A 57,671-nucleotide genomic window follows, 5' to 3' on the forward strand; every position below is an offset into this window, starting at 1 on the left:
ACGAAGCGCTCATCTGCGTCGCCCTGCCCGCCCTCGCCGTCGCCGCCCGGTACGGACAGCTCACCGGCGCCGGCCTCGAAGGCGTCTACCTCTCGGGCCGTCGGCTCCTCTCCCGCTGCGTCCTCAGGGTGGCCGGACGGGAACCCGTTCCTCTCCTGGGCCGCTCGACCGCCGCGGGCCGCGCCGAGTTCCTGGGTGTCCTGCGTACGCCCGGGGACACCGGTCCCGACCCGGGTCTCACCATCGAGCGCACGCGGGAGGCCGACGGCACCGAGCGGATCACCCTGCGCAATTCCTCCGCCCGCGCCGCCCGGCTCCCCGTGGAGGTCGCTCTGGGCACGGATCTCGCGGACCTGGCCGCGGTGGCGGCCGGGCGGGCCGGTCCCGAGCTCTCCGCGAGCGTCCACGGCACCGGGCTGCGCTGGAACGCCGCTGACGGGAGCGCCGCATCCGTCACCGCGGACCCGCCGCCGAGCGACGCTCTCGCGGCGGCCGGGCTGCTCCGCTGGGAGGCCGAACTGGCCCCTGGAGGCAGCTTCGTCCTCACTCTCCGGGTCCGTGGCGAACGACTCACCCGGCAGCCCGGCGTCGGCACCGGCATCGGCATCGGCATCGGCACCGGCAGTGGCCGACCCGGTGGGCACATCGTCGCCGACGCCGGCGCCGAAGGAGACGATCCGCGCCTCGGGGAACTGCTGCGCACCACGATCGACGACCTGCGCGCCCTGCTCCAGCGCGACCCCGCGCACCCCGCCGACGTGTATCTCGCGGCCGGAGTCCCCTGGCGCTGTGGACCCGTCACCGCCGAGGCCCTCTGGGCCGCCCGCATGGCCCTGCCGCTCGGGACCCGGCTCGCCGCCACCACGCTGCGCGCCCTCGCCCGCACCCAACTCCAGGGACCAGGACCGGAGTCGGGGCGCATCCCCGGGCCGCTCCGGGACGCGGGCCCGCATCTGCCGGCGCGCTGCACCGGGGTCGAGGCCACCCTCGCCTTCCCCGCCGTGCTGGCCGAGGCCAGGCGCTGGGGCCTGCCCGAGCAGGACCTCGCGGAGCTCCTCCCCGCCGCGGAGCGGTGCCTGGACTGGCTCCGCGGTGCCCTGGACGACAACGGCTTCGTCCCTGACCCGGGGCCCGCCGGGCCGGCGCGGGCCGAGACCCAGGCGCACGCGCACCGGGCCGCCGTGCTCGGCGCCGACCTGCTCGACGGCTGCGGCCGGCCGGGCGGGGACGCGTGGCGGGAGTGGGCGCGAGCGCTGCGCGAGCGCTTCCGCGGCCGGTTCTGGGTCGACGACCCGTCAGGTGGTCGCCCCGCGGTCGCCCGCACATCCGACGGGCGCCTCCTGCCGCACCTCGGCGGCTGGGCGGCACACCTCCTCGACACCGGCCTCACGGCGGCCGGCCGGCATGCCCCGGGGCTGCTCGACAAGACGCAGACCGAACGCCTCGCCCGGCTGCTGGCCGCCCCGGCGCTGGACTCGGGCTGGGGGCTGCGGGGCCTCGGCGTGAAGGAGCCCGGGTTCAACCCGTTCGGACACCGCTCCGGGGCGGTCAGGGTGCACGAGACCGCGGTCGCCGTCGCGGGGCTGGCCGCGGCGGGATACGAGCCCGAGGCCGCCGCCCTGCTGCGCGGGGTGATCGACGCGGCGGAGGCCTTCGGCCACCGGCTCCCCGAGATGTACGCGGGGGAGCGGCGGGCGTCCGGAGGGGTGCCGGTGCCCCACCCCGCGGCCTGCCGGCCGGCAGCGGTGGCCGCGGCCGCCGGCGTGCACCTGCTGACCGCGCTCCTCGGCGTCCGGCCCGACGCACCCGGCCGCACGGTCGCCCTGCACCCGCTGCGCTCGGCGCCGCTGGGCGAGGTCCGTCTGTCGGGGTTGAGGGTCGCGGGCGAGCCCTTCACGGCGCGGGTCGGCCGGCTCGGGCTCGGCATGGTCGAGGAGGCCGCGCCGGGCCTTCAGCTGGGGGTGTGATCAGGTGCGGACCGTTCGGTGGCCGGACGAGGAGTACGGCCGGGAAGAAGTGGTGCGCGATCCTTCCGCAGGGCGTGTTTATCGTCAGGGAGACGACTATGATCGCGGCATGCCTCCCTACGACCCGTCGGCCTTTCCGCCCTTCGCCGTCACCGTCGATCTGGTCGTGCTCACCGTGCGGCGCCACGCCCTGTGCGCCCTGGTCGTGAAACGGGGAGAGCCGCCGTTCCAGGGGCGCTGGGCGCTGCCCGGCGGTTTCGTCCGGGCCGACGAGGACCTCGGCGCGGCCGCGGCACGCGAGCTGGTCGAGGAGACCGGGCTGTGCGTCCACGACCCGGGCGCCCCGCCGCCCGTACCGGGGAACGGCGCGCATCTGGAGCAGCTGGCGACCTACGGGGCGCCGGACCGGGACCCGAGGATGCGCGTGGTCAGCGTGGCGCACCTCGCGCTCTCCCCGGACCTCCCGGCGCCGCGCGCCGGCGGTGACGCCAACAGTGCGCGCTGGGCCCCCGTGGAGGAGCTGATCGGCCACGAAGGAGAGGGCGAGCCCGAGGGCGAGCAGTCGGGACCGCTCGCCTTCGACCACAGCCTGATCCTCGCCGACGGAGTGGAGCGCGCCCGTTCCAAGATCGAGTACTCCTCGCTGGCCACCGCGTTCTGCCCGCCGGAGTTCACGGTCGGCGAGCTGCGCCGGGTCTACGAGGCCGTGTGGGGAGTCGCGCTCGACCCGCGCAACTTCCACCGCAAGGTGACCGGCACGCCCGGCTTCCTCGTTCCGGCCGGCGGCACCACGACCCGTCAGGGCGGCCGCCCCGCCCAGTTGTTCCGTGCTGGTGGGGCCACCCTGCTGAACCCGCCGATGCTCCGCCCGGAGGTCTGACGGGCGGCTCCCCGGCCGCCCCGAGCCGCCAACCCTACGTTAAAAGTCCGAAATGTGACGTTATCTTGCTGGGACAGCCGCCCTGCCGCGGAGCGGTAACACCTACCCGCGAGAGAAGCGATGCTCCAGGCCATCGGACTCACCAGCACACCCCGCCGGGACCGCACGCCCGCCGTGGACGATCTCACCTTCGAGGCCCGGCCCGGCACCGTCACCGCCCTGCTCGGGCCGGCCGGCGCAGGCAAGACCACCGCCCTGCGCCTCATGCTCCAGCTCGAACCCGGCCGTGGCGTCACCTACTTCCGGGGCCGTCCGCTGCACCGGGTCGCCCACCCCGCCCGTGAGGTCGGCGTGCTGCTCGGCGACGTACCCGGACACCCCTCGCGCACCCTGCGCAGCCAGCTGCGCATGCTCTGCGCCGCCGCCGGGGTGCCCGGCACCCGGGCCGACGACCTGCTCCGGACCGTGGGCCTCACCGGCCTGCACGACCAGCGCATCGGCACCCTGCCGCTCGGCATGGACCGCCGACTGGGCCTCGCCTCGGCCCTGTTGGGCGATCCGCACACCCTGCTGCTCGACGAGCCGGGCGCCGGACTCTCCGTACGCGAGAGCGCCTGGCTGTACGAACTGCTGCGCGGCCATGCCGACGACGGTGGCACCGTGCTCTACACCACCAGGGATCCCAAGGACGCCGCCCGCAACGCCGACCGGGTCGTCACGATCGACGGCGGACGGCTCGTCGCCGACCAGGACGCCGTCGAGTTCGCCCGCACCCGGCTGCGTCCGCGGGTCGCCGTCCGCTCCCCGCACGCCACCCGGCTGGCCGCCGTGCTCATCCAGGAGTCCCGCGCCGCCCGCCGGCAGGTCGAGGTGGTCGCCGAGGGTGGCAACCGCCTCTCCGTCTACGGCAGCGACTGCGCCACCGTCGGCGAGAGCGCTTTCCGCAACGGCGTGCTCATCCACCGACTCGCCGACGAGACCGGCGCTCCTCGCCCCACCCCCGAGCGCCCATCCGGCCCCTCGGATCTCCCGGCCCCTGGAAGCCCGACCGCCGAGCGCCACGCCGCACCCTCCGGGAACCCGGGCCTCGAGCGCCCGGCCGCACCCTCCGGGGGGCCGACCTCCAGAAGCTCCGCCCAGGAGACGCCCACCCCCACCCCCACCCCCCGCTCCCCCCGCCGCTCGCCGCTGCGCCCGCTGCGCTACGAGCTCCGCCGCCTCCTCGGCGTCCCCTCCACGCCCCTCGTCCTGGCGGGCGTCCTGCTCGTCTCGGTCGCCCTCTCCGTGCTGCTCGCCCGCAACGGGCGCACGCCCCTGCCCGCCCTCCTGGCCGGCTGGCCCGGCATCTCCCCGCTGCCGCCCGCGGCCCTCGGCGCCGGACTGCTCGGCGCCTTCTCCTTCGGCGAGGAGTACCGCTACCCCGCTCTCACCACCGGCCGCGGCGCCGTCCCGCGCCGCCTGGGCCTGCTGCTCGCGAAGCTGGCGGTCGCGGCGGCCGTCGGGGCGGCCCTGGGGGTCCTGGTCGTGGCGGTCGACCTGGAGGCCCTGCGGGTGGTCTACGGCGGCGAGTTGATCCCCGTGCCCGACAACTGGCCCACGCTCTGTGCGAGTTGGTTCGGCCTCGTGATCGGATGTTCATGGGCAGGCGTGCTCGGGGCCGGTGTCTTCCGGGCCGCCGCCCCCGGAGTCGCCGCGGTCCTCGCCGTACCGGTGATCTTCGCCCCGCCACTGCAGAGGGTGCTCGTGGCGATGCCGGGGCGGTCCGTCGCCGGACTCCCGGCCCGGCTTCGCGCCTTCGCGAGCGTCGAGTGGTCGTCGGCCGTCGACCGCTGGCTCCTGGGGGCGCTGAGGGTGGTCGGGCAGCCCGTGGGGGTGGCCCTCGCGCTGACGTTGACGATCCTGCTCTGCGCCTATGTGCTCACCGGCCTTCGCGGCAGGGCTCGTTGGTGATCATATTCGGACCGAAAGGTTCCGGTTAGTCCTCAACTCTCTTGAAAGTCGCGCTTTATGTCCGATTAATCGTCAATTGTGTAGGGGGTGCCGATCACCCTTTCGTGTGCTTTTCACCAAAGACCTCAAGGGTCACGAGGGCCACGCCGACAAAGGATGCGTGAGTACCCTTGCGCACACGATGATGACCGCCGCCCGCCCCGTCGACTCCGGCCTCGGCGCCCCGGGCGATCTCGATCGCTACCCCTACGCGGAGGCGCCAGGCGCCGACCGCGTCGGCCCGCCCGCCTGGGAGGGCGCGGAGGCCGACCTCGGCCGGGTCGGCCGCAGGACCGCCGGCAACCGCGGTCGCGGCCTCCACGGACAGCTCGTCCAGCAGCTCGGCCAGATGATCGTCTCGGGCGACCTCGGCGCCGACCGCCCCCTCGTCCCCGAGGAGATCGGCCAGCGCTTCGAGGTCTCACGCACCGTCGTCCGCGAGTCGCTGCGCGTACTGGAGGCCAAGGGCCTGGTCAGCGCCCGCCCCAACGTGGGTACCCGGGTCCGTCCGGTCAGTGACTGGAACCTCCTCGACCCCGACATCATCGAGTGGCGCGCCTTCGGCCCGCAGCGCGACGACCAGCGCCGCGAGCTCAACGAGCTCCGCTGGACCATCGAGCCCCTCGCCGCCCGGCTCGCGGCCGGGCACGGCCGCGAGGACGTCCAGCAGCGCCTCGCCGACATGGTCGAGATCATGGGGCACGCCTACGCCCAGGGTGACGGCATCACCTTCTCCCGCGCCGACGCCGAGTTCCACGCCCTGCTCATCCAGCTCGCGGGCAACCGCATGCTGGAGCACCTCTCCGGCATCGTCGCCGCCGCGCTCCAGGTCTCCGGCGCCTCCCCGATCGGCTGCGACCGGCCCGGCGAGGCCTGTCTCGCGCACCACGCCCGGATCGTCGACGCGCTCGCCGCCGGTGACGCCCACGCGGCCGAGACGGCCATGCGCCAGCTGCTGACCGTCCACCCCGAGGTGGAGCGTGTCGTGCCGGCTCCCCGCGAGCACTGACCCGAGAGCCGTGGCGCCGTGCCCAGGAGCGCCGAGACGCCCGCACCGCGGGCCGCCGGACCCGAGCGGAGCCCGGGGGCGGCCTGCCGTCCCCGGCTGCGCCAGGGTCTGGCGGTCCGATCGGGTCGTATTGTTACCGTTGATGGCGGATTCATCGTAGATGCGGTGTGACTCGGGCCACGCGGATTGGGCGTAACACTCCTCGAAGCCGCGCGATGACCTAAGAGGTGACAGCCGAGGAAGGAATACAGCAGCCGCTCAGGGCGCTGTGCAGTTCCCCGGTCCAGCCCGCGCCGTCGGCACATTTCCGGCCGACGGTCGTCGGCTCCGGCCCGATCCAGGGCGGGGCCGGAAGCCGTTTTCCATCGTTCCGAGAGGTTGTTCGTGTCGGCCAGCACATCCCGTACGCTCCCGCCGGAGATCGCCGAGTCCGAGTCTGTGATGGCGCTCATCGAGCGGGGAAAGGCTGATGGGCAGATTGCCGGCGATGACGTGCGTCGGGCCTTCGAGGCTGACCAGATTCCGCCAACCCAGTGGAAGAATGTTCTGCGCAGCCTCAATCAGATCCTCGAGGAAGAGGGTGTGACGCTGATGGTCAGTGCAGCGGAGTCGCCGAAGCGCGCCCGCAAGAGCGTCGCAGCGAAGAGCCCGGCCAAGCGCACCGCCACCAAGACCGTCACCGCCAGGGCGACCGTGACGAAGACCGTCTCGGCCGCCACCGCGGCCCCGGCGGCCGAGAGCGCGGACCCGGCCGAGGAGGCCGGCGCGCCGGCCAAGAAGACCGCCGCCAAGAAGACCGTGGCCAAGAAGACGGTGGCCAAGAAGGCCACCGCCAAGAAGACGGCCGCGAAGAAGACCGCGGGCAAGAAGGACGACGAAGAGCTGCTCGAGGGCGAGGAGCTGCTCGAGGACGTCGCGCCCGGCAAGGAAGAGGAAGAGGCCGAGGGCGAGAGCAAGGGCTTCGTCCTGTCCGACGAGGACGAGGACGACGCGCCGGCTCAGCAGGTCGCCGTCGCCGGTGCCACCGCGGACCCGGTGAAGGACTACCTCAAGCAGATCGGCAAGGTCCCGCTGCTCAACGCCGAGCAGGAGGTCGAGCTCGCCAAGCGCATCGAGGCCGGTCTGTTCGCCGAGGACAAGCTGGCGAACTCCGACAAGCTGGCCCCCAAGCTCAAGCGCGAGCTGGAGATCATCGCCGAGGACGGCCGCCGCGCCAAGAACCACCTCCTGGAGGCCAACCTCCGTCTGGTGGTCTCGCTGGCCAAGCGCTACACCGGCCGCGGCATGCTCTTCCTGGACCTGATCCAGGAGGGCAACCTGGGTCTGATCCGTGCCGTCGAGAAGTTCGACTACACCAAGGGCTACAAGTTCTCCACGTACGCCACCTGGTGGATCCGTCAGGCGATCACCCGCGCCATGGCCGACCAGGCCCGCACCATCCGTATCCCGGTGCACATGGTCGAGGTCATCAACAAGCTCGCCCGTGTGCAGCGCCAGATGCTCCAGGACCTGGGCCGCGAGCCCACCCCGGAGGAGCTGGCCAAGGAGCTCGACATGACCCCGGAGAAGGTCATCGAGGTCCAGAAGTACGGTCGTGAGCCGATCTCACTGCACACCCCGCTGGGCGAGGACGGCGACAGCGAGTTCGGTGACCTCATCGAGGACTCCGAGGCGGTCGTCCCGGCCGACGCGGTCAGCTTCACGCTTCTGCAGGAGCAGCTGCACTCGGTCCTCGACACGCTCTCCGAGCGTGAGGCGGGCGTCGTCTCCATGCGCTTCGGTCTCACCGACGGTCAGCCGAAGACCCTCGACGAGATCGGCAAGGTCTACGGCGTGACGCGTGAGCGCATCCGTCAGATCGAGTCGAAGACGATGTCGAAGCTGCGTCACCCGTCGCGTTCGCAGGTGCTGCGCGACTACCTCGACTGATCCCCGCCGAGGCAGCGCACGACGCACGAAGGGCCCGATTCCCCGAGCGGGGGAGCCGGGCCCTTCGGCGTGCCCGCGGGTGCAGTCGAGGCGGGTGTGGACGACGCTGGGTGAACCGACATCACCGGAGAGTCAGGAGGCTTCATGCGTCGTCCCATCGCCCGAGCATTGACCGGTGCCCTGGGCCTGATCGCGGCGGCGGCCCCGCCGCTCGCCGCCGCCGCTCCCGCGGCCGCCGACAGCGTCGTGGTCGGCGGGCAGTCGACCACGATCACGGACGCGCCGTGGGTCGTCGCGCTCTCCAGCCGTGACCGGTTCGGAGGTACGCGGGCGGGCCAGTTCTGCGGAGGGGTGCTCGTCGCGCCCGCCAAGGTCCTCACCGCGGCCCACTGCCTGGGCCGTGAGGTGCTGGGCGGCGAACCCTGGCAGCTGCCCGACTTCAAGGTGATCGCGGGGCGCAGCGCGCTGCGCGGGCAGGGCGGGCAGGAGGTGCGGATCACCGACAGCCGGATCAATCCGGCGTACGACCCGTCGACCAACTCCGGCGATCTGGCCGTTCTCACACTGGAGAAGGCGCTGCCGACGTCGTACGTGATCCCGGTGGCCGCACCGGAGGACCCGGTGCTCGACCCGGGGACGGCGGCGGACGTGTACGGCTGGGGCGACACGACCGGCAGCGGTACGTACGCGATGTCGCTGCGCTCGGCGCGCGTCCAGGTGCTGCCGGACGGGGCGTGCGAGCGGGCCTACCCGGGCGGCTTCGGGGCCGCGTACCGCGGCGACACCATGCTCTGCGCGGGAGACCCCGGCGGGGGCAGGGACGCCTGCCAGGGGGACAGCGGAGGGCCGCTGGTGGCGAAGGGCCGGCTGATCGGCCTGGTGTCGTGGGGGAGCGGCTGCGGTCAGCCGGAGAACCCCGGGGTCTACACCCGGGTCTCCACGGTGCTGCAGCAGCATTTCTGAACCCGCGTCACCGACGGGTCCCATGACCCGGCGTCATGAACCGGTGACGGTGTGAGAACGGGCGGCCACTCCCTTGCGGGGGGTGGCCGCCCGTCGGCCGGTCGTCAGGAACCGGCTCCTGGCTCGTCGTGGATGCGAGGCGTCAGCGTCACTCGTCCGCTGCGGGGACCGGCGTAGCGCTGAGCCGGTCCGTCTCGTCCTGTATCTCTGCGGCGATCTTCTTGAGTTCCGGCTCGAACTTACGCCCGTGGTGGGCGCAGAAGAGCAAGTCACCGCCGCTTGTCAGGACGACACGCATGTATGCCTGTGCGCCGCAGCGGTCGCAGCGGTCAGCGGCCGTCAGGGGGCTCGCGGGGGTCAGAACAGTAGTCACGTCGCCTCTTCTCTAGCTCGACGAGCTGTCGTACCAGGGTCAACATCCAACCAGGCCGAAAACGTTCCCGCTCGTGGCTTTTCCTCGAAACTTTTCCCAAGGTGGCTGTCTGCTGCCGGTTGGCGGCGAATGAGCCGTATTGCTTCGCTCTACGGGTTTCGCATTGCTGTGTGTGGTGGCGTCCTCCCGGCGGGTAGCCGGTTGTTCATGAGGACGTGCCCGGAGCCTAATTGGTTCATGCCTGGAAGGGAACGTGATGTTCGCGTCACCCCATCGAGGGATCGAACATCCATACGACCCTGGACTAGCATGAGGAATCAGGAGGGTGGCGTGACAACCGCTCTACCAGGCATCGGTACCCTCTGACCGGTGACCGACGCCGGGCCTTACCCCACCGGGCCAGATTTCAAATTCAGCGAGGAGCGAACCGCGTGACCGCCGAAACGTCCGTGCCGTCCAGTGCGCTGCTGACCGCAGACCGTGACGCTTCCAACTACACCGCGCGGCACCTGCTCGTCCTCGAGGGGCTCGAAGCCGTCCGCAAGCGACCCGGTATGTACATCGGGTCGACCGACAGCCGCGGCCTGATGCACTGCCTCTGGGAGATCATCGACAACTCCGTCGACGAGGCCCTCGGCGGCTACTGCGACAACATCGAGGTCATCCTCCACGAGGACGGCTCCGTCGAGGTCCGCGACAACGGCCGCGGCATCCCCGTCGACGTCGAGCCCAAGACCGGACTCTCCGGCGTCGAGGTCGTCATGACCAAGCTGCACGCCGGCGGAAAGTTCGGCGGCGGCTCGTACGCCGCCTCCGGCGGTCTGCACGGCGTGGGCGCCTCCGTGGTGAACGCCCTCTCCGCCCGCCTCGACGTCGAGGTCGACCGGGGCGGCGCCACGCACGCGATCAGCTTCCGCCGCGGCGTCCCGGGCATCTTCACCGAGCAGGGCCCCGACAGCCCCTTCGACCCCGAGGGCGGCCTCCTCAAGGGCAAGCGCGTCCCCAAGAACCGCACCGGCACCCGCGTGCGCTACTGGGCCGACCGCCAGATCTTCCTCAAGGACGCCAAGCTCTCCCTGGACACGCTGCACCAGCGCGCCCGGCAGACCGCCTTCCTCGTCCCCGGCCTCACCATCCTCGTGCGCGACGAGCGCGACCTGGCGGGGGTCGGCAAGAGCGAGGAGACGTTCCGCTTCGACGGCGGCATCAGCGAGTTCTGCGAGTTCCTCGCCCAGGACAAGGCCGTCTGCGACGTGCTCCGCCTCACCGGGCAGGGCTCCTTCAAGGAGACCGTCCCGGTTCTCGACGACCGCGGCCACATGACCCCGACCGAGGTCACCCGCGAGCTGGGCGTCGACGTCGCCCTGCGCTGGGGCACCGGTTACGACGCCACGGTCAAGTCCTTCGTGAACATCATCGCCACCCCCAAGGGCGGCACCCACGTCTCCGGCTTCGAGCAGGCGATCACCAAGACGGTCAACGAGGTGCTGCGCTCCGCCAAGCTGCTGCGCGTCGCCGAGGACGACATCGTCAAGGACGACGCCCTCGAAGGTCTCACCGCCGTCGTCACGGTCCGCCTCGCCGAGCCGCAGTTCGAGGGCCAGACCAAGGAGGTGCTCGGCACCTCCGCGGCCCGCCGGATCGTCGCCAACGTGGTCGCCAAGGAGCTCAAGGCCTTCCTGACCTCCACCAAGCGCGACGCCAAGGCGCAGGCCCGCGCCGTCCTGGAGAAGGCCGTCGCCGCCGCCCGTACCCGGATCGCGGCCCGCCAGCACAAGGAGGCGCAGCGCAGGAAGACCGCCCTGGAGTCCTCCTCGCTGCCCGCCAAGCTCGCCGACTGCCGCAGCGACGACGTCGAGCGCAGCGAGCTCTTCATCGTCGAGGGAGACTCCGCCCTCGGCACGGCCAAGCTCGCCCGCAACAGCGAGTTCCAGGCGCTTCTCCCGATCCGCGGCAAGATCCTCAACGTCCAGAAGTCCTCGGTCTCGGACATGCTCAAGAACGCCGAGTGCGGAGCGATCATCCAGGTCATAGGAGCGGGCTCGGGCCGCACCTTCGACATCGACGCCGCCCGCTACGGCAAGGTCATCATGATGACCGACGCCGACGTCGACGGCTCCCACATCCGCACGCTGCTGCTGACCCTGTTCCAGCGCTACATGCGGCCCATGGTCGAGCAGGGGCGCGTCTTCGCCGCCGTGCCGCCGCTGCACCGCATCGAGCTCGTCCAGCCCAAGAAGGGCCAGGACAAATACGTCTACACGTATTCGGACAGCGAGCTGCGCCAGACCCTGCTCGAGTTCCAGCGCAAGGGCGTCCGTTGTAAGGACTCCATCCAGCGCTACAAGGGCCTCGGCGAGATGGACGCCGACCAGCTGGCGGAGACCACCATGGACCCGCGCCACCGCACCCTGCGCCGGATCAACATCGGCGACCTGGAAGCGGCCGAGCAGGTCTTCGACCTGCTCATGGGCAACGAGGTGGCCCCCCGCAAGGAGTTCATCACCAGCTCGGCGGCGACTCTCGACCGCTCGCGCATCGACGCCTAGTCGCCAGGCCACTTAGCCGCCCAGCGCCCAGCGCCCAGCGGCCAGCGCCAAGCGCCAAGGCGCCTATTCGTCCGGCCCGTCCGATATGTCTATCGGACGGGCCGGTCAGGCGTATCAGGGGATCCATCACCTAATGGGGTGAAGAGGGGCGGGAGAAGAGTCCGGGATCTTCCCGCTCTGTCCATCCTTGGGCACGCGGCCGAAACGGTTCGCTGACAAGGAGAGTTCACCGGTGGAGAATCAGGAAGGGCGCGACCCCGAAGCGGTACGGATCGACGACCCCTGGTACGACGCGCTGGCCGCCGGCTGGGGCGAGCACGACGCGACCGGAGCACCCGCCACGGAACCGCTCGGGGCCATCCCCCGACAGCAGGCCCACAGCGCGGCGGACGTCTATCTGGAAGTCCAGCGCAGCCCCGCCTTCCAGGAGGTGCGCAGCCGCTATCGCCGCTTCGCCTTCCCGGCCACCCTCGCCTTCCTGGCCTGGTACCTCGCCTACGTCGTCGCCGCGACCGCCGTCCCCGGCCTCATGGCCCACCCGGTCGCCGGAGCGGTGAACGTGGCGATGGTCGCCGGACTCGGCCAGTTCGCCACCACCTTCCTGCTCACCTGGGCCTACGCCCGGCACGCGCGGCTGCGCCGGGACCGGGCCGCGCTCGAACTGCGCTGGGACACCCAGGAGCTGACCCGGGGGGTGGCACGGTGAGCGACGACCACCAGACCCTCGCCCTGCTGCTGTTCAGCGCGTTCATCGCGGTCACCCTCGCGATCACCACCTGGGTGAGCCGCAACCGGCAGGGCTCGGCTGAGGAGTTCTACGCCGGAGGCCGGCTCTTCTCGCCGATGGAGAACGGTTTCGCCATCGCCGGCGACTACATGTCGGCCGCGTCCTTCCTCGGCATCTCCGGCCTCATCGCGCTCTTCGGCTACGACGGCATGCTCTACTCCGTCGGCTTCCTCGTCGCCTGGCTGGTGGTGCTGCTCCTCGTCGCCGAACTGGTCCGCAACTGCGGCCGCTTCACCCTCGCCGACGTCGTCGCCTCCCGGATGGCCGAGCGCCCGGTCCGCATCGCCGCCGGAACCTCCTCCGTCACCGTCTCCGTCCTCTACCTCGTCGCCCAGATGGTCGGCGCCGGAAGCCTCGTCGCCCTCCTCCTCGGCGGCACCAGCGAGGCCGCCCGCTCCTGGACCGTGGTCGGTGTCGGCGCGCTCATGGTCGTCTACGTGTCGCTCGGCGGCATGCGCGCCACCACCTGGATCCAGATCGTCAAGGCCGTCCTCCTCATGGCCGGCACGATCACCCTCACCGTGCTCGTCCTGCTGCGCTTCCACGGCGACTTCGACCAGCTGCTCACCGCCGCCGCCGAACGCAGCGGCCACGGCCGGGACTTCCTCGCCCCAGGACTGCGCTACGGCGGCGACTGGACCGCCCGGGTCGACTTCGTCAGCCTCGGCCTCGCCCTCGTCCTCGGCACCGCGGGACTGCCGCACATCCTGTCCCGCTTCTACACCGTGCCCACCGCGCGGGCTGCCCGCCGCTCCGTCGTCTGGTCCATCGGCCTCATCGGCAGCTTCTACCTGATGACGATCGTCCTCGGCTTCGGCGCGGCGGCCCTGGTCGGCCCCGACGCCGTCCGCGCCTCCAACAGCGCCGGCAACACCGCCGTCCCGCTCCTCGCCCTCGACCTCGGCGGCGGCGCCGGATCCACCGGCGGCACCGTCCTGTTCGCGGTCGTCGCCGCCGTCGCCTTCGCGACCATCCTCGCCGTCGTCGCCGGGATCACGCTCGCCTCCTCCGCGTCCGTCGCCCACGACCTCTACGCCTCGCTGCGCCGCCGCCACGCCAGGCAGTACAGCGAGGTGACGGTCGCCCGGCTCGCCGCCGCCGGGATCGGAGTGGCCGCGATCGGCCTCGGCCTGCTCGCCCGGGACCTCAACGTGGCCTTCCTCGTCGGCCTGGCCTTCGCCGTCGCCGCCTCCGCGAACCTCCCGGTGCTGCTCTACTCGCTGTTCTGGCGGCGGTTCACCACCCGGGGCGCGGTCTGGTCGGTGTACGGAGGGCTCGTCCCCGCGGTCCTGCTCGTGGTCGTCTCGCCGGTGGTCTCCGGCAGCCCGGAGTCCCTGTTCCCCGGTGTCGACCTCCAGCTCTTCCCGCTGCAGAACCCCGGCCTGGTCTCCATCCCGCTGGGCTTCCTCGCGGGCTGGCTCGGCACCGTCACCTCACCCGAACCACCGGACGAGGCCCGGCACGCCGAGACGGAGGTGCGCGCGCTCACGGGCGCCGGCGCCGCCTGAGATCTGGGACAGGCGAGGGCCCGGCCCGGGGCGGGCGTCCGAGACCCGGGATTGGAGCGGGCTCGGCCCGGGCGGCCGGCTGAGACCTGGGATTGGAGTGGGCTCGGCCCGGGGCGGCCGCCTGAGACCCGGCATCAGGGAGGGGCTCAGCGCGAGGCCGACGTGGTCCACACGTACCGGTGCTCGGGGCGGCCCGTCTCGCCGTACTTGAGCGAGAGCCGTACCCGGCCGGTGCGCTCCAAGAGCTTGAGATAGCGCTGCGCGGTCTGCCGGCTCACCCCGGCCCGCTCGGCGATCTCCTGCGCCGACAGCGCCCCGTCCGCGGCGAGCAGCACCTGCCGCACCAGCTCGGCCGTCGTGGGGGAGTGGCCCTTCGGCAGCTCGGGGGCGACCGCGCCCGCGGAGAGCGCCGCGAAGATCCGGTCGACCTCCGCCTGCTCCGCCTCCCCGCCGCCGTCGAGGGTCCTCCGCAGCGCCGCGTACGCCTCCAGCTTGCCGCGCAGTCCGGCGAAGGTGAACGGCTTGACCAGGTACTGCAGCGCCCCGTGCCGCATGGCGGCCTGGACGGTCGCCACGTCACGGGCCGCCGTCACCATGATCACGTCGCTCTGCCGGCCGAGGGCGCGCAGCTCGCGTACGACGGCGAGTCCGTTGCCGTCCGGGAGGTAGTGGTCGAGCAGGATCAGATCCACCGGGGTGTCCGCCTCGGCGAGTTCCGCGAGCCGGGCCAGGGCCTCGCCCGCCGAGTGGGCGACGGCGACCACCGTGAAGCCGGGGACCTTGGCCACGTACGCGGCGTTGATCCGCGCCACGTGCGGGTCGTCGTCGACGACCAGGACCCCGATCACCGGTCCACCTCGGGGGAGACCGGCGCGAGTTCCCCCTCCGCCTCGCGCAGGGGCTCGCTCAGCGCCTCCGGCAGGACGACGGTGAACTCGGCGCCGCCGTCCGCGGACGTGCCGACCCGGGCGCTGCCACCCCGGCGCTCCGCGAGCCGGCGCACCAGGGCGAGCCCGAGCCCCCGTTTGCCGTGCGCCGGGGGCTCCTTGGTGGTCCAGCCCTCGGTGAAGATCAGTTCGCGGCGCGCTTCGGGGACACCGGGTCCGCTGTCGGCGACCCGCAGGACGACCGTACGGCCCTCGGTCCGCAGCGCCACCTCCACGCGGGCGGGAGCGGTGCCGGAGGCGGCGTCCAGGGCGTTGTCGACCAGGTTGCCGACGACCGTGACCAGCTCGCGCGGGTCGACGAGCCGGTCCGGGAGCAGCGAGCCGGGGGCGATGCGCAGCGAGACGCCCCGCTCGGCGGCGACGGTGGCCTTGCCGACGAGCAGCGCGGCGAGGAGCGGGTCGCGGACCTTCTCGGTGACCTGCTCGGCGGTCGCGCGGTGCACCCCGACCACCTCGGTGACGAACTCGGCCGCCTCCTCGTACATCTCCAGTTCGAGCAGGCCGAGCAGGGTGTGCAGCCGGTTGGCGTGCTCGTGGTCCTGGGCGCGCAGCGCGTCGATCAGACCGCGCGTCGAGTCCAGCTCGCGGCCGAGCCGCTCCAGCTCGGTGCGGTCGCGCAGGGTGGCGACGGCGCCGCCGTCGTCGGTGGGCATCCGGTTGGCGATCAGCACCCGGTTGCCGCGTACGGTGACCAGGTCCTCGCCGGTCGCGCGGCCCGCGAGCACGTCCGCCGTACGGCCGGTGCCGAGGACCTCGTCGAGCGGGCGTCCGGTGGCATCGGGGCCGAGCCCGAGAAGCCGTTGGGCCTCGTCGTTCATCAGCCGGATCCGGCCGGTGCGGTCGAGCGCCACGACGCCCTCGCGGATGCCGTGCAGCATCGCCTCGCGCTCGGCGAGCAGCGCCGAGATGTCGGAGAAGGCCAGGTCGTGGGTCTGCCGCTGTAGCCGGCGGGAGATCAGGTAGGCGGCCAGCGCGCCAGCCGCCAGCGCGCCGCCGGCGTACCTGAGCAGGCCCGGGATCGCGGCCACGAGCCGGTCGCGGACGCTGTCGTACTCGATGCCGACGGACACGGCGCCGACGATCGCGCCGCTCCCGTCCCGCAGCGGGACCTTGCCGCGCGCCGAGCGGCCCAGGGTGCCGCTGTCGATCTCCATCACCTCGCGGCCCGCGAGGGCGTCGCTCGGGTCGGTGGAGACGACCCGGCCGATCTGGGCGGGGTCGGTGTGGGACCAGCGCACTCCGCGCGTGTCCATGACCACGACGTACTCGGCGCCCGTGGTGTGCCGGATCCGCTCCGCCTCCGCCTGGACGGGCCCCTGTGCCGAGGGCGGCGTGGACACCAGGTCGGCGGCGACCCGCGGGGAGCCCGTGGTGTGGGCGATCGCGAGGGCGCGACGCATCGCCTGGTCGTCGAGCTGGGCGCTGAGCGGGGCGAGGAAGAGCCCCGTGGCCAGCACCGTCACGCCGGTCGCGACGGCCAGCTGCATCAGCAGCACCTGCGAGAACACCCGCTGCGGCCACCCGAACCTGCGCCGGCGGACGGGAGGCCGCGCGGAGGGGGTGGATGCGGGGCTCATGGCGGAAACGGTACGGGGACGACGCCCCCGACCGGAAATGCCGCCGCCCGACGCCGCCGAGGCGCGGCGCCTTCCACGGGCCGCCGTCCAGCGGCAATGCCGTCGCCCGGCCGCCGTCCAGCGGCAATGCCGTCGCCCGGTCGCCCGCCGAGGCGAAGCGCCTCGGCCCTGACGCCGTCGCCCGGCAGTGCCGTCGCCCGGATCCCGGCCGGGGCCTGCCTATCCTGGGGGCTTCGAAGTCGCAGCAGACCGATGGCCCGGAGGCAGGACCCTTGACCACGCAGCAGATCCCCGTCGTCGTCCTGGCCGGGTTTCTCGGGGCGGGGAAGACCACCCTGCTCAACCACCTGCTGCGCAGTGCGCGCGGGACGCGGATCGGGGTCATGGTCAACGACTTCGGCGACATCGGCATCGACGCCATGACCGTCGCCGGACAGGTCGGCTCCACGGTCTCCCTCGGTAACGGCTGCCTGTGCTGCGCGGTGGACGCCGGCGAGCTCGACACCTACCTGGAGGTGCTGACCCGCCCCGAGGTCCGCCTCGACGTGATCGTCATCGAGGCCAGCGGCCTCGCCGAGCCCCAGGAGCTGGTCCGCATGGTGCTGGCCAGCGACAACGAGCGGATCGTGTACGGCGGTCTGGTCGAGGTGGTCGACGCCGCCGAGTTCGCGGGCACCCGCGCCCGGCACCCGGAGACCGACCGGCACCTCGCCGCCGCCGACCTGGTCGTGGTCAACAAGGCCGACCGGGTGGCGCCGGAGGAGCTCCGTACCGTACGGGACGAGGTCGCCGGGCTCGCCCCGCGGGCGGCGGTGATCGAGGCCGCACACGGGCGGATCGACCCGGAGCTGCTCTTCGACCGGGTCGTGCCGGACGGCGAGATCGCCGGCCAGATGTCCATCGAGGACTTCCTCTACGGGGACGACGACCAGCACGCGCACCCGCACGCCGGCTACGACACCGTCTCCCTGAGCACGGCGGTCCCGCTGCACCCCCGCCGGCTCATGGGCTTCCTGGACTCCCGCCCCGAGGGCCTCTACCGCCTCAAGGGCTTCGTCGACTTCGGCGCCGCCGACCCGGCCAACCGCTACTCCGTCCACGCGGTCGGCCGCTTCCTGCGCTTCCGGCCCGAGCCGTGGCCCGCGGGCGAGGAGCGGCTGACTCAGTTGGTGCTCATCGGCACCGGCGTCGACGCCGCCGCCCTGCGCAAGGAGCTCGCGTCGTGCGAGCAGGACGGGCCGCAGGACACCCCGGACGAGCAGAGCATGTGGGGCGTCCTGCGCTACGTGCCCGGCAGCGAGGACGAGCCGGGCCCCGCAGCATAGGCATCGTCCGGCGGGTCAGGTGACTGCCGGAATTCCCGGCTCGTCGTACCCGGCATGGGGAGGGGCGATCCGACGAATGCCCCCATCGAGTGCGTTGCAACCCTCGGCTCTCATCGTCTCGCGGGCGTCAGATCACCCCCGACACGAACACGCCCCCTGTACTGAAAGGACAGGGGGCGTGTTCGTACGCGTCGGGTCCTAGCCGAGCGGACCGGCCAGCACCTCCACCGGCCCCGCCGGCGGCGTGCCCGAGCCGTCGCGGCGCGGGTCGAGCTCGGGGAGCTGGGCCGGCATGCCGTTCTTCTGCGCCGCCCGGGCCGGGGCGGCACCCGCCCAGGCCAGGACGAGCACGTCCTCGCCCTTCAGGAAGCGCTGGCAGCGCACACCGCCCGTCGCGCGGCCCTTGCGCGGGTACTGGTCGAACGGGGTCAGCTTCACGGACGTACCGGTCGAGTCGTCCAGCGTGCCCGTGGAGCCGGCCACCGTGAACACCACCGCGTCCGCCGCCGGGTCCACCGCGGTGAACGAGATGACCTCGGCGCCCGCGGCGAGCTTGATGCCCGCCATGCCGCCCGCGGCCCGGCCCTGCGGCCGCACCTGGGAGGCCGGGTAGCGCAGCAGCTGCGCGTCGGAGGTGATGAAGACCAGGTCTTCCTCGCCCGTACGCAGCTCCGTGCCGCCGACGATCCGGTCGCCGTCCTTGAGGGCGATGACCTCCAGCTCGTCCTTGTTCGCCGGATAGTCCGGCACCACGCGCTTGACCACACCCTGCAGCGTGCCGAGGGCCAGCCCTGGCGAGGCCTCTTCGAGCGTGGTCAGACAGACCACCGTCTCGTCCGCCTCCAGGGACACGAACTCGGCGAGCGGCGCGCCGCCCGCCAGGGTGGGCATGCTCGCGGTGTCGGGGAGCTGCGGCAGGTCGATCACCGAAAGCCGCAGCAGCCGGCCGGCCGAGGTCACCACGCCGACGTCACCGCGCTGGGTCGCCGCGACCGCCGAGACGATCACGTCGTGCTTGGCCCGCTTGCCGTCCTCGGCCGGCGGGAGCTGCTCGGTCACCGTACGGGCCAGCAGGCCGGTCGACGAGAGCAGCACGCGGCACGGGTCGTCGGCGACCTCCAGGGCGGCCGCGGCGACCGGGGCGCCCGCCGACTCCAGCAGGACCGTGCGCCGGTCGGTGGCGAACTTCTTCGCCACCGCCGCCAGTTCCGCCGAGACCAGCTTGCGCAGCTCGGAGTCGGAGTCCAGGATCCCGGTCAGCTCGTCGATCTCGCCGGTGAGCCGGTCGCGCTCGGTCTCCAGCTCGATCCGGTCGAACTTGGTGAGCCGGCGCAGCGGGGTGTCCAGGATGTACTGGGTCTGGATCTCGCTCAGCGAGAAGCGCTCCATCAGGCGCTCCTTGGCCTGTGCCGAGTTCTCGCTCTCGCGGATCAGCCGGATGACCTCGTCGATGTCGAGGAGCGCGACGAGCAGGCCCTCGACCAGGTGCAGCCGGTCGCGCTTCTTGCCGCGACGGAACTCCGAGCGGCGCCGGACCACGTCGAACCGGTGGTCGAGGTAGACCTCGAGGAGCTCCTTGAGGCCCAGCGTCAGCGGCTGGCCGTCGACCAGGGCCACGTTGTTGATGCCGAAGGACTCCTCCATGGGGGTCAGCTTGTACAGCTGCTCCAGGACCGCCTCCGGCACGAAGCCGTTCTTCACCTCGATGACCAGGCGCAGGCCGTGGTTGCGGTCGGTGAGGTCCTTGACGTCCGCGATGCCCTGGAGCCGCTTGGAGCCGACCAGGTCCTTGATCTTGGAGATCACCTTCTCCGGGCCGACGGTGAAGGGCAGTTCGGTGACGACGATGCCCTTGCGGCGCGCCGTCACGTTCTCCACGGTCGCCGTCGCGCGGATCTTGAAGGTGCCGCGGCCCGTCTCGTAGGCGTCCTTGATGCCGGACAGGCCGACGATCCGGCCGCCCGTGGGCAGGTCGGGACCCGGCACGAAGCGCATCAGCGCCTCCAGGTCCGCGTTGGGGTGGCGGATCAGGTGGCGGGCGGCCGCGACGACCTCGCCCAGGTTGTGCGGGGGCATGTTGGTCGCCATGCCGACCGCGATGCCGGAGGCGCCGTTGACCAGCAGGTTCGGATACGCGGCGGGGAGCGCGACCGGCTCCCGCTCCTGGCCGTCGTAGTTCGGCGCGAAGTCGACGGTGTCCTCGTCGATGGACTCCGTCATCATCAGCGCGGCCGGGGCCATCCGCGACTCCGTGTACCGCATGGCGGCCGGCGGGTCGTCGTTGCCGAGCGAGCCGAAGTTGCCGTGGCCGTCGACCAGCGGGAGGCGCATGGAGAAGGGCTGCGCCATGCGGACCATCGCGTCGTAGATCGACGCGTCGCCGTGCGGGTGCAGCTTGCCCATGACCTCGCCGACGACGCGGGCGCACTTGACGAATCCGCGGTCGGGGCGCAGACCCATCTCGCCCATCTGGTAGACGATGCGCCGCTGCACGGGCTTCATGCCGTCACGCGCGTCGGGCAGCGCGCGGGAGTAGATCACCGAGTACGCGTACTCGAGGAAGGAGCCCTGCATCTCGTCGACCACGTCGATGTCGAGGATTCGCTCCTCGAACGCGTCGTCCGGCGGCGGTGTCTTCGTGCTGCGGCGGGCCATCGCGGCTGCGGCTCCTTCACCAACAAGGTTGATCTGACGCGGACCATTGTGGACCGTCCCACTGACAAGACGGACCGCGACCCGGGCCTGACGGCCGCCGCGGCCCCCGCGCACGGCGATCACGACCCGGAAGAGGGACGTGGCGAAGGTACGGGAACTTCGCCAGGTGTCGGCGCGCTTGCATACAGTGGCAGGACTTTTCCATATCGCGATCGAAGGGACGTACATGCCCATGGGTCACACGGCCACGGCCGAGGCCGGCTCCGGCGGCCTGACAGCGACCGAGCACCGGCTGGCCAACGGCCTGCGCGTGGTGCTCTCCGAGGACCACCTGACCCCGGTCGCCGCGGTCTGCCTCTGGTACGACGTCGGCTCGCGCCACGAGGTCCGGGGCCGCACGGGTCTCGCCCACCTCTTCGAGCACCTGATGTTCCAGGGTTCGAAGCAGGTCCACGGCAACGGTCACTTCGAGCTGGTGCAGGGCGCCGGCGGCTCGCTCAACGGCACCACGAGCTTCGAGCGCACCAACTACTTCGAGACCATGCCGGCCCACCAGCTCGAGCTCGCGCTCTGGCTGGAGGCCGACCGCATGGGCTCGCTGCTCGCGGCCCTGGACGACGAGTCCATGGAGAACCAGCGGGACGTCGTCAAGAACGAGCGCCGCCAGCGCTACGACAACGTGCCCTACGGCACCGCCTTCGAGCGCCTCACCGCCCTCGCGTACCCCGAGGGCCACCCGTACCACCACACGCCGATCGGCTCCATGGCCGACCTGGACGCGGCCACCCTGGAAGACGCCCGGAACTTCTTCCGTACGTACTACGCGCCGAACAACGCCGTCCTGTCGGTCGTCGGCGACATCGACCCGCAGCAGACCCTCGCCTGGATCGAGAAGTACTTCGGCTCCATCCCCGCCCACGACGGCAAGCCGCAGCCCAGCGACGGCGCCCTGCCCGACGTCATCGGCGAGCAGCTGCGCGAGGTCGTCGAGGAGGAGGTCCCGGCCCGCGCCCTGATGGCCGCCTACCGGCTGCCGCACGACGGCACGCGCGCCTGCGACGCGGCCGACCTGGCCCTGACCATCCTCGGTGGCGGTGAGTCCTCCCGCCTGCACAACCGCCTGGTCCGCCGCGACCGCACCGCCGTCGCCGCCGGCTTCGGCCTGCTGCGGCTGGCCGGCGCGCCCTCGCTCGGCTGGCTGGACGTGAAGACCTCCGGCGGCGTCGAGGTGCCGCAGATCGAGTCGGCCGTCGACGACGAACTGGCCCGGTTCGCCGCCGATGGCCCCACGGCAGAGGAGATGGAGCGCGCCCAGGCCCAGCTGGAGCGCGAGTGGCTGGACCGGCTCGGCACGGTCGCGGGCCGCGCCGACGAATTGTGCCGGTACGCGGTGCTGTTCGGCGACCCGCAGCTCGCGCTGACCGCCGTGCACCGGGTCCTCGACATCAGCGCCGAGGAGGTGCAGGAGGTCGCCAAGGCCAAGCTGCGCCCGGACAACCGTGCCGTCCTGGTCTACGAGCCGGTGAGCACGGACAACGGCGACGACAGCGACGAGGAAGAGGGAGCGGACCAGTGACCGACGCCGCCGCGTCTTTGACGAGCATGACCTTCCACCCGCAGCCCCAGCCGGGCACGGCCAAGCCCTGGGCCTTCCCGGCCCCGGAGCGTGGCGCGCTCGACAACGGTCTGACCGTGCTGCGCTGCCACCGCCCCGGCCAGCAGGTGGTGGCCGTCGAGATCTTCCTCGACGCCCCGCTGGACGCCGAGCCCGAGGGCCTCGACGGCGTCGCCACGATCATGGCCAGGGCCCTGTCCGAGGGCACCGACCAGCACAGTGCCGAGGAGTTCGCCGCCGAGCTGGAGCGCTGCGGCGCCACCCTCGACGCGCACGCCGACCACCCCGGCGTACGGGTCTCCCTGGAGGTCCCGGTCTCCCGGCTGCCCAAGGCGCTCGGCCTGCTCGCCGAGGCCCTGATCGCGCCCGCGTTCGCCGAGGCCGAGGTCGAGCGCCTGGTGAACAACCGGCTCGACGAGATCCCGCACGAGACGGCCAACCCGGCCCGCCGTGCCGCCAAGCAGCTCTCCAAGGAGCTCTTCCCGGCCTCCGCCCGCATGTCCCGGCCGCGCCAGGGCACCGAGGAGACCGTCGCCGCGATCGACGCCGCCGCCGTCCGCGCCTTCTACGACGCGCACATCCGGCCCGCCGCGGCGACCGCGGTGGTCGTCGGCGACCTCACCGACGTCGACCTGGACAAGGTGCTCGCCGAGTCCCTGGGCGCCTGGACGGGCGAGCCGGCCGAGTCGCGCCCGATGCCGCCCATCACGGCCGACGACACCGGAAGGGTCGTCATCGTGGACCGCCCCGGCGCCGTCCAGACGCAGCTGCTCATCGGCCGCGTCGGCGCCGACCGCCACGACCGCGTGTGGCCGGCCCAGGTGCTCGGCACGTACTGCCTCGGCGGCACCCTCACCTCCCGCCTGGACCGCGTCCTGCGCGAGGAGAAGGGCTACACGTACGGCGTGCGCGCCTTCGGCCAGGTGCTGCGCTCCGACGGCAAGGGCAACGGCGCGTCGATGCTCGCCATCAGCGGATCGGTCGACACGCCCAACACCGGTCCGGCACTTGACGACCTGTGGAAGGTGCTGCGCACCCTCGCCGCCGGGGGCCTGACGGACGCCGAGCGCGACGTGGCCGTGCAGAACCTGGTGGGCGTGGCGCCGCTGAAGTACGAGACGGCCGCCTCCGTCGCGGGGACGCTCTCCGACCAGGTCGAGCAGCACCTGGCGGACGACTACCAGGCGCAGTTGTACGCGCGGCTCGCCGAGACCGGCACGGTGGAGGCGACCGCGGCCGTGGTCAACGCCTTCCCGGTGGACCGGCTCGTGACCGTGCTCGTCGGCGACGCGGCGCAGATCGAGGAGCCGGTGCGGGCTCTCGGCATCGGCGAAGTGACCGTCGTGACGGGCTGATTGAGCCGCCGTCACGCTGTTTCCGGGACCCCGACGAGCTGGTTCGTCGGGGTCCTCCCCTTTGTCCGTATTGCTGGAGAGTGTGATCGTCTGCCCTGTGGCATGTCTTACAAACAGGCGTGTCTGTTTGGCGATTGACAGAAGATCGGCCTAGCGTCGATCCGGCTGTTCGCCCGTTGCACGACGCCGCATTCGCGGCAACGGACAGTCATCGCCGAGTCCCCGTCAGGCGCGAGCCTGGGGAGCCGGGGACCCACACGTAGTCCCCTGGGGTGAATCGGACGCCTTCGCTTCGCGCGGAGGGGCCCGTAGGAGACCTTCCTGCTCCGAACCCGTCAGCTAACCCGGTAGGCGAGAGGGAAGGAAAGGATCAGCCACTACATGGCGTTCACCCGTGCCACCGGGAAGCATCGTGGTCCGAGCCGGATGGCGCGCCGCAGCGCGGGCATCGCCGGCGTGGCGACCCTCGCCACCACCGGCGTCATCGGCACCCTCGCGTCCCCGGCGCTCGCCGCCGAGCCGCAGGACACCTCCGTCGAGGACACCGGCCTGATTCAGGTGATCGCCGAGGAGTCCCTCACCGAGCGGGTCGACGCCCAGGTCGACGCCCAGGAGAAGGAGGCCGTCGAGGCCGCCGCCCGGGCCAAGGCCGCCGCCGAGGCGAAGCGCAAGGCCGAGGCGCGCGCCAAGGAGATCCGGGCCGCCAAGGAGCGCGCCGCCCGCGAGGCCGAGCGCAAGCGCCTGAACTCCTTCCAGCTGCCCGTCGCAGGCTCGTACGTCTCCACCGGCTACAAGACCGGCGGCTCGCTCTGGTCCTCCGGCAGCCACTCCGGCATCGACTTCCACGCCGCCTATGGCAGCAAGGTCGTCTCCGTCGGCTCCGGCACCGTCGTCGAGGCCGGCTGGGGCGGCGCGTACGGCAACAACATCGTCATCCGGATGAACGACGGCACGTACACCCAGTACGGCCACCTCTCCTCGATCGGCGTCTACGTGGGCCAGCACGTCACCCCCGGCGACCAGATCGGCATCTCCGGCTCCACCGGCAACTCCACCGGCCCGCACCTCCACTTCGAGGCGCGCACGAGCGCCGAGTACGGCTCGGACATCAACCCGATCTCGTACCTCCGGGCCCGCGGCGTCAACGTCTGACGCACGCATCCCGCGAAGCCTCCGAAGCGGCCCCGGCTCGATCGAGCCGGGCCGCTTTTTTGTGCCTGTATTACCGGGCGGCATCGGAAATTCCGGCGTCCTGCAATAGAGTCGCCGAACAGGCGTCTCTCGACGGGGTTTCGCGCGGATGAAACGCGAATGAAAGCGGAGGTCGGACATGCGCATTCCCGCGCACTCGGTATGCACGGCGATCCGGGACGACATCGTCTCCGGAGTCTTCGAGCGGGGCGGCCGGCTGACCGAGGAGCAGCTCGCCCGCCGTTACGGGGTCTCCCGCGTCCCGGTCCGCGAGGCCCTGCGCACCCTGGAGTCCGAGGGCTTCGTGGTGACCCGCCGGCACGCCGGCGCCCATGTCGCCGAGCCCACCGAGCAGGAGGCGGCCGACCTGCTCGACATGCGGTCCCTGCTCGAACCCCTGGGCGCCGCCCGGGCCGCCCAGCGCCGCACCGACGCCCACCTCAAAGTGCTGCGCGGCCTGGTCAGGCTCGGTCAGGAGCGGGCCAGGCGCGGCCAGGGCGAGGACCTGCGCTCGCTGGGCGCCTGGTTCCACGAGACGCTCGCCCAGGCCTCCGGCAGCCCGCCGCTCACCGCGCTCCTCACCCAGCTGCGCCACAAGATCGCCTGGATGTACGCGGTCGAGCCGCCCGCCCAGCCGGTCGAGGCCTGGGCCGAGCACGGTGCCATCGTGGACGCCGTCGCGCGCGGGGACGCCGAGCGGGCGCGCGCCCTGACCGCCCTGCACGTGGAACGCTCTCTGCCGCTGCACCGGCCGAAACGGGCGCAGCGCACCCGTGTGAGGGTTCCGCAACATCCCGTAAACAGTGCGGGACCGCGGAATTAACGAGCACGCCGTATACAAAGAGGCGGGGAATTCATGGGTGCTGTTTCCGCTGCCCTGATTCCCGTAATTCCGAAACAGAAGAAGCCGCGTCCGCCGGAATTCCGGCAGTCGCGGCTTCTTCGCGATCCGTCGTCGGGGAGGAGACGGGTCAGACGGTCTCGGGGAGCTCCTCGAGACCCTCGGCGACCAGCTTCGCGAGGCGGTCGAGCGCGGCCTCGGCGCCGTCGGCGTCCGAAGCGAGCACGATCTCCTCGCCGCCCTGGGCACCCAGGCCGAGCACCGCGAGCATGGACGCGGCGTTGACCGGGTTGCCGTCGGCCTTCGCGATCGTCACGGGGACGCCGGAAGCCGTGGCGGCACGGACGAAGATGGAGGCGGGGCGGGCGTGCAGGCCCTCGGCCCAGCCGACGTTGACGCGGCGCTCAGCCATGGTGGTTGCCCTTCAACTTTCAGCGGTTGTCTAGACCAGTCTCTCATGGGTGACGAGATGCTCGTACCGACCTTCGACCCCGGTGCGGGCGGCCGTTCGGCCCTCCCTACCTTGCATGTCACACACTCGCCGCGCGACCGGTGCCACTGTCCTGCCCCGGCCGTACGCTTGCCCCATGCGGAGCGCGTCGGAACAGCCTGAACACGCCTACCCGGACCACTGGGAGGCGGACGTGGTGCTCCGCGACGGGGGCACCGCGCGCATCAGGCCCATCACCGCCGACGACGCCGACCGGCTGGTCAGCTTCTACGAGCAGGTCTCCGACGAGTCCAAGTACTACCGCTTCTTCGCGCCCTACCCGCGCCTCTCCGCCAAGGACGTCCACCGCTTCACCCACCACGACTTCGTGGACCGGGTGGGACTCGCCGCGACCGTGGGCGGAGAGTTCATCGCCACCGTGCGCTACGACCGGATCAACGCCCTGGGGCGCCCCGCCTCCGCCCCCGCCGACGAGGCCGAGGTCGCCTTCCTCGTCCAGGACGCCCACCAGGGGCGCGGCGTCGCCTCCGCCCTCCTGGAGCACATCGCGGCCGTCGCGAGGGAGCGGGACATCCGGCGGTTCGCCGCCGAGGTGCTGCCCGCCAACACCAAGATGATCAAGGTCTTCACGGACGCCGGCTACACCCAGAAGCGCAGCTTCGAGGACGGATCCGTCCGCCTCCATCTCGACCTGGAACCCACCGACCGCTCCCTCGCCGTCCAGCGCGCCCGCGAACAGCGCGCCGAGGCGAAATCCGTGCAGCGGCTCCTCGCCCCAGGCTCCGTCGCCGTGATCGGAGCCGGTCGCGCCCCCGGCGGCGTCGGCAGGACCGTGCTGCGCAACCTCCTCGACTCCGGCTACACCGGCCGCGTCTACGCGGTCAACCGCGCCCTGGGGGAGGGGCGGCACACCATGGACGGCGTCCCCGCCTTCGGGAGCGTCGCCGACATCGGCGAAGACGTCGACCTCGCCGTCGTCGCCGTCCCCGCCGAGCGGGTCCCGGAGGCCGCCGCCGACTGCGGCGAGCACGGCGTGCGGGGCCTGGTGGTGCTCTCCGCCGGATACGCCGAGAGCGGGGCCGAGGGCCGCGAGCGCCAGCGGGCGCTGGTGCGCCAAGCCCGCTCGTACGGCATGCGGATCATCGGGCCGAACGCCTTCGGCATCATCAATACGGCCGAGTCCGTACGGCTGAACGCCTCGCTCGCCCCGCAGATGCCGGCCGCCGGGCGGATCGGCCTGTTCACCCAGTCCGGCGCCATCGGCATCGCCCTCCTCGCCGGGCTGCACCGGCGGGGCGCCGGCCTGTCCTCCTTCCTGTCGGCCGGCAACCGCGCCGACGTCTCCGGCAACGACCTCCTCCAGCACTGGTACGACGACCCCGCGACCGACGTCGTCCTCCTCTACCTGGAGTCGATCGGCAACCCGCGCAAGTTCACCCGGCTCGCCCGCCGCACCGCCGCCGTCAAGCCCGTCGTGGTCGTCAAGGGCGCCCGGCACAGCGGCAGCGCTCCGCCCGGCCACCGCGTTCCCGTCACCCGCATCCCGCACGCCACCGTCTCCGCCCTGCTCCGCCAGGCCGGCGTCATCCGGGTCGACACCGTCACCGAACTCGTCGACGCCGGCCTCCTCCTCGCCGACCAGCCCCTGCCCGCGGGCCCCCGGGTCGCGATCCTCGGCAACTCCGAGTCGCTCGGACTGCTCACCTACGACGCCTGCCTCACCGAGGGCCTGCGCCCGCTGCGGCCTCGCGACCTGACCACCGGCGCGACCCCCGCCGACTTCCGCGGCGCGCTCGCCGCCGCCCTCGCCGACGACGCCTGCGACGCCGTGGTCGTCACCGCCATCCCCTGGGTCGGCGAGAACGGCGCCACCGAGTCCGGCGACGGCCAGGTCCTCGCCGCCGCCCTGCGCTCCGCCGTCGCCGGCGCCACCGGCCCGGCCAAGCCGGTCGTCGTCGTCCACGTCGAGATGGGAGCCCTCGCCGACGCCCTCTCCGCGGCGACCCGCACCCGCCCCGCGGGCCCGACACCCCGGGCCACGGCCACTCCGGGACCCGAGGCAACGGCGACCGGCCGGCAGGCCACCGGCTCGCCGGCCACCGGATCACCGAAGAGCGGGGCGCCGGGGTCACCCGCCCTCGGATCACCCGCACCCGGGTCACCGGCACCCGGGTCACCCGCACCCGGGTCACCGGCCCTCGGATCACCCGCACCTGGGTCACCGGCGCCCGGATCACCCGCGCCCGGATCACCGGCCCCGGAACCCCCCGCCCCCGCACCACAGCCCCACGGCGAGCCCCGATTCATCCCCGCCTACCCCGCCGCCGAGCGGGCCGTGCGGGCCCTCGCCGAAGCCGTGCGCTACGCCCAGTGGCGCCGCCAGGCCGCCGCCGACCCCGGCCGCGTACCCGAGTTCGACACCATCGACGAGACCGGGGCCGCCGCCCTCATCGAGCGGGTCCTCGGCGAGCAGGGCGACGACACGCGCGGAGTGACCCTCGGCAGCGAGGAGACCGGCGCGCTCCTGGGGCGGTACGGGATCGACGTCCTGCCCACCCTGCCCGCACCCACCCCAGACGAGGCCGTCCGTGCCGCCGCGCGCCTCGGCTTCCCCGTCGCCCTCAAGACCACCGCGCCCCACCTGCGCCACCGCCCCGACCTCGGTGGCGTACGCCTCGACCTGGCCGGCGAGGAGCAACTCCGCAGCGCGTACGCCGAGCTGACCGAGGCCCTCGGCAAGCCCGAGGAGCTCCAGCCGGTCGTCCAGGCCATGGTGCCCCGCGGCGTCGACACCGTCGTGCGCTCCGCCATCGACCCCGCCGTCGGCGCCGTCCTCTCCTTCGGCCTCGCCGGAGCCGCCTCCGAGCTCCTCGGCGACATGTCCCACCGACTCGTCCCCGCCACCGACCGGGACGCCGCCGAACTCGTCCGCTCCATCCGCACCGCCCCCCTCCTCTTCGGGTGGCGCGGCTCCGCCCCCGTCGACACCCCCGCCCTCGAAGAGCTGCTGCTGCGCGTCTCCCGGCTCGTCGACGACCACCCCGAGGTCGTCGCCATCTCCCTCGAACCCGTCGTCGTCGCCCCCCGCGGCCTCTCCGTCCTCGGCGCCACCGTCCGACTCGCCCCACCCCCGCCCCGCACCGACCTCGGCCCCCGCCGCCTCCCGAGCTACTGACCGAGCCGTGAGCGAGCCGACGAGCGCCCCGGGAGGGCCGGAGGGGGGCCCACCGCCCCGTAGGATGGAGTCCATGGCGAAGACCGGTACGACGACCCAGGGGCTGCGCGCGGCGATCGAGCGCAGCGGCTACTACCCGGCCCTCGTGGCCGAGGCGGTGGAGTCCGCCGTAGGCGGCGAGGCCGTCGCGTCGTACCTGGTCCACCAGGAGACCACCTTCGACGCGAACGAGGTCCGCCGCCACGTCACCGTCCTCGTCCTGACCGGCAACCGCTTCATCGTCAGCCACACCGACGAGCAGTCCGCCGACAACAGCTCCCCGACGCCCTACGCCACGACCTCCACCGAGTCCGTCAAGCTCGACCGGATCTCCTCGATCGTCGTCAGCCGCGTCGTCGCCAACCCCGAGTCGTACACCCCGGGCACCCTGCCCCGCGAGGTCGTCCTCACCATCGGCTGGGGCGCCGTCTCCCGCATCGACCTGGAGCCGGCCGCCTGCGGCGACCCCAACTGCGACGCCGATCACGGCTACACCGGCAACTCGACCGCCGACGACCTCAGCCTCCGCGTCAGCGACGCCGGCGACGGCCCGGAGACCGTCCGGCAGGCCCTCGCCTTCGCGCAGGCCCTGTCCGAGGCCACCGCGGCGACCGCCTCCGGCCCGGCCGCACGCTGATGGTCCAGCCCACCGCCGTCGCCCAGGGCTGGCCTGACGAACCCGTCCCGCTCGACCCCGCCACCGCCCCTCTCCCCGAGTACGGCAGCGGCTCCCTCGGCGACCTGCTCCCCACCCTCGTCGCCGGCCAGGGCGTGCCCGGCTGCGAGGCCCGGATCGGCGAGCTCGTGCCCGCCGACCGCAACTGCGTCTTCCTCATCGACGGACTCGGCTGGGAGCAGATCAAGGCCCACCCGGACGAGGCGCCCTACCTCGCCTCGCTGCTCGCCACCTCGCGCGGTGGCACCGGCCGCCCGCTCACCGCCGGCTTCCCGGCCACCACCGCGACCTCGCTCGCCTCGGTCGGCACCGGGCTCTTCCCCGGCACCCACGGCCTGCCCGGCTACACCGTGCGCAACCCGCAGACCGGCGAGCTGATGAACCAGCTCCGCTGGAAGCCCTGGACCTCGCCGCGCGACTGGCAGCCGTACCCCACCGTCTTCCAGCTGGCCGACCAGGCGGGCATCCACACCGCCCAGGTCTCCTCGCCGATATTCCAGGACACCCCGCTCACCAAGATCGCGCTGAGCGGCGGAACGTTCCACGGACGGCTCTCCGGCGAGGAGCGGATGGACTTCGCCGCCGAGCAGCTGGCCGCCGGCGACCGCTCCCTCGTGTACACGTACTACAGCGAGCTCGACGGCGCGGGCCACCGCTTCGGCATCGCCTCCGACGCCTGGCGCGGCCAGCTGATGTTCGTCGACCGGCTCGTCCAGCGGCTCGCCGAACAGCTCCCGCAGCGCGCCGCGCTCTACGTCACCGCCGACCACGGCATGGTCGACATCCCGTTCGACGAAGAGCACCGGATCGACTTCGACGAGGACTGGGAGCTGCGCGCCGGCGTCTCCCTCCTCGGCGGCGAGGGCCGCGCCCGGCACGTCTACGCCGTCCCCGGCGCCGAGGCGGACGTCCTCACCTGCTGGCGCGAGGTGATCGGCGACCGCTTCTGGGTGGCGAGCCGGGACGAGGCGATCGCGCTCGGCTGGTTCGGCGACCGGGTCGACGAGCGGGTGTACGGGCGCATCGGCGACGTCGTCGCCGCGGCCCAGGACGACCTCGCCATCACGGCCTCCGTCAACGAGCCGAACGAGTCCGCCATGGTGGGCATGCACGGGTCGATGACCGCTGCGGAACAACTCGTTCCGCTCCTCGAAGTCCGCACCTGAACCCGAGGCGCCCGATGATCGCCCGCCCCCGCCCTTCCTGTCCCTCCCCCTGATGTCGAAAGGTCTCCGACCTCCCATGCCCGAGCTGGTGTTCTTCTCCGGAACGATGGACTGCGGAAAGAGCACCCTCGCTCTTCAGATCGAACACAACCGGTCCGCGCGCGGACTCCAGGGCATGATCTTCACCCGGGACGACCGGGCCGGCGAGGGCAAGCTCTCCTCCCGGCTCGGCCTGGTCACCGACGCCGTCGAGGCCGCCGAGGGCTTCGACTTCTACGGGTACCTGGTCGCCCATCTGTCCAAGGGCGGGCGTTGCGACTACGTCATCGCCGACGAGGCCCAATTCCTCGCCCCCGAGCAGATCGACCAGCTCGCCCGCGTGGTGGACGACCTCGAACTCGACGTCTTCGCCTTCGGCATCACCACCGACTTCCGCTCCAAGCTCTTCCCCGGCTCGCAGCGGCTCGTCGAGCTCGCCGACCGGGTCGAGGTACTCCAGGTCGAGGCCCTGTGCTGGTGCGGTGCCCGCGCCACCCACAACGCGCGCACGGTCGGCGGTGAGATGGTCGTCGAGGGCGCGCAGGTCGTCGTCGGCGACGTCAACGCGGGGGACGAGGTCGGCTACGAGGTGCTCTGCCGGCGCCACCACCGGCGCCGGATGACGGCCGCCACCGCACGCGCCGCCGCGCTCTCCCCGGACGTCCTGCCGGTCCCGCCCGCCTGAGACCTCAGCCGGCGGTGGCCCGGAAGCGGCGCCGGTACTCCATGGGCGTCGTGTCGAGCCTCCGGCGGAACGCCCGTATCAGGGTGTCCGTCGTACCGAACCCGCACAGCGTCGTGATCCGTTCGAGGGTGGCGTCGGTGGATTCCAGCTGGTTGCGCGCCATCTCCACCCGAGCCGACTCGATGTACGCGCTCGGGGTCGTCCCGAGCTCCGCCTTGAAGATCCGGGTGAGCTGGCGCTCGCTGACGTGGGCGCTCGCGGCGAGGTCAGCCAGGGTGAGCTGCCGGCCGATGTTGCGCGTGATGTAGTGGCGCAGGTCCTCGACGCGCCGGGTCGTGGAGACCGGTTCGAGGGGCACGCTGAACTGGCTCTGCCCGCTCGGCCGCTTCAGGTACATCACCAGCTGCCGCGCCACGCGCAGCGCCGTCGTCTCGCCGAAGTCGTCCGCGACCAGGGCCAGCGCCAGGTCGAGACAGGAGCTGATCCCCGCGCCGGTCCACACGTCGCCGTCGCGGATGAAGATCGGGTCGGCGTCGACCTCCACCGCCGGATGCTCGGCGGCGAGCTGCTGCGCGGTCGACCAGTGGGTGGTCGCGCGCCTGCCGTCCAGGAGCCCGGCGGCCGCGAGGATGTGCGCCCCGACGCAGACGGAGGTGACCCGCCGGGTCCGCTCGGCGAGCTCCTTCACCCGGCCGACCACCGCGGGGTCGACCTGGGCGTGCACCCGGCGCTGTGCGTCGACCTCGACGGAGCCGGGCACCAGGAGGGTGTCGATGGCCCGCGCGGCCACCTCGTCGAAGGTGGCGTCGGGCAGCACCCGTACGCCGGCGGAGGTGGTGACGGGGTCCAGGGTCTCGGCGGCGAGGACGACCTCGTAGCCCGTCGCGTCGTCCGTCTCGCGCTGCAGGAGGGCGAACACCTCCGGCGGTCCGGTGACGTCGAGCAGGTCGACGCCCTCGAAGAGGACGATGACGACGAGTCGTCTCACGGTGCTCATGGGGTCTCCACCCGGCGTCGCGAACATGATGTCCGGATCAGCATGCCAGGGCGTGTCCGGGCACCGGCTGTTCACCTGAGGTGTGCTCAGGGACCTCCCTCTGATAGGTCGTGGGTCGCACGGCTCGGCGGTAATGCGTCTCTACGACGTTGACAGAGCCGCCCCCTGGAGGACGTGTGCCACCCGCTGACGAGACCGAGCCCGCTCCGACCCGGCCGCGGCTGCGGGCGGCGGCCGGCGCGGCCCTCCTCGCCGGGCTCCTCTTCTGCCTCGCCGGCCGGCTGTCCGGGAGCTATCCGTTCGGATCCAGGACCCGCAACATCGTCGACCTGGGCCAGCAGTACCTGCCGTACCACGCGTACTGGCGGAAGATGCTCGTCGGCGAGACCCACGGTGATCTCTTCCTGAATTGGACATCGGGTTTTGGATCCAATTTCCTCGGGGACTTCGGCACCTATCTGAGCAGCCCCTTCGGCATGCTCGTCCTGCTCTTCCCGGCCGACCGCCCCGAACTCGCCCTGTACGTGATCACCGCCGCCAAGACAGCCACCGCCGCCGCGGCGATGGCGGCCCTCCTGCTCACCCTGCGGCGCGGCCCCTGGCCCGTGGCGGCCGTCCTCGGCACCGCGTACGCACTGTCCGGCTGGACCTTCAACTACGGCGCCACCGTGCCGATGTGGCTCGACGGACTCGTGGCCTTCCCGCTGCTCTGCCTGGTGGGGGAGTGGGCCCGGCGCGGCCGCAGGCCGGTCCTCGGGCCGCTGGTCGTGGGCCTCGCCTGGTTCGCCAACTTCTACACCGCGTACATGGCCACCATCGGCGCGGCCGTCGTCCTCGCCGTACGCCTGCTCACCGCCGACGACACCGCGGACGCCCGCCGCCCGCGCCTGTACGGCCTGCTGCGCGCAGCCCGTACCGTCCTCATCGGCATCGGACTCGCCGCCCCGCTCGTCACCGTCATCTTCCTCGCCACCAGGGTCGCCGACCCGACCCCGCCCACCGCCTTCGCCCCCGCCGCCTGGACGGACGTCCTCGCCCGCCTCCTGCCGGCCACGGCGAGCGTGGCCACCCCCGCGCTCTTCATCGGCACCCCCGCCCTGGCGCTCGCCCTGACGCTGCCCTTCAACCGCGCCGTCCCGGCGCGGGTGCGGACCGGCTGGGTCGCGGCGATCGTCGTGGTCACCCTCTCCCTCCAGTGGGAACCGACCCACCTCCTCTGGCACGCCGGCGCCTCGCCCAACGGGATCCCGTACCGCCAGACCTTCGTCCTGTGCGGGCTGCTGCTGATCGCGGCCTGGCTCTCCACGGCCCAGGGGCTGCCCCGGCCGGCCGCGCTGCTCGGTGGCGGTGCGCTGTTCGCGGCCGCCGCCCTCGCGGCCCACGGCAGCAGGGACATCGACCGCTGGACCTACCCAGCCGTCGCCGCGGCCGCCGCCCTGGGCGTGCTAGCCGCCGCGGCCGCCCTGCTCGCCGGCCGCCACACCGACAGCCGCCTGCTGCCCGTCCTCGCCGTCGGACTGCTGCTCGCCGCCCAGGCGGGCGAGACCCTCGTCACCGGAAAGCGGATAGAGGAACAGCAGCTCGCCAAGGTCTCCTGGGCGCCGCGCCTCGGCCCCTGGCACGCCGACATGACCCGGGCCGTCGCGGAGAAGGACGCCTGGCCGCGCCACCGCACCGACCCCGGCGAGGTCCCCGGCGGCAACGACGTGCTCCTCGTCGGCGGCGAGGGAGCCGACTACTACAGCAGCCTCACCGCCGACACCTTCTCCCGCACCCTGGCAGGCCTCGGCTTCGGCTACTACGCCAAGGGCCGGCACCCCGTCAGCCTCGACAACCCGGTCGCCGACGCGATCTTCTCCATCGGCACCCGGATGCGCTCCACCCCGAAGGCCCCGCTCGCACTCGACCGGCAGCCCGAGGCCACCGTCACCGTCGCCGACACCCCCGTACCGCCGCTCGTCACCGTCCAGCCGCGGACGCCCGAGCCGGCGAGCGGACCGACCTCCGACTCCGTCTTCTCCCGCCAGGAACGGGTCCTCGGCCACACCGTGTACGACGTGCCGGCCGCTCCCCGGCGCACGGAAGGCCCCGACGGAGCCACCACCCTCACCGCGAGCTGCCCCGCCGGCTCCCAGGTGTGGTTCTGGGCGCCCGAATACCAGGGCACCGCGACCCTCGCCGGCCGCCCGCCCGTCGGCTTCGCCGGCAAGCTGCCGTCCGTCCTCGGGCCCATGCAGCAGCTCGGCACCGTGCCCGCCACCGGCACCGTACGGATCGGTCTGAGCCCCAAGCCCGGGGCCAAGCCGCGGCTCAAGCTTCCCGTGCACCCCGTCGGCTGCCTCGTGCCGGAACGCCTCATCGCCGCCGTACAGCAGCTCACCGCCACCGGCGCGACCTCCGTCCGCACCACCGGCCACACCATCACCGCCGACCTGCCGCCCGGCAGCACCGGCACCGCCGTCATCGCCGTCCCCCGGATCTCCGGCTGGCGCTGCGCGGCCGGAGACGCGCCACTGGCCCCCGCGCACAGCCGGCTGGGCCTGCTCGCCGTCCCCCTCGACGGCAAGGCCACCTCCGTGACCTGCTCCTTCCGCCCGCCGGGCGTCAAGCTCGCCGGGGCGGCAGGCGCGACGGCACTCGCCGCCCTCCTGGCCACCGCCCTGCTCCACCGCCGCCGCACCCGTGAACCCGCAGGACCGCAAGAGTTCACCACGCGTGCACATCCGGCTCGTTCAACCGAGAAGACCGCTGTCTAATCTGCCCGCCAGTACCTGTAAGCGAGTTGGGGATCCACGAGTGCCGAAACTGTCCGTCGTCGTCCCGTTCCACAATGTCGGGCCGTACGCCCCCGACACCCTGCGCAGTCTCGCGGACAACGCGGACGCGGACACGGAATTCCTGCTGATCGACGACCATTCCACGGACGAGACGCCCGACCTGCTCGACCGCTGGAAGGACCGTATCCCGCAGGCCAGAGTGATCCGCCACGAGACGAACCTCGGTGTGGCCCAGGCGCGCAACACCGGAATCGACGCGGCGACCGGCGACTACCTCACGTTCCTCGACGGCGACGACTGGTACGCCCCCGGCCACCTGGCCGCGATGGTGGCCGGAATCCACCGTCTGGGCTGCGACTTCGCCCGCACCGACCACGTCCTGTCGACCGCACGCAACCGCCAGATCCGCTACGCCCCGGCGAAGACCCGCGACGCCGTCATGGACCCCAGGGACGGCATCGCGCCGGCCGGCATGGTGACGATGGTCGACTACCCGTTCGTCCCGTTCGGCATCTACAGCGCCCGGATGTTCGAGGACGGCGCCTCGCGTTTCGAGACGAAACTGCGCACCGCCGAGGACCGGCTATGGATCTGGCGCCTGCACCTCAATGCCCGCACCTATGCGGCGCTTTCCCTCCACGGTGTCTTCTACCGGCGCGGTGTCACCACCTCGCTCACCCAGATCACCGACAACCGCCAGCTGGACTTCATCCCGTCCTACGACCTCCTGCTCGAAGAGGTCTCCCGCGACCGCGACGCCGACCGCTTCCTCCCGAAGGCCGTCCGCACCTACTGCGCGATGATCGCCTTCCACATGGCGAAGGCCGACCAGTACGAGTCGGCCGTGGCCAAGCGGCTGCGGCGCGATGTGACCGACGCCCTGCGCCGCATGCCGCAGTCGGTCCTCGACGACACCCTCGCGACGATGGACACGACCCGCAGCACCCTCCTCAGGAGCCTGCGCGACACCGGAAAGGCCGCCTGACCATGCCGACCACGGACCGCGTGCAGATCTTCCAGGTGTCGACGCTCTACGGCGCCGCCACCCTGGCCGCCGCGATCGACGCCGGACGGTTCGGCGCCGCCGGCGAGGCCCGCCGCCTCCTGCTCGTCTCCAACAACGCCGAGATCCCGGAGACCGCGCTCCGCCTCGACACGATGACCGGCTACGAGCGGATCGCCGCCCGCTTCGACGAGGTCGTCGACTGGAACGAGGCCATCCACCCCCACCACCCCAGCTCCTGGGCGCCCCGCCCCGAGGAGTCGCCCCTGTGGCAGCGGGTCCTCCGCACGGCGTGGGGTCTCGGCACCGCCACCGTCGAGATCGTCGTCGAGTCCATCCAGGTCAACCCGGCCAAGGCCCTCGCCGCCGTGTTCGCCGAGAGCTCGGTGCAGGTCTACGCCGACGGCCTCATGAGCTACGGCCCGACCCGGGACGAGCTGCCCCAGTCCATCGCCTGCCGCATCCGCCGGGTCCTCCACCTCGACCTGGTGCCGGGCCTGCGCCCGCTGCTCCTCACCGAGTACGGCGTCGGGGCCGAGCTCGTGCCCGACGACGCCTTCCGGTCCGTGCTGCGGGAGATCGCGGCGGCCGCCGTGGACGACACCGCCCTCGCGGCCGCCGCGGCGGCCGAGCCCACCGCCCTGCTGCTCGGCCAGTACCTCGCCGTCCTCGGCATCCTCACCGCCGAGGAGGAAGAGGAACTGCACGTACGGATGCTGCGCGGCGCCGCCGCGGCCGGACACGGGAGCATCGTCTTCAAGCCGCACCCCACCGCCCCGGCCCGCTACTCGCAGGCCCTGCACGAGGAGGCCGACCGCGCGGGCGTCACGCTCACCGTCCTGGACGGCACGCTGCTCGCCGAGACCTTCTACGAGCGGTGCCGGCCCGACCTCGTCGTGGGCTGTTTCTCGACCGCCCTGCTGACCGCCGCCGTGTACTACGGCGTGCCCGTCGCAAGGGTGGGCACGGACATGGTCCTGGCCCGGCTCACCCCGTACGAGAACAGCAACCGCATCCCGCTGACGGTCGTCGACCACCTCGTCCCCGACCTGGAGAGCGGCGCCGAGCCCTGCGTACCCGGCGCGCCGGACAGCCTGGCGCCGCTGGTCAGGGCGGTCGGCTACTGCATGCGGCCCACGGCGCACCCGGGGCTGCGCGCCGAGGTGGTCGGGTACCTGGCGGAGCACCGGGACGGCCCGGTGGCCGAGCTCCACTTCCCGCAGGAGCGGCTCGCGGAGCTGGACCTGCGCGTGCCGGCCCGGGTCCAGCGAGGCGCTAGTTCCTCTCCGTCGAGCGGACCAGGGTGAAGACCGCGCCCTCCGGGTCCGCCACCAGGGCCAGCCGCCCCGCCGTGCCCTCGCGCGGCGGGCGCAGCACCTGGCCGCCCAGCTCGCCGACCAGACGGGCGGACGCGTCCACGTCGTCGACCTCGAAGTACGTCATCCAGTGCGCGCCCCGGTCCCGGGGCAGGGCGGTGCCGACGCCGTGCAGGGAGGCGACAGGACGGCCGTCCAGGTGGAGCGTCAGATAGTCGAAGTCGGCCGAGACGACGGGCTCGACCTCGTAGCCGAAGATCGTCCGGTAGAACTTGCCGACCGAGGCCGTCTCGTACGTCAGGAGCTCGTTCCAGACCGGCGTCCCGGGCGGTCCGGCCGCCGCCGTCCCGTGGTGGGCCTCGGCCTGCCAGACGCCGAAGACGGCGCCGGCCGGGTCGGAGCAGATCGCCATGCGCCCGGCCTCGCCCGCGTCCAGCGGGCCGACGGCGACCGTGCCACCACAACAGCGGATGTTCTCCGCGGTCTCGTCGGCGTCGGTGGCGGCCAGATACGTGGTCCAGGCGATCGGCAGATGCCGGTCCGGTGGCAGCTGGCCGATCCCGGCCACCTCGCGGCCGTCGAGCAGGGCGCGCACGTAGGGGCCTAGCTGCTGTGGGCCGGGCACGAACTCCCAGCCGAAGAGCGCGGCGTAGAACTCCTGCGTCGCGTCAAGTCCATGCACCATCAGGCTCACCCAACAGGGTGTACCGGGTGTGCGCCGAGTCGCCTCGGTCATCGTCACTCTCTCCTCGCCAGTGGCCGTACGAGGTGGGGCCGGCGGGCCGCACCGGGGCCACCGGCGGGTCCCTGCCCGCCGTCCGCCCGTCGTACACACGGAACCGGTCGTCCGTCCCGTGCCGATGGTTGCACCATGGGGCCGGCCGCGCGCCCCGGACGATTCCGGGCGGGGGCGGCTTTCAGGGTGCGGGCTGCGCGAGGATGGCACCCATGAAGCCCATCATCTCCGCAAGCGAACTCGTGAGCGAGTCGGCCGGGGCGACGCCCCCGGTCCTCCTGGACGTCCGGTGGACCCTCGGCGGCCCGCCCGGGCGTCCCGAGTACGAGGCAGGGCACCTCCCCGGCGCCGTGTACGTGGACCTGGACGCGGAACTCGCGGGGCCGCCCGGGAGCGGCGGCCGGCATCCGCTGCCGGACGTGGCGGCCTTCGGAGCCGTGATGCGCCGTGCGGGTGTCTCGGCGGACACGCCGGTCGTCGTTTACGACGGCGGCCTCGGCTGGGGCGCGGCGCGCGCCTGGTGGCTGCTGCGCTGGGCGGGGCACCCGGACGTGCGCGTCCTGGACGGCGGCCTCGCCGCCTGGACGGGGGAGCTGTCCAAGGACATCCCGGCCCCCGAGCCGGGCGACTTCGAGCCGCGGCCGGGCGGCATGGGGCTCCTCGACGCGGACGGCGCCGCGGCGCTGGCCCGGTCGGGCCTGCTCCTGGACGCGCGGGCGGCGGAGCGTTACCGCGGCGACGTGGAGCCGATCGACCGGGTCGGCGGGCACATCCCGGGCGCGGTCTCGGCCCCGACGACGGAGAACGTGGCCGAGGACGGCCGCTTCCTGCCCCCCGACGCCCTGGCCGCCCGTTTCTCCGCCCTGGGCACGGGTGAGGCGTCCGAGGTGGCCGTCTACTGCGGCTCGGGCGTCTCCGGCGCCCACGAGGTGCTCGCCCTTGAGGTCGCCGGCATCCCTGCCGCCCTGTACGCCGGGTCGTGGTCCGAGTGGTCCGCCGACCCGGTGCGCCCGGTCGCCACGGGGCCGGACCCGCAGTAGGTCCTCAGGGCGTGTCCGGCGGATCATGGCCGGGACACGCCCTGGCCGCTCCTTCAAGGAGACGGCGCGGGGGCCGCGTAAAGGAGACGGCGCAGGGGCCCGCCCCTATAGGCACGGGCCCCTGCGCTCCTCTGCAGCGTCAGTCCTGCTTCTTGCGCCGGGTGCCGAAGACGATCTCGTCCCAGCTGGGGACCGCCGCGCGGCGGCCCGGGCGGACGCCGTCGGCCTCGGCCTGGCGGTCGGTGGTGCCGGTGAGGCGGTCGCGGTGGCCGGAGACCGCGCGGGGCATCAGGACGTCCGCGTAGGCCGAGCCCGCCCCGGCGGAGGCCGCCGGGGCCGGGGGCTCCTCGGCCTCGACCTCGTCGGAGGTCTCCGTGCCGGCCGGCTCGGGGACCACCATGTCGCCGCGGAAGCTCGGGACCGCCTCCAGGAGGCTGGTCAGGGAGTCGCGCTCCTCCTCCGGCTCGGGGGCAGGGGCGGGCGCCCGCTCGAGCTGGCGGTCGAGCGCGCGGTCCAGCGGCCGGTCCCTGGGCAGCCGGGCGATCCGCGGGACGAAGGGGAAGCTGGGCTCGGGGACGGCGGCGAGCGTGTCGTCGGTCTCGCCGATCAGCGCGCGCGCCTCGTCGTCGATGGCCTGGACGAGCCGCCTCGGCGGGTCGTACGTCCAGCTCGCCGTGTGCACCTCGCCCGCCACCCGGTAGACGAGCAGCACCTCCCAGGTGCCGTCGTCGCGGCGCCAGGAGTCCCACTGCACGGTGTCCCGCTCGGCGCCGCGCAGCAGCAGCCGCTCCTGCACCGCCTCGCCGAGCTGGGGGCCGGTGTTCTCGCCGGGCCGGCGCACGGGCGTCTTGAGGGCCCGCTGCGCCATGAACTCGCGCTCCGCGAGCACGGGGCCCTCGAAGCGGCGGACGCGTTCGACGGGGATGCCGGCGAGCTGGGCGACCTCTTCCGCGGACGCACCGGCACGTATCCGTGCCTGGATGTCGCGGGGGCGGAGGTGGCTCTCGACCTCGATCTCGATCTGGCCGAGCCGGGCGCGGTCGTTGCGCACGGCGGCGCGCAGCCGCTCGTCGATCGGAAGCGTGTACTCCGTGCTGTCAGCAGCCTTCAGCACCAGTCGTGTGCCGTCGTTCGAGACGGCCACGACACGCAGTTCGGGCATGGGAACCTCCCGGGTGGTGCCTGCCGACGTCACGTGCGTCGCTGCTTCCGCTAGTCGAGTGTGGCCTGCCCGGGTGCAGCCTGCCACAACCCTGCCGAGTTGCCCGGCGTGTCGGGCCTGGACCCTGGAACGCCGTTATGGCACGGTTACCTATTTACGACGCAGAGTGACCGACCGTCACGCTGTGTCGCGGTGTCCGTGCGGTGCCGCGGCGCCGCCGGTTCGAGTGCCACCTTCGGCCCCCTTCCGTCGATACCGGACACCCGTGAGGGAATCCGGACCCAGGGCTCGCCACAGTACTCCATTCGGGCCACCTGGGTGGACCGGCGCGCCGCCCAACTTCTCGGGAGGTACGGGAGTTGAGTCTCCGCGAGCTTCGTGCGCACGTGTCGCTCTTCACAGAACCACCAGAAACGGAACTAATCCCTTCGTCCATTTGTCCCTTCTGGGTGCATGGTGGAACTGATGAGCAAGCAGGGGTTGGACATGCGTCACACGCCGGACACCGGCACGGCGGCAGAGGAAGCGGAACCGGCGGGGAAGGGGGGCGAGAAGAAACGATTCGACCTGAGTGTGGCTCAAGTGTCGGGCAGCGCCGTCGCGGCCGTGCTGGCCGCCAAACTCGCCTCCACGCTCGGCGTCTACGGCACCATCCTCGGAGCCGGTGTGATCAGCGTCATCGCCACCTGTGGAGGCCCGGTCCTCCAGCACCTCTTCAAGCGCACCGGCGAGCAGATGCGCGAGGCCGCCACCGTCTCCGCCAGGCCGCAGGCGCCCCAGGCGCCGGCGCGGCATCAGGGTGCCGCGCCCGGCGAGGAGTTCGGCGCCCCGACCACGCACGGCACCCGGGTCCGGGTCTTGAAGCGCTCCGCCCTCGGTGCCGCCGTGGTCTTCGTCCTCGCCATGGGCGGCATCACCGCGTACGAGCTGACCTCGGGTCAGGACCTCAGCGGCACCAAGGGCACCACGACCTTCGGCACCGCGGTGGGCGGCCACGGCGCCGGCCAGGGTGGGGAGCGGTCCTCACGGAAGGACGCGCCCGACTCCACACCGAGCGACGGCGGGCAGCGGGAGCGGACCGACGGCGGCAGCCCGACTCCGGGCAGCACGCCCGGGACGGGTACGGCGACCCCGGACGGCACCACCACCCCGACGCCCCCGGTCACGCCCACGCCTTCGACGGAACCCCCGGCCTCGACCGGGCCCTCCGGCGGCGGCTCGACCCCGCCCACGACGCCGCCGGCCACCCCGCCGCCGGCGCCGCCCACCGCGCAGGCCCCGACGGGGAACGCCGCCGAGTGACCGTCAGTCGCCCAGCACCCGGCGCAGATAGTCGTTGGCGAACCGCCGGTCCGGGTCCAGCCGGTCGCGCAGCGCCGTGAACTCGGCGAACCTCGGGTAGGCCTTCTCGAAGTAGGCCGCGTCCCGGGTGTGGACCTTGCCCCAGTGCGGCCGGCCGCCGTGCGCCGTCATGATGCTCTCCACCGCGGTGAAGTACCCGCGGTGCGGCGTGCCCTTGTAGAGGTGCACGGCGATGTACGCCGTCTCCCGGTCCGACGCCGTGGAGAGCGCGATGTCGTCGGCCGGCGCCGTGCGCACCTCCACCGGGAAGCTGACCTTGAGCGGCGAGCGCTCCACCATCGCCTTCACCTCGCGCAGCGCCGCCACCGCCGCTTCGCGCGGCAGCGCGTACTCCATCTCCAGGAAGCGGACCCGGCGCGGCGAGGTGAACACCTTGTACGGGATGTCGGTGTACGTACGGGCCGACAGGGCGCGGCTGGAGACCTTCGCGATCGACGGGATGAGCGGCGGCACGGCGCGCCCCACCGAGCAGGCGGCCTGGAAGAGGCCGTTGGAGAGCAGCTCGTCCTCGATCCAGCCGCTGACCTTCCCGGGCGGGGCGGCGGGGCCCGCGCTGCGGTTGTTGCGCTTGGTGTTGCAGTTGTCGGTGTGGGGGAACCAGTAGAACTCGAAATGCTCGTTCTCGGCGTGCAGCGCGTCGAACTCCGAGGTCACGCGGTCGAAGGACATCGGCTCCTCGCGCGCGGTGAGCAGGAAGACCGGCTCCACGGCGAAGGTGATGGCGGTGACCACGCCGAGCGCGCCGAGACCGATCCGGGCCGCCGCGAACACCTCCGGGTTCTCCGTCGCCGAGCAGGTCATCAGGCGCCCGTCGGCGGTGACCAGTTCGAGCGCGCGGATCTGCGCGGCGATCGAGGCCGACTCGCGGCCGGTGCCGTGGGTGCCCGTGGAGGTGGCCCCGGCGACCGTCTGCTCCATGATGTCGCCCATGTTCGTGAGCGACAGGCCCTCCCGGGCCAGCGCCACGTTGAGCCGCTTGAGCGGGGTGCCGGACTCCACGGTGACCGTCATGGCCTCGCGGTCGATCCTGCGGATGCCGGTGAGGAGATGGGGCCGGATGAGCACCCCGTCGGTGGCCGCGATCGAGGTGAAGGAGTGGCCGGTGCCGACCGTCTTCACCCGCAGCCCGTCCTCGGTGGCCTTGCGCAGGGCGTCGGCGAGCTCCTCGGCCGAGGCAGGGCTCACCTCCCGCACCGGGCGGGAGGTGACGTTCCCGGCCCAGTTACGCCACGTGCTGCTCGCCGTCCCGGTGTTCCCCCACCGCTGCGGCTGCGTCTGCGCTTTCGTCGGCTTGCTCAAGCTGCCCCTCCCGCGTCGGCACCGGCCTGCTCAGCCGGCGGTAGCCGAGGAGTGCCACCGCGACCGCGAGCGCACCCGAGACGACGGGCACCACGTACCCCGCCTCCGCCCCGGACGCGTCGACCACCCAGCCGGCGGCCGAGGAGCCCAGCGCCACACCGATCGCGAGCCCGGTCCCTGTCCAGGTCATGCCCTCGGTCAGCTTGGTGCGCGGTACGTGCGCTTCGACGAGGGCCATCGTGGTCACCATCGTCGGCGCGATGGAGAGGCCCGCGACAAAGAGCGCCACGGCCAGCAACGGCAAGTTCCCGGCCAGTAGGAGGGGGATCATACTCACGGCCATCGCGCAGACGCCCACAAGCCACCTGAGGGCCGGCAGGCCCTTGAGGTGGAGCAGTCCGAAGACGGCGCCGGCCAGGCAGGACCCCAGTGCGTAGACGGCCAGAACGAGGCTTGCGGCGGCCTTGTGGCCCTGCTCCTCGGCGAAGGCGACGGTGACGACGTCGACCGAACCGAAGATGGCGCCGGTGGCGACGAAGGCGAGGGCGAGGACCTGCAGGCCGGGGGAGCGCAGCGCGGAGCCGCCGGCGTGCTCGGTGTGCGGGTGCGGGACGGGCTCGGTGGCCCGCTGCGCGGTCAGCCAGAAGACGCCGATGGCCAGGAAGATCCCGGCGAGCAGCGGGCCGGCCTCGGGGAACCAGATGGTCGACAGGCCGATGGAGATGATCGGCCCGAAGATGAAGCACACCTCGTCGACGATCGACTCCCAGGAGTAGGCGGTGTGCAGCCGCCGGGACTCGCCGCGGTAGATGTCCGCCCACCGGGCCCGGGTCATCGCGCCGACGCTGGGGACGCAGCCGATGAAGGCGGTGAACACGAACAACGTCCAGTCCGGGGCCTTCTGCTGGACGCAGATCAGCAGGCCGGCGCCCGCCACGAGCGAGATCAGGGTGGCCGGGCGCAGCACCCGCCGCTGGCCGTACCGGTCGACCAGGCGGGAGATCTGAGGGCCGATGACGGCGGCGGACATCGCGAGGGCCGCGGAGAGCGCGCCCGCAAGGCCGTACCGCCCGGTGACCTGCGAGATCATGGTCACGATGCCGATGCCCATCATGGACAGCGGCATACGGCCGAGGAATCCGGCCAGGGAGAAGGCCGTGGTGCCGGGGGCCGCGAAGATCGCGCGATAGGGACTGGGCAAGGGGATCTCCGGGCTTCGGGCAATGCGGATCCGCACGTGTCGGCTCAACACGTGTAATTAATATCTAAAGCCTACGGTGTTGAACTGATTTGGTCACCCATTTTTTTTCGGTCGGGCCGGGCCGCCGGCCGTCGGAGCCGGGTGGGAGGATCGGTGCCATGTCCGACGAGCTCGATCCCGCCCCGTACGACGCCCTGCTGCTGCTCTCCTTCGGTGGCCCCGAGGGCCCGGACGACGTGGTCCCGTTCCTGGAGAACGTGACCCGCGGCCGCGGCATCCCCAAGGAACGGCTGAAGGAAGTGGGGCAGCACTACTTCCTCTTCGGTGGCGTCAGCCCCATCAACGACCAGAACCGCGCCCTGCTCGACGCCCTGCGCGCGGACTTCGCCGATGCCGGTCTCGACCTGCCGGTCTACTGGGGAAACCGGAACTGGGCGCCGTACCTCACCGACACCCTGCGCGAGATGATCACCGACGGCCGACGCCATATCGCCGTCCTCGCGACCAGCGCGTACGCCTCGTACTCCGGCTGCCGCCAGTACCGCGAGAACCTGGCCGACTCCCTCGCCACCCTGGAAGCGGAAGGGCTGCCGCTGCCCCGGGTCGACAAGCTCCGGCACTACTTCAACCACCCCGGCTTCGTCCGCCCCATGGTCGAGGGCGTGCTCTCCTCGCTCGGCGAGCTCGACGCCTCCGTACGGGCCGGGGCGCACCTCGCGTTCACCACCCACTCCATCCCCGACTCGGCCGCCGACACCTCGGGACCGGTCGCCGACCACGGCGCAGGTGGCGCCTACGTCGAGCAGCACCTGGACGTGGCCCGGCTGATCGTCGACGCGGTGCGCGAGGAGACCGGCGTCGAGCACCCCTGGAAGCTCGTCTACCAGTCGCGCAGCGGCGCCCCGCACATCCCGTGGCTGGAGCCGGACATCTGCGACCACCTGGAGGAGCTCCACGGCGCAGGTGCCCCCGCGGTCGTCATGGTGCCCATCGGCTTCGTCTCCGACCACATGGAGGTCCTGTACGACCTCGACACCGAGGCCACCGCGAAGGCCGCCGAGCTCGGGCTGCCGGTGCGGCGCTCGGCCACCGTCGGGGCCGACCCGCGGTTCGCCGCGGCCGTGCGCGAGCTCGTCCTGGAGCGCGCCGCGAATGAGCGCGGGGAGCGCGCCGAGCGCTGCGCCCTCGGCGCGCTCGGGCCCTCGCACGACCTCTGCCCGATCGGCTGCTGCCCCGCGCGGGCGGAGCGGCCGGCCGCCGCCGGTGCCGACAGTCCGTACGCGTAAGGAGCCCGACCCGTGACCGATCCCCTGCTGCAGGAACTGCTCGACCTCGCCCTGGAGGCCGGGCGACGGGCCGGAGCGCTGCTGCGCGACGGGCGGCCGGACGACCTGGCCGTGGCGAAGACCAAGACGAGCGCCGTCGACGTCGTGACCGAGATGGACATCGCCGCCGAGAAACTGATCACCGGCTTCCTCTCCGAGCACCGCCCCCAGGACGGCTTCCTCGGCGAGGAGGGCGCCGCCACCCCCGGGACCAGCGGCATCCGCTGGGTCATCGACCCGCTCGACGGCACCGTGAACTACCTCTACGGGCTGCCGACCTGGGCCGTCTCCATCGCCGCCGAGCGGGCTGGCGAGACCCTCGTCGGCGTCGTCGAGGTCCCGCTGCGCGGCGAGACCTTCCACGCGGTCCTCGGCGGCGGCGCCTGGCTGAACGGCCGGCGCCTCGCCGTCCGCCCCTCGCCGGAGCTCGACCAGGCCCTGGTCGCCACCGGCTTCGCGTACGTCCAGAGCCGTCGCGCCCACCAGGCCGACGTCGCCCAGCGCCTCATCCCGCGCGTCCGCGACATCCGCCGCGGCGGCTCCGCCGCCATCGACCTCTGTGACGTCGCCGCCGGCCGCCTCGACGCCTACTACGAGCGCGGCCTCAACCCCTGGGACCTCGCGGCAGGCGACCTGATCGCCCGCGAGGCGGGCGCCCTGACCGGCGGCCGCCCGGGCCGGCCCGCCTCGGGCGAGCTGGCCCTGGCGGCCTCCGAGGGCGTCTTCGGGCCCCTCCAGGGCTTCCTGGAGGAGGCGGGGGCCTGGCACGGCTGAGGGCCGCCCGGACGCGAGTGGGCCCCCGGAATCAGCGATTCCGGGGGCCCACTCGCGTGTGCGGGGTCAGGCGCAGCGCGCGCCGACCTCCACTCCGTGTTCGGCGGCCAGGCGATGCAGGTCGTCGAGCTCGGCCTGCTCGACCTCCGCGAGGAAGTCGTCGCCCGTCTCACGAGCGCGCGTGAGGTCCGACTGCGTGGTCCTGATGCGGTGCAGCAGCCCTGCGGTGAAAGCGTCCATCGTGCGCCCCCTCGTCGTGGGTCGGTGGCACGGGGAGTGCCGGGGGTGGGTGGATCACACACTGCTACCTCTGGGGGACAGAGAGCGGTAGGTGGCGTGCCACCTACAGGGTGTGATCGCGGGGTGTGCAGACGTCCTCCCCAGCACCTTCCTCACAGAAACCTCAACTGGCCCGTGAATCAGGTGAATTCTTCCCACGGCCTCCTTCCGGCCCCGTCCCCGCCCGCCCCGCACCTCCGTCTTACAGCCGGTTTACGCGCGTTCGGGGCAGGATGGACACGCACAGTCAGTGCGCAGAACCGCCCCGTCCGCCTCCAGGACCACGGGCTCCAGGAAAGGACCTACAGACGTGCGCGTACTCGTCGTCGAGGACGAGCAGCTGCTCGCCGATGCGGTGGCCACCGGACTGCGCCGGGAGGCCATGGCCGTCGACGTCGTGTACGACGGCGCCGCGGCCCTCGAGCGGGTCGGGGTCAACGACTACGACGTCGTCGTCCTCGACCGGGACCTCCCGCTCGTCCACGGCGACGACGTCTGCCGCAAGATCGTCGAGCTCGGCATGCCGACCCGCGTCCTGATGCTCACCGCCTCCGGCGACGTCAGCGACCGCGTGGAGGGCCTGGAGCTCGGTGCGGACGACTACCTGCCCAAGCCCTTCGCCTTCACCGAGCTCACCGCCCGCGTGCGGGCCCTCGGCCGGCGCACCACGGTGCCGCTCCCGCCCGTCCTGGAGCGCGCCGGCATCAAGCTCGACCCCAACCGCCGCGAGGTCTTCCGCGACGGCAAGGAGGTCCAGCTCGCGCCCAAGGAGTTCGCGGTCCTGGAGGTCCTGATGCGCAGCGAGGGCGCCGTCGTCTCGGCGGAGCAGCTCCTGGAGAAGGCCTGGGACGAGAACACCGACCCGTTCACCAACGTCGTACGCGTGACCGTCATGACCCTGCGCCGCAAGCTCGGCGAGCCCCCGGTGATCGTCACCGTCCCCGGCTCGGGCTACCGGATCTGACCCCCGATGGCACAGACCCCGGCGCCGCTCCACGCGCCTCCGAAGCCGACCTGGGACCCCAGGGACCCGGTCCGCCCGCTGCTGCGTCCGACCATCCGGATAAGACTCACGCTGCTCTACGGCGGGATGTTCCTGATCGCCGGCATCCTGCTGCTCGCGATCATCTACCTGTTCACCGCGCAGGCCCTGCGGGACAGCACCTCCCAGCTGCCCTTCAAGGTGGTCAGCGGCACCATCACGCCGACCACCGACTGGTGCCAGCTGCCCAAGGAGTCCAACACCGAGACGCTCAGCAACGCCGCCACGATGTGTCTGCGTCACCAGAGCGACCTCGCGCTGGACGACCTGCTGCGCCGCTCCCTGTTCGCGCTGCTGGGCCTGAGCATCATCGCCTTCGCCTTCGGGTACGCGATGGCGGGCCGGGTGCTCTCCCCGCTGGGCAGGATCACCCGGACCGCCCGCCAGGTGGCCGGATCCGATCTGTCCCGGCGGATCGAGCTGGACGGGCCGGACGACGAGCTGAAGGAGCTCGCCGACACCTTCGACGAGATGCTGGAGCGCCTGGAGCGCGCCTTCACCGCCCAGCAGCGCTTCGTCGCCAACGCCTCGCACGAGCTGCGCACCCCGCTCGCGATTAACCGGACCCTCCTCGAGGTCCAGATGTCCGACCCCGGGGCGCCGGTGGAGCTCCAGCAGCTCGGCAAGACCCTGCTGGCCACCAACGAGCGCAGCGAGCAGCTGGTCGAGGGCCTGCTGCTGCTGGCCCGCAGCGACAACGAGATCGTCGAGCGCAAGCCCGTGGACCTGGCCGAGGTCGCCTCGCGCGCCATGGACCAGGTGCACGCCGAGGCCGAGGCCAAGGGCGTGGAGTTCCGCGGCGAGCGGGCCGTGGCGGTCGTCCAGGGCAACGGTGTCCTGCTGGAGCGGATCGCCATGAACCTGCTGCAGAATGCCGTGCGGTACAACGTGCCGGAGGGCGGCTGGGTGGAGGTCACCACCGAGACCCAGAACGGCCAGGCGGTCCTGGAGGTGTCCAACACCGGACCCGTCGTCCCCGCGTACGAGATCGACAACCTTTTCGAGCCATTCCGGCGGCTCCGTCAGGACCGCACCGGGAGCGACAAGGGCGTCGGCCTCGGCCTGTCGATCGCGCGATCCGTCGCGCGTGCCCACGGCGGCCGTATCATCGCGGAGCCCCGAGAGGGCGGTGGTCTCGTGATGCGTGTCACTCTTCCGATCTGACACGCTGGACGAGCCGTCCGGTTCCGTTCGCTTTGCGCGGAATTTCCGGTTCTTGTTCCTGAGACGGTCCTGTGTGATCGATCACAGGGATGCGTGTCCGGCCGTCCACTCTCCGTGATCGCGAATTCCGTCGGAAAACCCGGAAAAGTCCGGGTTTCCGGGGGTCACAATGGCGGGAAGTACACGGGGTGGCACCCGTGAGGGACGACCGACGGACCGTGTACGGTCCGGTTCGCCACCCAAAGCCGGTCACTCGTGAGAGGGCCGATTGGGTGTCGATTGAGTAACAGACCTTGATGTGAGGCAAAATCTCCGCCTCGGGTCGGGCACAAGTCCGGCCTCTCACGCGTTACGTGCGCTGGAGACACCGCAAACCACCCAGAGGGGGAGAGCGACATGGCAACGGATTACGACACCCCACGCAAGACCGACGACGACGTCGACTCGGACAGCCTTGAAGAACTGAAGGCCCGCCGGAACGACAAGTCGACCTCGACCGTCGACGTAGACGAGTTCGAGGCCGCAGAGGGGCTGGAGCTCCCGGGCGCCGACCTTTCGAACGAGGAGCTGGCCGTCCGGGTCCTGCCCAAGCAGGCGGACGAGTTCACCTGCATGAGCTGCTTCCTCGTGCACCACCGCAGCCAGCTGGCTCGGGAGAAGAACGGCCAGCCGATCTGCCGCGACTGCGACTGAGATCAACGGCCGTGGCAGGCGACACACCGTCTCGGAAGCGGCGGCTCCGACTCCGTAGGAGTCCGGAGGCGTACCAGGGCGGCTCAGGCCCGGCAGAGGGCGCCCAGAAGGCATCCTCGGCCGAGCACTCCGCCCCCCTGCCCACACCTGGCGCACGTGACGACGGGCGGGGCCCCACGGCCTCGCTCGAAGCGGCCGATGCGTCGCACCGGGCCGACCTCCGGCCCACCCCGGACCAGCGGGGCGACACCACCAAGCGGGGCGTCTTCCGGCGCGTCGCCAACCCCGCGCGCGTGCGGGTCGAACGGATCAAGCTCGACAGCGCCCGTATCGAGGCCGTACGGCGCGGAGTGAAACGCGGCGGTCAGGGCGCCAAGGCCGGCGTCGGCTACCTCGCCGACCGGGTCATCGAGCTCGCCCCGCGCGTGCCCGTACGGGACCTGGCGACCCTGCGCAGGCATTTCCCCGGGCTCGGCCCGGAGCAGATCGCCGACAAACTCGTCGTCGGCGCGGCCAACGCCAGTGCCACCGTCGGCGCCGGCATCGGAGCGGCCGCCATGATGCCCGTACCCCCCGCGATGCCCGCCGAGCTGGCCGCGGAGATCACCGGCGTCGCCGCCATCGAACTGAAGCTCATCGCCGAGCTGCACGAGCTGTACGGCGTGCGGCCGCCCGGCACGCTCACCCAGCGCTCGACCGCCTACCTGACCTCCTGGGCCGAGGAGCGGGGCATCGACCCCACCAAGCCCACCACGGTCAACGCCGCCCTCGGCGGCCAGCTGAAGCGCGAACTGCGCCAGCAGATCATGAAGCGCATGGTGCGCAACCTGCCGAACCTCACCCCGTTCCTGGTGGGCGCGGCCGTCGGCGCGATCATGAACAGGCGCGACACCAGGAAGCTCGCCGCGCACATCCGCAAGGACCTGCGCCGCCGCCAGGTCCCCTGGGACGCCCTCCCCGCCCAGCCTCCGCTGGAGCAGCCGGAGAACCCCAAGGAGATCGACTTCTAGGGCCCGTTCCAGGCCTGTGTCACGGCCTGTTCCAGGGCCCGCCCGCAGGTCAGGGCGTCAGGCGGCCCGGGCCTCGCTGCGGGCCGCCTCCAGGGCCGCCACCAGGGCCTCGGGATCCCGGCTCGACAGATAGACGTACGGCGTCGGGTCCGCCTGGTCCGTCACCTCGACCCGTACGGCCGTCGGCACGTAGCTGCGCATCAGCATGAAGGCCCGCGGATCGGCCTTGTGGCTGCGCCAGGCGCGCGCCTCCTCCGCGTCGAGCGCCTCGGGCGCCCCGAGCGCCGACACCGGAATCCGCGCGTCCCCCGCGACCAGCGAACCGGCCACCACCCGGATCCGGGCCGAGCCGTACGAGGACACCGCCACCGCGGCGAGCGCGGCCGCGACGATCACGCCGCCCAGCGTCGGCACCGTGCCCAGCGGGAACATGACCAGACCGCCGGAAAGGCCCAGCAGGACCACGATCACCCACCAGGAGGCGGGTGCGGTGAGGCGTTCGTCGAAGCTCGGAGCGGAGGACGGTGCGGAAGGCTGCATGGCTCCAAGCTTGGCACGGCGCGACCCGCGCCCGGCCGCGCGGGTAAGGTCTGCGCCTGTGACTGGAACATCTGCCGCTCTCACACCGCCGGCCGACGCCGTACCGCCGGTACGCCACCCGGACGCGCCCGCCCCCGGCGAGCTGCTCGGCGCGCACTACGAGCACTGCTTCGGCTGCGGCGGCGGGCAGCCCCACGGGCTGCACCTCGAGGCGCGGGCGGGCGAGGGCGTGACCGTCACCGCCGAGTTCACGGTGACTCCCGACCACCAGGGCGCCCCCGGCCTCGCGCACGGCGGTGTGCTCGCCACGGCGCTCGACGAGACCCTCGGCTCGCTGAACTGGCTGCTGCGGGTCATCGCCGTCACCGGCCGGCTCGAGACCGACTTCGCGCGGCCCGTTCCGGTCGGCACCGTGCTCCACCTGGCGGCCGAGGTCACCGCGGTGCGCGGCCGCAAGATCTACTCGACCGCCGTCGGCCGGATCGGCGGGCCCGATGGCCCCGTCGCCGTCCGTGCCGACGCCCTCTTCATAGAGGTGAAGGTCGACCACTTCATCGACAACGGCCGCCCGGAGGAGATCCGCGCCGCCATGTCCGACCCCGACCAGGTCAGGCGCGCACGCGCCTTCGAGGTGAACCCCTGATGCGCAATCCCGTCGACGTACTCATCCGCCGCCTGGACCCGGAGGTGCCGATCCCGGCCTACGGCCACCCCGGCGACGCGGGCGCCGATCTGGTGACGACCGAGCCCGCCGTACTGGCCCCGGGGGAGCGGGCGGTACTGCCCACCGGAGTCTCCATCGCCCTGCCCGACGGCTACGCGGCCTTCGTGCACCCCCGGTCCGGCCTGGCAGCCCGCTGCGGCGTCGCGCTGGTGAATGCCCCGGGGACGGTCGATGCCGGGTACCGTGGAGAGATCAAGGTGATCGTGGTCAATCTGGACCCGCGCGAGAGCGTGCGGTTCGAACGATTCGACCGGATTGCCCAACTTGTCGTCCAGCAGGTCGAGAAGGTGCGCTTCCACGAGGTGGCGGAGCTTCCCGGCTCGGCGCGGGCCGAGGGGGGCTTCGGGTCCACCGGCGGTCATGCCGCCGTGGACGGCACAACGGGTGGGAATCGATACGCTTCGGTCGTATCCGACCGGGAAGGACAGTGACGTGTTCGGACGTCGCAAGAAGAGCGGTGCCGCTGAGGACGCAGCGGGCGAGGCCGAGCAGGTCGTCGACGCGGTGGACAGCGAGGAGGCGGCCGACGCCGCCCCGCGCCGGGTGAACCTTCCGCCGGCGCCCCGGCCCGACGGTCCCTGGGACATCTCCGAGGTCACCACGCCCGACGAGGGCCGCGTGGACCTCGGCGGCATCTTCGTGCCCGGAGTCGAGGGCATGGAGCTGCGCGTGGAGGTGGCGGGCGACGCGATCGTCGCGGCCACCGTCGTGCTGCGCGACAGCGCCGTGCAGCTCCAGGCGTTCGCCGCTCCCAAGAAGGAAGGCATCTGGGGCGAGGTCCGCGAGGAGATCGCCACCGGCATCACCCAGCAGGGCGGTGTCATCGACGAGGTCGAGGGCCCGCTGGGCTGGGAGCTGCGTGCCCAGGTGCCCGTACAGCTGCCGGACGGCAACCGGGGCGTGCAGCTCGTGCGCTTCGTCGGCGTCGACGGTCCGCGCTGGTTCCTGCGCGGCGTGATCTCCGGCCAGGGCGCGGTGCAGCCCGAGGCGGCGGGTCTGCTGGAGCAGATCGTCCGGGACACCGTGGTCGTCCGCGGCGAGGGCCCGATGGCCCCGCGCGACCCGATCGTCCTCAAGCTGCCCAACGACGCGCAGATGGTGCCGGACGGCGTGCAGCAGGAGGACCAGGCCGGCTCCCGCTTCTCCGGCGGCATGGGCCAGCTGCAGCGCGGCCCGGAGATCTCCGAGGTCCGCTGACCGGCGACGACCGACCGTGCGGCTGACGGCCGTGCGGCTTTGACCGACCGTGCGGCTGATCGGCTGGCCGACTGGCCGGTGGGTCGGCTGCCCGGCCGGCCGATGGGTCGGCTGCCCCGCTGACCTGCGCTGAGCACGCCCGATGGGCTGTTCCCGCCTCCCCGTACGAGCCGTACGGGAGGGACGGGAGCAGCCCATCGGGCTTTGTCCACAGGGCTTCGTCCACAGGCCTGGCACGGGCCGACGGCCCCGGCCCATACTGACTGCGCACACGTTCGGACGAGGGGGGACCACGGTGAGTGAGAGCAACGCGCGGACCGGCACGGCCGTGATCGAGGACCCGGCGGGGGCGCCGATGGTCCGGGTAGAGAACCTGCACCGGTCCTACGGGACGGGCGCAGCCGCCGTGCACGCCCTGCGCGGGGTCTCCTTCGACATCCCGCGCGGCGAGCTGGTCGCCCTCAAGGGCCGCTCCGGCTCCGGCAAGACCACCCTGCTCAACCTCGTGGGCGGCCTCGACAGCGCCGACCAGGGCAGCATCGTCATCGACGGCACCGACCTGGCCGAGCTCGGCGAGGACGGCCTCCTGGAGCTGCGCCGTGACCGGATCGGCTTCATCTTCCAGTCCTTCGGCCTCATACCGATCCTGACCGCCGCGGAGAACGTGGGGGTGCCGATGCGGCTGCGCAAGGCCGACCCGAAGGAGCGCGAGGAGCGGGTCGCCCTGCTGCTCGCCCTGGTGGGGCTCGCCGGCCACGCGGCCCAGCGCCCCGGGGAGCTCTCCGGCGGCCAGCAGCAGCGCGTCGCCATCGCCCGCGCGCTCGCCAACCGGCCGGCCCTGCTGATAGCCGACGAACCGACCGGCCAGCTCGACGCCGAGACGGGCCTCGCGGTCATGGAGCTCCTTCGGGCCGTGGTGCGCAGCGAGGGCTGTACGGCGCTGGTCGCCACGCACGACTCCCAGCTGCTCGGCCTGGCCGACCGGGTCCTGGAGCTGAGCGACGGCGAGATCATCGAGCACTGACCCGCCGGTCCGGGACGGCGGCATCAGGATCACGTCAATACGCCGCCGGGCCACCCACACCCGCACGGAATGTCCGTTTCGCTGGACGTAAGGTCGTGCCATGGGACGCGGCAGACTACGGATCTACCTGGGGGCGGCACCGGGCGTCGGCAAGACGTACGCGATGCTCTCCGAGGGCCATCGCCGCGTCGAGCGGGGTACGGACCTGGTGGTGGCGTTCGTGGAGCATCACGACCGGCCGCGGACCGAAGTGATGCTGCACGGTCTGGAGCAGGTGCCGCGCCAGGAGCTCGAGTACCGGGGCGCCGCGTTCCCCGAGATGGACATCGACGCCGTCCTGGCGCGCAGGCCCGCCGTCGCGCTCGTGGACGAGCTCGCCCACACCAACGTCCCCGGCTCGCGCAATCCCAAGCGGTGGCAGGACGTGGAGGAGCTGCTGGCGGCGGGGATCGACGTCATATCGACGGTCAACATCCAGCACCTGGAGTCGCTGGGTGACGTGGTCGAGTCGATCACGGGGGTGCGGCAGCGGGAGACGGTTCCGGACGAGATCGTGCGGCGGGCCGACCAGATCGAGCTGGTCGACATGTCGCCACAGGCGCTGCGCCGCCGGATGGCGCACGGCAACATATACAAGCCGGACAAGGTCGACGCGGCCCTGTCCAACTACTTCCGCCCGGGCAACCTGACCGCGCTGCGCGAGCTGGCGCTGCTGTGGACGGCCGACCGGGTCGACGAGTACCTGCGCCAGTACCGCGGCGAGCACAACATCCGGTCCACCTGGCAGGCCCGGGAGCGGATCGTGGTCGGGCTCACCGGCGGGCCCGAGGGCCGCACCCTGATCCGGCGGGCCAGCCGGCTCGCCGAGAAGGGCGCGGGCGGCGAGGTGCTCGCCGTCTACATCTCCCGCAGCGACGGCCTCACCTCCGCGTCCCCGAAGGAGCTGGCCGACCAGCGGACCCTCGTCGAAGACCTGGGCGGAACGTTCCACCACGTCATAGGCGACGACATCCCCTCCGCCCTGCTCGAGTTCGCCCGCGGAGTCAACGCCACCCAGATCGTCCTCGGCTCCAGCCGCCGCCGCTCCTGGCAGTACGTCCTCGGCCCCGGCGTCGGACAGACCGTCGCCCGCGACTCGGGCCCCGACCTCGACGTCCACATCGTCACCCACGAGGAGGCCGCCAAGGGCCGCGGCCTGCCCGTGGCCCGCGGCGCCCGGCTCGGACGCGCCCGGATCGTCTGGGGCTGGGTGGTCGGCGTCGCAGGACCCACGCTCCTCGCCCTCCTGCTCACCCATGTCGACGCCGAGCTCGGGCTCGCCAACGACATGCTGCTCTTCCTGGCCCTGACCGTGGCGGCCGCCCTCCTTGGCGGGCTGCTCCCGGCCCTGGCCTCGGCAGCCGTCGGCTCGCTGCTGCTCAACTGGTTCTTCACCCCGCCGCTACACCGGCTGACCATCGCCGACCCCAAGAACATCGTCGCCATCGCCGTCTTCTTCGGCGTCGCCATGTCGGTGGCCTCCGTGGTCGACCTGGCCGCCCGCCGCACCCACCAGGCCGCGCGGCTGCGCGCAGAGTCCGAGGTCCTGTCCTATCTCGCGGGCAGCGTCCTGCGCGGCGAGTCCAGCCTGGAGTCCCTGCTGGAACGGGTCCGGGAGACCTTCTCCATGGAGTCCGTCGCCCTCCTGGAGCGGGCCGGCGACCTCGAACCGTGGACCTGCGCGGCCAGCGTCGGCGCGCGGCCCGTCGAGCGCCCCGAGGACGCCGACGTCGACATGCCGGTCGGCGACCATCTCGCCCTCGCCCTGACCGGCCGGGTCCTGCCGGCCGAGGACCGGCGCGTGCTCGGTGCCTTCGCCGCCCAGGCCGCCGTCGCCCTCGACCGCCAGCGGCTCGTCGACCAGGCCGAGGAGGCCCGCAAACTGGCCGAGGGCAACAAGATCCGCACCTCGCTCCTCGCCGCGGTCAGCCACGACCTGCGCACCCCGCTCGCCGGCATCAAGGCGTCCGTCTCCTCGCTGCGCTCCGACGACGTCGAATGGTCCGACGAGGACCAGGCGGTCCTGCTCGAAGGCATCGAGGACGGCGCCGACCGCCTCGACCACCTCGTGGGCAACCTCCTCGACATGTCCCGGCTCCAGACCGGCACCGTCACCCCGCTCATCCGCCCCACCGACCTGGACGAGGTCGTCCCGATGGCCCTCGGCGGCGTCCCCGACGGCAGCGTCGAACTCGACATCCCCGAGACCCTCCCGATGGTCGCCGTCGACCGCGGCCTCCTGGAGCGCGCGGTCGCCAACGTCGTCGAGAACGCCGTCAAGTACAGCCCCGGCGGTGCCCCGGTCACCGTCGGGGCGAGCGTTCTCGGAGAGCGCCTCGAACTGCGCGTGACCGACCGCGGCCCCGGCGTCCCGGACGAGAGCAAGGACGGCATCTTCGAACCGTTCCAGCGCTTCGGCGACGCCCCGCGCGGCTCCGGAGTGGGCCTGGGCCTCGCCGTCGCCCGCGGCTTCGTCGAGGCCATGGGCGGCACCATCACCGCCGAGGACACCCCCGGCGGCGGACTCACCATGGTCCTCACCCTCAGGACCGCCGGAAGCACCGGGCCGGCGCCGGACGCCGCCGAGGCCACGATCCCGGCTGACTACGTCACGTACCCCGGGCCCACCCCGTAACGTCCGTCACGCCGTAGCCTCCGTAACCCCGTACCAGCGAACACCCGCACCAGCGAACCCCCGTACCAGCGAAAAGGAAGGCGACCCTCCATGACCCGGGTCCTCGTGGTCGACGACGAGCCACAGATCGTCCGCGCCCTGGTGATCAACCTGAAGGCGCGGAAGTACGAGGTCGACGCCGCGCCCGACGGCGCCACCGCCCTGAGGCTGGCCGCCGAACGCCACCCCGACGTCGTCGTCCTCGACCTCGGACTGCCCGACATGGACGGCGTCGAGGTCATCAAGGGGCTGCGCGGCTGGACCCGCGTGCCGATCCTCGTACTGTCCGCCCGGCAGACCTCCGACGAGAAGGTCGAGGCGCTCGACGCCGGCGCCGACGACTACGTCACCAAGCCCTTCGGCATGGACGAACTGCTCGCCCGGCTGCGCGCCGCGGTCCGCCGGGCCGAGCCGGTCGGCGGAAGCGAGGACGGGGTCGTGGTCGTCGAGACCGACGGCTTCACGGTCGACCTGGCCGCCAAGAAGGTCCACCGTGACGGCAAGGACGTCCGGCTCACTCCCACCGAGTGGCACCTCCTGGAGGTCCTGGTCCGCAACAGCGGCCGCCTGGTCAGCCAGAAACAGCTGCTCCAGGAGGTCTG

General features: G+C 72.5%; 47 protein-coding genes and 1 riboswitch (2 of these 48 cut by a window edge). Of the genes, 35 read left to right on the forward strand and 12 right to left on the reverse strand.

The window, feature by feature from the left end; translation table 11 throughout:
* The 6 genes from ACIGEZ_RS15075 to ACIGEZ_RS15100 form a co-directional block, all read left to right on the forward strand.
* Positions 1 to 1,967, forward strand: the 3' portion of a protein-coding gene (locus tag ACIGEZ_RS15075; RefSeq protein ID WP_399830737.1) for a glycogen debranching N-terminal domain-containing protein. It extends 121 nt beyond the left edge of the window; the window shows 1,967 of its 2,088 coding nt (coding positions 122-2,088); its start codon lies beyond the left edge, outside the window; it ends in the stop codon at positions 1,965 to 1,967.
* Positions 1,968 to 2,076: 109 nt separating this feature from the next.
* Positions 2,077 to 2,847 carry an NUDIX domain-containing protein gene (locus ACIGEZ_RS15080; protein WP_399830740.1) on the forward strand — a complete coding sequence of 257 codons (771 nt, stop codon included), beginning with the start codon at positions 2,077 to 2,079 and terminating at the stop codon, positions 2,845 to 2,847.
* 120 nt (positions 2,848 to 2,967) lie between these two features.
* Positions 2,968 to 4,797, forward strand: a complete 1,830-nt coding sequence (locus tag ACIGEZ_RS15085; protein WP_399830742.1) for an ATP-binding cassette domain-containing protein — start codon at positions 2,968 to 2,970, stop codon at positions 4,795 to 4,797.
* 160 nt (positions 4,798 to 4,957) lie between these two features.
* Positions 4,958 to 5,845 (forward strand): FadR/GntR family transcriptional regulator, encoded by an 888-nt coding sequence (locus tag ACIGEZ_RS15090; RefSeq protein WP_399830745.1) that lies wholly within the window; start codon positions 4,958 to 4,960, stop codon positions 5,843 to 5,845.
* Positions 5,846 to 6,229: 384 nt separating this feature from the next.
* On the forward strand, positions 6,230 to 7,774 hold the full coding sequence (locus ACIGEZ_RS15095) for an RNA polymerase sigma factor (RefSeq protein ID WP_399830748.1): 1,545 nt from the start codon (positions 6,230 to 6,232) through the stop codon (positions 7,772 to 7,774).
* 144 nt (positions 7,775 to 7,918) lie between these two features.
* Positions 7,919 to 8,737: a serine protease gene (locus ACIGEZ_RS15100; protein ID WP_399830751.1), complete on the forward strand. Its 819-nt coding sequence runs from the start codon at positions 7,919 to 7,921 to the stop codon at positions 8,735 to 8,737.
* A gap of 148 nt (positions 8,738 to 8,885) precedes the next feature.
* On the opposite strand, the gene ACIGEZ_RS15105 is transcribed toward ACIGEZ_RS15100, so the two are convergent.
* The gene (locus ACIGEZ_RS15105; protein WP_399830754.1) at positions 8,886 to 9,110 is read right to left on the reverse strand and encodes a hypothetical protein; all 225 of its coding nucleotides are present in this window, start codon (positions 9,108 to 9,110) and stop codon (positions 8,886 to 8,888) included.
* 431 nt (positions 9,111 to 9,541) lie between these two features.
* Here ACIGEZ_RS15105 and ACIGEZ_RS15110 point away from each other — a divergent pair, with 431 nt between their 5' ends.
* From ACIGEZ_RS15110 to ACIGEZ_RS15120, 3 genes are all read left to right on the forward strand, one after another.
* Positions 9,542 to 11,659, forward strand: a complete 2,118-nt coding sequence (locus ACIGEZ_RS15110; RefSeq protein WP_399830758.1) for a type IIA DNA topoisomerase subunit B — start codon at positions 9,542 to 9,544, stop codon at positions 11,657 to 11,659.
* A 232-nt stretch (positions 11,660 to 11,891) separates the two neighbouring features.
* Positions 11,892 to 12,365, forward strand: a complete 474-nt coding sequence (locus ACIGEZ_RS15115) for a DUF485 domain-containing protein (RefSeq protein WP_399830761.1) — start codon at positions 11,892 to 11,894, stop codon at positions 12,363 to 12,365.
* On the forward strand, positions 12,362 to 13,954 hold the full coding sequence (locus ACIGEZ_RS15120; protein ID WP_399830764.1) for a cation acetate symporter: 1,593 nt from the start codon (positions 12,362 to 12,364) through the stop codon (positions 13,952 to 13,954). The genes ACIGEZ_RS15115 and ACIGEZ_RS15120 overlap by 4 nt, the downstream gene beginning before the upstream one ends.
* Before the next feature lie 146 nt (positions 13,955 to 14,100).
* Here ACIGEZ_RS15120 and ACIGEZ_RS15125 read toward each other — a convergent pair whose 3' ends face one another.
* Together ACIGEZ_RS15125 and ACIGEZ_RS15130 are read right to left on the reverse strand one after the other, a co-directional pair.
* Positions 14,101 to 14,802 (reverse strand): response regulator, encoded by a 702-nt coding sequence (locus ACIGEZ_RS15125; RefSeq protein WP_399830767.1) that lies wholly within the window; start codon positions 14,800 to 14,802, stop codon positions 14,101 to 14,103.
* Positions 14,799 to 16,478: an ATP-binding protein gene (locus ACIGEZ_RS15130; protein WP_399830770.1), complete on the reverse strand. Its 1,680-nt coding sequence runs from the start codon at positions 16,476 to 16,478 to the stop codon at positions 14,799 to 14,801. The genes ACIGEZ_RS15125 and ACIGEZ_RS15130 overlap by 4 nt, the downstream gene beginning before the upstream one ends.
* 272 nt (positions 16,479 to 16,750) lie before the next feature.
* Between ACIGEZ_RS15130 and ACIGEZ_RS15135 the strand changes: the two genes are divergently transcribed.
* Positions 16,751 to 17,803, forward strand: a complete 1,053-nt coding sequence (locus tag ACIGEZ_RS15135) for a CobW family GTP-binding protein (RefSeq protein ID WP_399830773.1) — start codon at positions 16,751 to 16,753, stop codon at positions 17,801 to 17,803.
* 198 nt (positions 17,804 to 18,001) lie between these two features.
* On the opposite strand, the gene ACIGEZ_RS15140 is transcribed toward ACIGEZ_RS15135, so the two are convergent.
* A complete protein-coding gene (locus tag ACIGEZ_RS15140) occupies positions 18,002 to 20,458 on the reverse strand; it encodes a DNA topoisomerase (ATP-hydrolyzing) subunit A (protein WP_399830776.1) in 2,457 nt (818 codons plus the stop codon).
* Positions 20,459 to 20,684: 226 nt separating this feature from the next.
* On the opposite strand from ACIGEZ_RS15140, the gene ACIGEZ_RS15145 reads away from it, so the two are divergent.
* The 4 genes from ACIGEZ_RS15145 (at position 20,685) to ACIGEZ_RS15160 (ending at position 25,442) form a co-directional block, all read left to right on the forward strand.
* Positions 20,685 to 22,034 (forward strand): M16 family metallopeptidase, encoded by a 1,350-nt coding sequence (locus tag ACIGEZ_RS15145; protein ID WP_399830779.1) that lies wholly within the window; start codon positions 20,685 to 20,687, stop codon positions 22,032 to 22,034.
* A 26-nt stretch (positions 22,035 to 22,060) separates the two neighbouring features.
* On the forward strand, positions 22,061 to 23,428 hold the full coding sequence (locus ACIGEZ_RS15150) for a M16 family metallopeptidase (RefSeq protein ID WP_399831468.1): 1,368 nt from the start codon (positions 22,061 to 22,063) through the stop codon (positions 23,426 to 23,428).
* Between the two features lie 202 nt (positions 23,429 to 23,630).
* Positions 23,631 to 23,797, forward strand: a riboswitch (cyclic di-AMP (ydaO/yuaA leader).
* 12 nt (positions 23,798 to 23,809) lie between these two features.
* Entirely contained in the window at positions 23,810 to 24,580 is a 771-nt protein-coding gene (locus ACIGEZ_RS15155; protein ID WP_399830781.1) for a M23 family metallopeptidase, read from the forward strand.
* 178 nt (positions 24,581 to 24,758) lie between these two features.
* Positions 24,759 to 25,442 carry a GntR family transcriptional regulator gene (locus ACIGEZ_RS15160; RefSeq protein ID WP_399830783.1) on the forward strand — a complete coding sequence of 228 codons (684 nt, stop codon included), beginning with the start codon at positions 24,759 to 24,761 and terminating at the stop codon, positions 25,440 to 25,442.
* A 148-nt stretch (positions 25,443 to 25,590) separates the two neighbouring features.
* Here the strand turns inward: ACIGEZ_RS15160 and ACIGEZ_RS15165 are convergent, their stop codons facing one another.
* Positions 25,591 to 25,872, reverse strand: coding sequence for an HPr family phosphocarrier protein (locus ACIGEZ_RS15165; RefSeq protein WP_030118648.1), 282 nt, complete (start codon positions 25,870 to 25,872; stop codon positions 25,591 to 25,593).
* Positions 25,873 to 26,047: 175 nt separating this feature from the next.
* Here ACIGEZ_RS15165 and ACIGEZ_RS15170 point away from each other — a divergent pair, with 175 nt between their 5' ends.
* The 4 genes from ACIGEZ_RS15170 to ACIGEZ_RS15185 all read left to right on the forward strand — a co-directional run bounded on the left by ACIGEZ_RS15170 (position 26,048) and on the right by ACIGEZ_RS15185 (position 31,691).
* Entirely contained in the window at positions 26,048 to 29,086 is a 3,039-nt protein-coding gene (locus ACIGEZ_RS15170; RefSeq protein ID WP_399830787.1) for a GNAT family N-acetyltransferase, read from the forward strand.
* 73 nt (positions 29,087 to 29,159) lie between these two features.
* Complete coding sequence (locus ACIGEZ_RS15175) at positions 29,160 to 29,762, forward strand: DUF5998 family protein (protein WP_399830789.1); 603 nt, start codon at positions 29,160 to 29,162, stop codon at positions 29,760 to 29,762.
* Positions 29,762 to 30,967 (forward strand): alkaline phosphatase family protein, encoded by a 1,206-nt coding sequence (locus tag ACIGEZ_RS15180; protein ID WP_399830791.1) that lies wholly within the window; start codon positions 29,762 to 29,764, stop codon positions 30,965 to 30,967. The genes ACIGEZ_RS15175 and ACIGEZ_RS15180 overlap by 1 nt, the downstream gene beginning before the upstream one ends.
* Before the next feature lie 76 nt (positions 30,968 to 31,043).
* Positions 31,044 to 31,691: a thymidine kinase gene (locus ACIGEZ_RS15185; protein ID WP_399830793.1), complete on the forward strand. Its 648-nt coding sequence runs from the start codon at positions 31,044 to 31,046 to the stop codon at positions 31,689 to 31,691.
* Between the two features lie 4 nt (positions 31,692 to 31,695).
* Here the strand turns inward: ACIGEZ_RS15185 and ACIGEZ_RS15190 are convergent, their stop codons facing one another.
* Entirely contained in the window at positions 31,696 to 32,688 is a 993-nt protein-coding gene (locus ACIGEZ_RS15190) for a GlxA family transcriptional regulator (protein ID WP_399830795.1), read from the reverse strand.
* Positions 32,689 to 32,864: 176 nt separating this feature from the next.
* Between ACIGEZ_RS15190 and ACIGEZ_RS15195 the strand changes: the two genes are divergently transcribed.
* Genes ACIGEZ_RS15195 through ACIGEZ_RS15205 form a run of 3 tightly spaced genes read left to right on the forward strand, consistent with a single transcriptional unit; the run spans position 32,865 to position 37,775 of the window.
* Complete coding sequence (locus ACIGEZ_RS15195; RefSeq protein ID WP_399830798.1) at positions 32,865 to 35,444, forward strand: YfhO family protein; 2,580 nt, start codon at positions 32,865 to 32,867, stop codon at positions 35,442 to 35,444.
* Positions 35,445 to 35,484: 40 nt separating this feature from the next.
* On the forward strand, positions 35,485 to 36,450 hold the full coding sequence (locus ACIGEZ_RS15200) for a glycosyltransferase family 2 protein (protein WP_399830801.1): 966 nt from the start codon (positions 35,485 to 35,487) through the stop codon (positions 36,448 to 36,450).
* 2 nt (positions 36,451 to 36,452) lie between these two features.
* Complete coding sequence (locus ACIGEZ_RS15205; RefSeq protein WP_399830803.1) at positions 36,453 to 37,775, forward strand: polysialyltransferase family glycosyltransferase; 1,323 nt, start codon at positions 36,453 to 36,455, stop codon at positions 37,773 to 37,775.
* Here the strand turns inward: ACIGEZ_RS15205 and ACIGEZ_RS15210 are convergent.
* On the reverse strand, positions 37,744 to 38,520 hold the full coding sequence (locus ACIGEZ_RS15210; protein ID WP_399830806.1) for a VOC family protein: 777 nt from the start codon (positions 38,518 to 38,520) through the stop codon (positions 37,744 to 37,746). The genes ACIGEZ_RS15205 and ACIGEZ_RS15210 overlap by 32 nt on opposite strands.
* A gap of 212 nt (positions 38,521 to 38,732) precedes the next feature.
* Here ACIGEZ_RS15210 and ACIGEZ_RS15215 point away from each other — a divergent pair, with 212 nt between their 5' ends.
* Positions 38,733 to 39,560, forward strand: a complete 828-nt coding sequence (locus tag ACIGEZ_RS15215; RefSeq protein WP_399830808.1) for a sulfurtransferase — start codon at positions 38,733 to 38,735, stop codon at positions 39,558 to 39,560.
* 139 nt (positions 39,561 to 39,699) lie between these two features.
* On the opposite strand, the gene sepH is transcribed toward ACIGEZ_RS15215, so the two are convergent.
* Positions 39,700 to 40,755: a septation protein SepH gene (gene sepH, locus ACIGEZ_RS15220; protein ID WP_399830811.1), complete on the reverse strand. Its 1,056-nt coding sequence runs from the start codon at positions 40,753 to 40,755 to the stop codon at positions 39,700 to 39,702.
* 549 nt (positions 40,756 to 41,304) lie between these two features.
* Here sepH and ACIGEZ_RS15225 point away from each other — a divergent pair.
* Entirely contained in the window at positions 41,305 to 42,024 is a 720-nt protein-coding gene (locus tag ACIGEZ_RS15225) for a hypothetical protein (protein ID WP_399830813.1), read from the forward strand.
* Between the two features lie 3 nt (positions 42,025 to 42,027).
* On the opposite strand, the gene ACIGEZ_RS15230 is transcribed toward ACIGEZ_RS15225, so the two are convergent.
* On the reverse strand, positions 42,028 to 43,383 hold the full coding sequence (locus ACIGEZ_RS15230) for a D-arabinono-1,4-lactone oxidase (protein WP_399830815.1): 1,356 nt from the start codon (positions 43,381 to 43,383) through the stop codon (positions 42,028 to 42,030).
* Positions 43,307 to 44,584 carry an MFS transporter gene (locus ACIGEZ_RS15235; protein ID WP_399830817.1) on the reverse strand — a complete coding sequence of 426 codons (1,278 nt, stop codon included), beginning with the start codon at positions 44,582 to 44,584 and terminating at the stop codon, positions 43,307 to 43,309. The genes ACIGEZ_RS15230 and ACIGEZ_RS15235 overlap by 77 nt, the downstream gene beginning before the upstream one ends.
* A 158-nt stretch (positions 44,585 to 44,742) precedes the next feature.
* Here ACIGEZ_RS15235 and ACIGEZ_RS15240 point away from each other — a divergent pair, with 158 nt between their 5' ends.
* The gene (locus tag ACIGEZ_RS15240; RefSeq protein WP_399830820.1) at positions 44,743 to 45,870 is read left to right on the forward strand and encodes a ferrochelatase; all 1,128 of its coding nucleotides are present in this window, start codon (positions 44,743 to 44,745) and stop codon (positions 45,868 to 45,870) included.
* Positions 45,871 to 45,882: 12 nt separating this feature from the next.
* A complete protein-coding gene (locus tag ACIGEZ_RS15245) occupies positions 45,883 to 46,683 on the forward strand; it encodes an inositol monophosphatase family protein (RefSeq protein WP_399830823.1) in 801 nt (266 codons plus the stop codon).
* 66 nt (positions 46,684 to 46,749) lie between these two features.
* On the opposite strand, the gene ACIGEZ_RS15250 is transcribed toward ACIGEZ_RS15245, so the two are convergent.
* The gene (locus ACIGEZ_RS15250; RefSeq protein WP_399830825.1) at positions 46,750 to 46,923 is read right to left on the reverse strand and encodes a hypothetical protein; all 174 of its coding nucleotides are present in this window, start codon (positions 46,921 to 46,923) and stop codon (positions 46,750 to 46,752) included.
* Between the two features lie 349 nt (positions 46,924 to 47,272).
* On the opposite strand from ACIGEZ_RS15250, the gene ACIGEZ_RS15255 reads away from it, so the two are divergent.
* The 4 genes from ACIGEZ_RS15255 (at position 47,273) to ACIGEZ_RS15270 (ending at position 50,871) form a co-directional block, all read left to right on the forward strand.
* Positions 47,273 to 47,926 (forward strand): response regulator transcription factor, encoded by a 654-nt coding sequence (locus ACIGEZ_RS15255; RefSeq protein ID WP_158991339.1) that lies wholly within the window; start codon positions 47,273 to 47,275, stop codon positions 47,924 to 47,926.
* Between the two features lie 6 nt (positions 47,927 to 47,932).
* Complete coding sequence (locus tag ACIGEZ_RS15260; RefSeq protein ID WP_399830829.1) at positions 47,933 to 49,168, forward strand: sensor histidine kinase; 1,236 nt, start codon at positions 47,933 to 47,935, stop codon at positions 49,166 to 49,168.
* A 396-nt stretch (positions 49,169 to 49,564) separates the two neighbouring features.
* Entirely contained in the window at positions 49,565 to 49,861 is a 297-nt protein-coding gene (locus tag ACIGEZ_RS15265; protein ID WP_003955561.1) for a DUF4193 domain-containing protein, read from the forward strand.
* 11 nt (positions 49,862 to 49,872) lie between these two features.
* A complete protein-coding gene (locus tag ACIGEZ_RS15270; RefSeq protein ID WP_399830831.1) occupies positions 49,873 to 50,871 on the forward strand; it encodes a hypothetical protein in 999 nt (332 codons plus the stop codon).
* Between the two features lie 57 nt (positions 50,872 to 50,928).
* Here the strand turns inward: ACIGEZ_RS15270 and ACIGEZ_RS15275 are convergent, their stop codons facing one another.
* On the reverse strand, positions 50,929 to 51,411 hold the full coding sequence (locus ACIGEZ_RS15275) for a DUF3093 domain-containing protein (RefSeq protein WP_399830834.1): 483 nt from the start codon (positions 51,409 to 51,411) through the stop codon (positions 50,929 to 50,931).
* A 58-nt stretch (positions 51,412 to 51,469) separates the two neighbouring features.
* Here ACIGEZ_RS15275 and ACIGEZ_RS15280 point away from each other — a divergent pair, with 58 nt between their 5' ends.
* The 6 genes from ACIGEZ_RS15280 to ACIGEZ_RS15305 form a co-directional block, all read left to right on the forward strand.
* A complete protein-coding gene (locus ACIGEZ_RS15280; protein ID WP_399830836.1) occupies positions 51,470 to 52,054 on the forward strand; it encodes a PaaI family thioesterase in 585 nt (194 codons plus the stop codon).
* Positions 52,054 to 52,566, forward strand: a complete 513-nt coding sequence (dut, locus tag ACIGEZ_RS15285) for a dUTP diphosphatase (RefSeq protein WP_399830839.1) — start codon at positions 52,054 to 52,056, stop codon at positions 52,564 to 52,566. Before ACIGEZ_RS15280 ends, dut begins: the two co-directional genes overlap by 1 nt.
* A gap of 1 nt (position 52,567) precedes the next feature.
* A complete protein-coding gene (locus ACIGEZ_RS15290) occupies positions 52,568 to 53,332 on the forward strand; it encodes a DUF3710 domain-containing protein (RefSeq protein ID WP_399830843.1) in 765 nt (254 codons plus the stop codon).
* Between the two features lie 355 nt (positions 53,333 to 53,687).
* Entirely contained in the window at positions 53,688 to 54,356 is a 669-nt protein-coding gene (locus ACIGEZ_RS15295; RefSeq protein WP_399831469.1) for an ABC transporter ATP-binding protein, read from the forward strand.
* Positions 54,357 to 54,456: 100 nt separating this feature from the next.
* On the forward strand, positions 54,457 to 57,030 hold the full coding sequence (locus tag ACIGEZ_RS15300; protein WP_399830846.1) for an ATP-binding protein: 2,574 nt from the start codon (positions 54,457 to 54,459) through the stop codon (positions 57,028 to 57,030).
* 90 nt (positions 57,031 to 57,120) lie between these two features.
* Positions 57,121 to 57,671, forward strand: the 5' portion of a protein-coding gene (locus ACIGEZ_RS15305) for a response regulator (RefSeq protein WP_399830848.1). The gene runs 136 nt beyond the window's last position; 551 of the gene's 687 nt are visible here — the first part of the coding sequence; the start codon lies at positions 57,121 to 57,123; the stop codon falls past the right edge of the window.

This window comes from Streptomyces sp. NPDC085481, from assembly GCF_044541845.1.
Lineage (GTDB): Bacteria > Actinomycetota > Actinomycetes > Streptomycetales > Streptomycetaceae > Streptomyces.

Bases quoted from the DNA above. Each gene is read 5' to 3' on its own strand.
- ACIGEZ_RS15085 (WP_399830742.1), top strand. From the start codon at position 2,968: ATGCTCCAGGCCATCGGACTCACCAGCACACCCCGCCGGGACCGCACG.
- ACIGEZ_RS15185 (WP_399830793.1), top strand. From the start codon at position 31,044: ATGCCCGAGCTGGTGTTCTTCTCCGGAACGATGGACTGCGGAAAGAGC.
- ACIGEZ_RS15160 (WP_399830783.1), top strand. From the start codon at position 24,759: ATGCGCATTCCCGCGCACTCGGTATGCACGGCGATCCGGGACGACATC.
- ACIGEZ_RS15215 (WP_399830808.1), top strand. From the start codon at position 38,733: ATGAAGCCCATCATCTCCGCAAGCGAACTCGTGAGCGAGTCGGCCGGG.
- ACIGEZ_RS15155 (WP_399830781.1), top strand. From the start codon at position 23,810: ATGGCGTTCACCCGTGCCACCGGGAAGCATCGTGGTCCGAGCCGGATG.
- ACIGEZ_RS15145 (WP_399830779.1), top strand. From the start codon at position 20,685: ATGCCCATGGGTCACACGGCCACGGCCGAGGCCGGCTCCGGCGGCCTG.
- ACIGEZ_RS15175 (WP_399830789.1), top strand. From the start codon at position 29,160: ATGGCGAAGACCGGTACGACGACCCAGGGGCTGCGCGCGGCGATCGAG.
- ACIGEZ_RS15170 (WP_399830787.1), top strand. From the start codon at position 26,048: ATGCGGAGCGCGTCGGAACAGCCTGAACACGCCTACCCGGACCACTGG.
- ACIGEZ_RS15130 (WP_399830770.1), bottom strand. From the start codon at position 16,478: ATGAGCCCCGCATCCACCCCCTCCGCGCGGCCTCCCGTCCGCCGGCGC.
- ACIGEZ_RS15265 (WP_003955561.1), top strand. From the start codon at position 49,565: ATGGCAACGGATTACGACACCCCACGCAAGACCGACGACGACGTCGAC.
- dut (WP_399830839.1), top strand. From the start codon at position 52,054: ATGCGCAATCCCGTCGACGTACTCATCCGCCGCCTGGACCCGGAGGTG.
- ACIGEZ_RS15190 (WP_399830795.1), bottom strand. From the start codon at position 32,688: ATGAGCACCGTGAGACGACTCGTCGTCATCGTCCTCTTCGAGGGCGTC.
- ACIGEZ_RS15100 (WP_399830751.1), top strand. From the start codon at position 7,919: ATGCGTCGTCCCATCGCCCGAGCATTGACCGGTGCCCTGGGCCTGATC.
- ACIGEZ_RS15205 (WP_399830803.1), top strand. From the start codon at position 36,453: ATGCCGACCACGGACCGCGTGCAGATCTTCCAGGTGTCGACGCTCTAC.
- ACIGEZ_RS15260 (WP_399830829.1), top strand. From the start codon at position 47,933: ATGGCACAGACCCCGGCGCCGCTCCACGCGCCTCCGAAGCCGACCTGG.
- ACIGEZ_RS15140 (WP_399830776.1), bottom strand. From the start codon at position 20,458: ATGGCCCGCCGCAGCACGAAGACACCGCCGCCGGACGACGCGTTCGAG.
- ACIGEZ_RS15165 (WP_030118648.1), bottom strand. From the start codon at position 25,872: ATGGCTGAGCGCCGCGTCAACGTCGGCTGGGCCGAGGGCCTGCACGCC.
- ACIGEZ_RS15080 (WP_399830740.1), top strand. From the start codon at position 2,077: ATGCCTCCCTACGACCCGTCGGCCTTTCCGCCCTTCGCCGTCACCGTC.
- ACIGEZ_RS15150 (WP_399831468.1), top strand. From the start codon at position 22,061: ATGACCTTCCACCCGCAGCCCCAGCCGGGCACGGCCAAGCCCTGGGCC.
- ACIGEZ_RS15300 (WP_399830846.1), top strand. From the start codon at position 54,457: ATGGGACGCGGCAGACTACGGATCTACCTGGGGGCGGCACCGGGCGTC.
- ACIGEZ_RS15295 (WP_399831469.1), top strand. From the start codon at position 53,688: ATGGTCCGGGTAGAGAACCTGCACCGGTCCTACGGGACGGGCGCAGCC.
- ACIGEZ_RS15180 (WP_399830791.1), top strand. From the start codon at position 29,762: ATGGTCCAGCCCACCGCCGTCGCCCAGGGCTGGCCTGACGAACCCGTC.
- ACIGEZ_RS15210 (WP_399830806.1), bottom strand. From the start codon at position 38,520: ATGACCGAGGCGACTCGGCGCACACCCGGTACACCCTGTTGGGTGAGC.
- ACIGEZ_RS15250 (WP_399830825.1), bottom strand. From the start codon at position 46,923: ATGGACGCTTTCACCGCAGGGCTGCTGCACCGCATCAGGACCACGCAG.
- ACIGEZ_RS15275 (WP_399830834.1), bottom strand. From the start codon at position 51,411: ATGCAGCCTTCCGCACCGTCCTCCGCTCCGAGCTTCGACGAACGCCTC.
- ACIGEZ_RS15240 (WP_399830820.1), top strand. From the start codon at position 44,743: ATGTCCGACGAGCTCGATCCCGCCCCGTACGACGCCCTGCTGCTGCTC.